The following is a 57,671-nucleotide window of genomic DNA, read 5'->3' as shown; positions in this document are numbered from 1 at the left end:
GCCCATCTTTGGTTTGTGACGATTCACCCTTTCGATGACGGCAATGGTCGCATCGCTCGTGCGTTGACAGATTTACTATTGGCTCGCTCAGATGAAAGTTCACAGCGTTTTTATAGTATGTCTTCCCAAATACAAAAAGAACGAAAAACTTATTATACCATGCTCGAAAGAACCCAAAAGGGAGATTTGGAGATTACAGACTGGTTATTTTGGTTTTTGTCTTGTTTAGAAAGGGCTCTTACCGAAGCTGAACAAACGTTAGATACTGTGCTGACGAAAGCCCGCTATTGGACCTATTTTTCGACCAAGATACTCAATGAACGTCAGCACTTTATGTTGAATAAACTCATGGATGGTTTTGAAGGAAAGCTAAATACCTCCAAGTGGGCAAAAATGACTAAGGTTTCCAATGATACAGCTTTGAGGGATATTCAAAATCTGGAAAACCAGCAAGTGTTGGTGAGAGAAGACGCAGGCGGACGAAGTACACACTATCAATTGATTGATTTAAAAAAGATAGATTTCTAGGCGTAATTACTTTCTGATTTAAAAGTAGAAAAGCCAACAATCCTCTTTTTACACTTTAGCAACCTATCTTTTCTGATAAAATTAGAAAAGATAGGTTTTATTAAACACAATCAATACCTCAACTTATGCTAAAGTGTATTCAACGACTTTTATGGGTGCTATGTATTGTAGCTCCTTGTTCAGAAGTATTTTCCCAATTTGCCATTTCTTCGCAAACAAAAATTCAAGCTGTTGCTGATAAACAGCAATATGCGGCATTAATGAAGCAATTTTTGGAAGAAGATATACAAAAAGTTTATGGAAAAAATCTTGCCTCAAATACTGCTTCTATTATTTTATTGAGGGTTTCGGGCACTTCAACACCACAAATTCCAAGTGCAAAAATTCAAGCAATCGATAAATCACTTCAAGGAAAATGGGAGGTTTTTAGCTTTAAAACGATTCAGCACAATCAACAACAATACCTGATTGTAACAGGCTCTGACAGAAGAGGTTTAGCGTATGGAACCTTCACTTTGTCTGAAAAGTTGGGCGTTAGCCCTTGGTATTTTTGGGCAGATATTCCTATTGCTTCTCGAACACAAGCCACTACTATTCAGGATTCTACAAGTACAGAACCTTCTGTTCAATATCGTGGTATTTTTATTAATGATGAAGATTGGGGTTTGCAACCTTGGGCTGCTAAAACTTTTGAACCTGAAACCAAAGATATTGGTCCCAAAACCTATGCAAAGGTTTTTGAATTACTTCTTCGTCTCAAAGCCAATATGATTTGGCCTGCGATGCACCCAAGCACCAAGGCTTTTTATCATTATCCTCAAAATAAAGAGGTAGCAAACCAATATGGAATAGTGGTGGGAACCTCGCATGCAGAACCCATGATGCGCAACAACGTAGACGAATGGGTAGACAGCACCATGGGCGAATACAATTACAGAACCAACAAAAATCGTGTAACTGATTATTGGATAAAACGATTGGAGGAAGTTCAAAATTATGAAAATCTTTACACCATTGGTATGCGTGGAAAGCACGACAGTGGGATGGAGGGAATCAAAACTAAGAAAGAAGCTGTCGCACTTACAAATCTGATTATCAATGAGCAAAGAGCATTGTTGAGCAAGTATCTAAAGAAAAAAGTCCAAGATATTCCTCAGGTTTTGACTTTGTATAAAGAAGTCTTGGAGCTTTACAAAGAAGGCTTGGAAGTGCCCGAAGATATTACACTGATTTGGCCAGATGATAACTACGGGTATATCAAAAATTTGAGCAATGCCAATGAACAAAAGCGTTCGGGTGGCTCAGGAGTGTATTACCACGCTTCGTATTGGGGGCGCCCACATGACTATTTGTGGATTGGTACGACAGACCCTTCGCTATTGCGTTTTGAAATGCAAAAAGCCTATGAATTAGGGAGTCGAAAAATATGGGTATTGAACGTGGGAGACCTCAAACCACAAGAATATCCGACGCAGTTATTTTTGGATATGGCGTACAATATGCAGCCATTTTTGAAGAATATTTCAGGTAAAGAACATTTAGAAAATTGGACGTTCAAAAATTTAGGTTCAAAAGAATATGGGAGCCTTTTATGGAAAAATTATCAATTAGCTTTCATTCGTAAACCAGAATTTATGGGCTGGAGTCGCACCGAACCGACCACTCAGACAAAAGCTACCGATTTTTCTTTGGAAGAAGTAAAAAAGCGTATAACTGATTTTGAGAGTTTGGAACGAGGAGTTGCTCAACTAGAGCCTCAATCAGAGCCACTAAAATCTCCGTATTTTCAGCTGGTTGCTTATCCTATTTTGGGTGCTTCCAAAATGAATCAGAAATTTTTGTACTTGGATTTATATTACAGAACAGCATCTAATGCACGCACCGACCAGCAACCAGAATTTCAAAAATCATTAGAAGCTTATCAGGGAATTAAGGAATTGACAAAGCAATATAATTCTGGTAAATGGCAAAATATGATGAGCATGAACCCTCGCAATTTGCCTGTATTCAAAAAGCCTGAAGAGTTAAAAAACGTACCTCAAAAGATAGATAAGGTAAGTGCTTCAATCAAAATTATGATTCCTGCTGGAGCATTTTCAGAACAAGGCAAAGGAGCTGATTCTTATTGGGAAAAAATAGCAGAACCGTCGTTTACAGGCAATGCTTTGGTGAGTAAGCCATTTTCTTTACAAAAAAGTATAACACAAAATTCAGATGCTCAGGCTTGGGTCAACTATGAAGTTGATATTGAAAAAGAAGGTAATTATGTGCTCAAACTTAAAGCGATTCCTTTACATCCTTTGCATAGAAATGTAGGTCAAAAAGTAGAAGTGAAACTAGATAAAGAGATAGGTAAAGTGATTGATTATGAGACTTTTGATAGAAGTGAAGAATGGAAAGAAAATGTGTTGACCAACAAAACTATCAAAGAAGTAACAAAAGCATTCTTGACTAAAGGAAAGCATATCATTCAATTACGTATGATAGATGCAGGGGTATTGCTGGATTCGATACAATTGGAAAGTTTGGAATAAAAGGCTTTAAATAAAAATGCTAGCCCAAATAGGTAAGATGAGATATTGGATAAACGAGGTTTTACAAGAAAACTCCCAATTCATCATTCAAAACTCATCACTTCTACGTATGGGCTAGCTTGGATTTATATGTGTGTTAGTAAATTATTGGTTTCCGATTAGGCTTTTCAGCTCTGATACGGCAAGTGTATAGGCTAATTGTGCTGCATACACATCGGCATTAGCTTTTGCCACAAGAGCCTTGGTGTTTAGGGTGTCTGTTTTTACGTTAAGCCCTGCCACTTGCTTATCTTCTTGAACTTTCAGTTCCTTGGTACGATAATCCAAAACACGTTGTGCAACCGCAATCAAAGACTTACTTTGGTTGACTTTACGATATGCTTTTTCAATATCGCTAGTTACTTGTTGTTGGAGATTCAAGATATTTTCTTCGGCTTGTTTGGCTTGAGCTTCACGCTGTTTGAGTAAGTGTTTGTTCGAAAACAAATCTTGAACGTTCCATTTTAAATTCAGTCCCACAAAAGGATTATGATTGGGTAAAATAGGATTACCTGATTGATACGTATATCCAGTAACGAACCCAAAATCAGGGAGCGTGCTTTGTTGGGCAGCCTTGATACCTAGCTGAGCTTTTTCTTTGGTTAAGCTAGCAATTTGAATATCAGGATTTGAAGAGCTAGCATTTTTAAAGTTCTCAATACCAGCTACTTGCTCCATGGCAAAGGAAGATTCTTGGAGATTAAAATCTTCATCAGCAATACCTGTTAGTTTGACTAAATCTGATTTATAATTTTGTGCCTGAATGCTCAGTTTGAGGATATTCTGTTCCTCATCTGCGATATTTGCCAATAAGCCTGCTTGGTTTACATCAATAGTTTTTCCAGCCGCAATAGCCGTTTCGACATCGCCCAATTTGGCTTTTGCTACAGCTAATTTTGCTTCCGCTTCTTCTAATTGCTTTTGGGCAATGAGTGTTCCATAATACAATTGCTCAACACCTTGGGTAATTTGTAAGGCAATCTTTTGCTTTTCTTTTTCCGTAATAGCTACATCCATACGATTTACCTCCAAACCAGTTTTGATTTTAATCTGCTGACTGATAGGTTGATAGGCTGTAACACCTAAGTTGTATAGATTTTTATTCCCAATCTGAATATTTTTATCTTCGTTGGGTAGTGGAACTTGTACAGTAGCGCTTACTGGCAAAACACCGATAGACCCCGCAGGAATCGTGATGTTGGCCAAATTAAAATTGTATTGGTAATTTCCGTTGACCGTAGCCGTAGGATAACGCTTGGTTTCGTCCTCTTTGATTTTGGCTTCACGTTCGGCTATTTGCCATTGTTTTACCGATAAGATATGATTGCTTTTAAGAGCGGTTTCTTTCAGCTGTTGCAACGAATAGGTCGGTGTTTGAGCCGTGGCATATTGCCCTTTCAAAGAAAGGGCAAGTGCCATAAGGGTGATATTTTTAACGAAAGACTTCATACCGATTCTTATGCGTTTTGTTGTGTTAAAATGTCTTTTTTGTCCTTAGGTTTGATCCAACCTATGTATAGCACGGGTACCGACAACAGAGCCATGAGCATACTCCATACAACCCCAAAGGCTAATACGCTTGCCAATGGTGCCCACATCGGCGAGTGCGAAACAATCATAGGAACTACACCAATAGCAGCAGCCATTGCCGTCAGGAATATCGGACGTAAACGGCGCTTACCACTTTCAATAGCGGCACTTCTAATATCCATACCATGTTTCATAAGCTCGTTGGTATGGTCAACTAGGATAATGGCATTTCTTACCACAATACCCGACAATGAAATCAGACCAATGAAAGCAGTAAAACTAAAGTTATTCCCTGTAACATAAAGACCTAAAATAGCTCCGAACAAACTCAAAGGAATAGTCAACATGACGATAGCAGATTCTTTCAAATTACGGAACTGGAACAACAGGATAAAGAAAATCAATACCAAGCTTACCATTAGTACTGTTACCAATTGAGAGAACGTCTCTTTCTTATTAGCATCTTCGCCACCATATTCAATTCGATAGCCGCTTGGTAATGGTAACTTGTTTATTTCTGGCTGAATAGCTTTGACTAATTCTGCGGGCAATACGCCTTCTGCTAATTCACTTTGCACGGTCAAGGTTCTTACTCCATTGCGGTGCATGATTTTACCTGCTTGCCATTCTGGAGTAATATCTGCGATTTGACGCAATGGAACGTTGGCACCTGTCACAGGCGATTTCATATAAGTATTCGCCAAATCGTCAGTATTTCTACGACTATTTTCATCTAATCTCAAGACAATATCAACGGCGTTGTTTCCTTCATACATAGTCGAGATAGCTGCGCCACTAAAACCTGTATATACTGTTTGAGAAATACTGGTAGTGGTAAAACCTAATCGGTTAGCTTCTTCTTTGAGTTTTATACCAAAGCCATAATAGTCTTCTCCAAAATCACTTCTGACAAATTTACTTCCCGCAGTCTTTTTGATGATTGTCGATACTTGATTAGACAAATCTTTCAAATGGTTAATATCGTCACCGATAATTCGTACTTCAACAGGGGCTTTTAAAGGTGAACCTTGTTGCATTAATTTCACAAAAGTTGTTCCCTCAGGAATTGCCATTTCTACTTTATTACTCAACTCTTCTGCTAACTCTTCGGCCGTTTTGTCGGTGGTGGTATTAATCAAAATCTGCGCATAGTTTGTTGTAGGAAACTCTGGCGAGAAATTATAGTAAAATCTCGGAGCGGCTGTTCCTGTAAAGGTGGCGTAGGAAAGCACTCGTTTGTCGCCTTTAATCAATGCCTCAGCTTTAAGAATAGCCTGATTGGTTTTTTCGAGCTTAGTTCCTGTTGGCATCCACAGTTCTACCACAAATTGGTTACGTTCGGCTGATGGGAAAAATAGTTGTCTTACACCTGCTTTGAATAATAAACCTGCCAAAAGAATTGGAATAACACTACTGATAATCGTGGCAATAGGATGTTTTACACACCATTCCAACAGATTATTATAGCCGATTTGCATATAGTCAAGTAAGCTTTTTCTACTCTTCTTCTCGTTTTCACCATGTTGATGTAAACCTTTTTTGATAAACATATAACATAACATCGGCGTGAGCAACATTGCTACGATAAACGATGAAGCTAAGGCAACAGCAACGGTAATCGGTAGGGCAAAAATAAACTCACCAACCGAACCATTTAACAAAATCATCGGCATAAACGAGGCGATAATCGTAATGGTAGCAGCCAGTACTGGAATGACCAAATCACTAGCACTACGCCATGCGGCTGTCCAACGCTCTACACCTTCATCGAGTAACTCTACATAGTTGTCGGCAATGACAATGGCATCATCTACAACCATACCAAGTACCAAAATCAACGCTGCTAAAGATACCTGATGTAATTCGATGCCCAAAGCGTGCATAATAGCGAAAGTTACAGCTACAGTCATCGGAATGGCAGTAGCAGCTACGGCAGCAATCCGCAAAGGTAAAAGCAATACAACCACCACAATCACAGATAAAATCGCTAGGAAAAACTCGTGTATAAAATGCGATACGTTTTCATCTACCAAATGAGGTTGGTTGACAATAGTCGTAATTTTTACCTCAGAAGGTAATACTTGCTTTACGGCATCTATCTTTTTGTTGACTTCATCACCAAACTGAACGATGTTATTGCCTTCGTGCATTTGGATGGATAACAAAATTGCTTTGTTTCCATTCACTGTAATAATACTTTGTGGTTCGGCATAATCACGTTTGAGATTTGCCACATCGCTTACTTTTACCGTTGAGCCACTTTGCGAAGCACCCACAATTTGATTTGCCAAGTCATTTTCGGTATTGTAAAAACCATTGGTGTAAAGCGGTGTTTTGCTTTGCTCAGTTTTGACAGAACCCGTTGCATTAATGCTATTTTGAGATTGTAATACTTTCACGATTTGTTGCAAACTAACGCCATATTGTGAAAGTTTTTCAGAGCTAGATGATACAACAATCTGTTCTTTTTGCTCCCCAACACGCTTGATTTTTGATGCCGCTGGAATCGTTCTTAAATAATCTTCCAACTTTTGAGCATACGTTTTAAGCTCGGCATAGCTGGCTTTATTGCTTTCTAAAGCAATTACCATAGCCTCGGTGTCTCCAAAATCTGAGTTGACGATTGGACCTCTTACGCCCTCTGGTAAATCCAATTGCTTGGATACGAGTAGTTGATGGCGAAGTTTACTCCAAAACACATCAGGCAATTTTACTTTTTCGGTTAACTCTACATTGACTACTACGATACCATCTTTGGTTGTAGAATAGGTTTTTGCTTTGTTAACTTCTTCATATTGAAACAAATACTGTTCAAGCTTTTTAGTTACTTGGTCTTCTACCTGTGCTGAGTTTGCCCCAGGAAAGTAAGCAATAACCAAGCCTTGACGAATCGTAATTTTTGGGTCTTCACGGCGAGGCATATTCATCAAAGAATTGATCCCAATCGCAAATAGCAGTAACAATACCGATAAGGTTACGTGCTTATATTTGAGTGATGCTTGTATAATATTCATGACGCAACTATTTAATTGTAATTAGAGAACCATCCGAAAGTTTGTTTTGACCTGCCGATACCACAACCTCGCCAACATTCAGTCCCGAAACTACCTCTACTTGATTATCTGCCACTTTTCCGATACTAATTTTGCGTTTGAATGCTTTGTTTTGGGCTTGGTCAACCACATATACAAACTCTTGATTATCCAAATCATGATTGATGATTTCTAAAGGCAATAAAATTCTTTGTGCAGCTACATTAGTTTTGATACGCGCCTCGGCAATCATTCCAGGACGAATCAAAAGACCCGGGTTATCTACTTCTATTTTGATGGTAAAAGCTCTTGAAGTAGCATCAGCAGCTGAACCAACTTCGGTTACTCGTCCTTTAAAAGTTTTATCAAGTGCCGAAATAGTTACCTCTGCCATTTGCCCCAATTTGATTAAATGAAGTTCACCTTCGGGTATATACGCAAGGACTTTTACTTTACGAATATCTGATATAACAAGTAGTGGATTTCCAGTACCAATGATTTCGCCAACTTCCCCTAATTTCTTAATCAATACTCCGCTAATGGGCGAATACAATTTGGTATCTGTAAGATTTTTTTGTTGTAGTTGTTGCTGTAATTTGGCTTGTTGTAGTGTGAAATTTACTTTAGAAAAATCACTTTCAGAAATACTATTCCGATCACGCATCAACTTAATGCGATTATACTCATCCGATACCTGATTTACTTGAACATCTGATAAGTCCTTTGCTATCTTGTAATTAGTAGGTTCGATGGTGGCTACTAATTGACCTTTTCCGATATTTTGTCCTTCACGACTAGAGATAAAATTGATACGTCCTGCTACTAAAAAGCCCAAGCGAACCGTGGTGCTACCATCGACGTTCCCACTTACCGAAACCTCTTTGTTAGCTTGCGATGATTCAACTTTTGTAACATTTACAGCAATAGCCTGAGCTTTATTTTCTGTAGTTTTTGTTTCATTGTGTTTGCAACTTGCCAATAACAAAGTTGTAAGCACACCTAGATAAATATTAGCGTACTTCATGGTTTGGGGATTTTAAATGAATAAAGATTTTTGTATGTTAATTTGTTGAATATCTAAAAAATGCAAAAGTGCTGTTGCCTTTTCACAAAACTCCTCGTTGCCACATACCAGAAATTCCATTTGATCCATGGTATTAGCATTGATAATCGATTCTAATTCAGGATGTTCTTGGAAAAAGTTATCAGAAACTTCCGAAGAAATCAAATAGGTAAATAGTACTGTTGGATAATGCCTTACTAAAATGTCAAGTTCTCGGCGAAAGCTAAAAACTTGAGCGGGAGAATAATACACCACCGATACATGGTGCATACCCTTGGCGGTAAGTTTTGCTTTTATCTGAGGAAAAATGGTCGACATTCCCGACTCGTCGGTGATGTAAACCCAATGGATACTATTTTCAAAATCTGCCTCCATCGTTTTGTTGTTTAAATTTGATGTGACAAAGTTGGGGATAAGAAAAATGGGAATTTTTAATCTATATTAAAAAATGAGGCCTTGTCAGAAAAAAATGAAAAGGCCAGTTTGTAGCTTTTTAAATTCAGGAAGAAACTGTTATTTCGTTTTTGACCGAATGACACTCAAGGTTTGTTGGGTAATACCAAGATAAGAGGCAATATGACCCAGTGGCGCACGCATCAGAATAGAAGGGTGGTCATTGAGTAGCGTAGAATATCTTTCTTGAGCAGTATGAAACTGCAATGAATACAGTCTATCCGAAAACAACTTTACCATCTGGATAGAAGTCAAAAATACATAATCTTTCAGTGGTGGAATTTCTTCGGATAGGGCAAGAAAATCTCTATACTGAATGGTTCTGAGTGTTACATCCTCCAAAGACTCTGTCCCATAAGGAGTAGGTTGATTAAAAAACACGCTATCGATATTCATAGAGACAAAGCCTTCTTCGAAGAAAAAGTGTGTAATATCTTTATCGTTGTGTGTGTAGTACGTACGCAATAGCCCTTTTTCCACAAAGGTTGCCTTTTGGGAATTGGCGCCTGGGAGCATCAGGATAGTATTTTTAGCATGGCGCTCGGTTTTGAAGGCTTTATTAATCCGTTCTTTCTCGGCTTCTGTTAAAGAAATTTTGCTACTAATATGTTGTATAAAATCCATAGGAGAAATGATAAGTTTTGGCGGCGCACAGGCCTATGGCATTGATTGAGATCCAAAGATGAACAAAGCAACAAAATTCAAGAGCAAATTCCAATAAGCAATCCAAGCTTCTAAAAAATGCTTTTTTCCAGAAAATAGATTTATGTCAGTTAGCCGACTTTTGGTCAAGTAGATATATATGAAGTTTGTGATACAAATTTTAAATCACAAAATGATGAAGACCAAATTATTTGTATTGCTTTTATTTTTAGTAACCACTAGCACTCAGCTTTTGGCGCAAGAAACCGATGTTTTCCAAAAAGATGGAATCGCCATTCGTGGATATGACCCAGTAGCTTATTTCAAGCAAAATAAGCCAGTAAAAGGACAAGAAACAATTTCCTATGACTGGAATGGTGTAAAATGGCTGTTTAGCTCTGATGAAAACAAGGAAGATTTCAAGACAAATCCTGAAAAATTTGCCCCACAGTTTGGAGGATATTGTGCTTATGGATTAAGTGAAAATCACAAATCGCCCACCGAACCCGATGCCTTTACGATTGTAGATGATAAATTGTATCTAAACTATAGTTTGAAAGTGAAGGAGTTATGGAAAAAAGATATTCCTGGAAGAATCAAAAAAGCCAATGAACATTGGCCTGTACTTAAGTCAAAAGAGGCTAAACACTAGCAGGTTTTTCTATTTTGAAAAAACAAAATTTCTTTAAAATCATTAAGGCGGAGAGGTAGACACTTCTCCGCTTTTTTGTTGCTGAGCGATGATAGTCGAAAAAGCTGAAAGCCTTCTATTTATCCTCTTCAATTGGAATGCTAATACAGTATTTTTAGAGAATATTATCCTTTAACAAGTAGCTGAATTTTTTAGTTATATTGTTATTCTTAGATATTTTTGATTATTTCGTACAGCTTTCTAATATAACCTCAATCATGCGTATCAAGGAAATACCATCTCTTCAGGAACAATCACTCTGGAATAATTTCAGAGCTGGAGATGAAATTGCCTTCACGCAGTTGTCGACGCGGTACTATAAAATGTTTCGCCACTATGGTGAAAAATTTACCACTAATAGCCAAATCATCGAAGATGCTATTCAGGATTTATTAGTCAATTTGTGGGTAAAAAGAACCTCCTTAACAGAGGTTGATTCGGTAAAGTTTTACTTATTAAAATCTTTCAGAAATCAATTATTTAAAACCTTAAGAGCTTTTAGTGCTGTTCCTTTTGAAGATGATTTTCAGGAGAACTTCTCGGAGGCATCTTCGGAAATGTTTTTTATCGAAAATGAATCTCAGCAAGAGCAACAATCCAAAATTTCTTATTTTCTCAAACAACTCCCTGATCGTCAGAGAGAAATTCTTTATTTACGCTTCTATCAAGATTTGAGAGTAGAAGAAATTGCGCAATTATTACAAATCAAGCCACAATCCGTTTCGAATATTATCCAACGCGCACTTTTGAATCTTCGCCAACACTGGGAATTATTGGTTCCTTTTATTTTACTTTGGTTACTCTAAAAATCAGTTCTGCCAATAGGCATTGATATTCAAGGAGTAACCCCTTTTCTTTATTCCTCAAACTTAGGTGAATACTTCTTCTTTTCAATTTTTTATACAAAAAATGATAATTTTAATCTCCTCAAAATCAGTGTTTTATTATTTTTCCTAAAAAAATTTGTGTTTTAGTGAGTATCCAACTAGTGTTTTTGGGATGTAGCATATATAATGTCAAATTGACACAATTTAGCTCTTTAGTTTTATAGAAATGCTAAAGAATTCAGCAATATGAACACGAAAAAAACATTTGAGGCGCTCTTAGAAGACGCTACCATTCGCAACTGGGTGTACGAAAACCGTAACCAGCCCACGTATGTATGGGAAGAATGGGCTCGTACTCAAGGAATCGAAGGAGTGTATCTTCAACAGTTGCGTGTATTTTTATCAGAATTAGAAGGCGAACCAGTGGTGTTGGACGATAACTACATTCAGTCTCGTGTGCAAACTGCCCTAGAAAAAGCAAAGTCAATTGAAACCAATGAGTTGTATCATGTAGATCAGTATGTAGGGCAACCCTCAAAAAGCCTATTAAAGATCGTTTCAGAATATTGGGTTGCGGCGGCTTCACTGTTGATTTTTGTAGGGTTAGGGTATTTGATTTATACCGCCAAACAAAACCAACCTACTCCGACAATCAGTTTTGACCAAAAATTAGATCTTTCGCATCAGGAAGAATCTTTTGTAGAAACTACCAATCCTAACAAGCGCAACAAAATGGTGGTTTTGCCCGATGGTAGTACCGTTATTTTGCAAAAAGGAAGTAAGCTCAAATATTTTGATTCGTATAACGCTCACAACCGAGAAGTGTATTTGAGTGGCGAGGCCTTTTTTGAAGTAGTCAAAAATCCGAAAAAACCATTTTTAGTATTTACCAAAGATATTGTAACCAAAGTTCTAGGTACAAGCTTTACGGTAAAAGCTTTTGACAACGACAAGGAAGTGAAGGTTATGGTAAAAACAGGAAAGGTAAATGTAATTCAGCAAAAAAGCCTGAATATTAAAGATATAACAAACAAAACAGATCTTGGAGGAATATCGCTAACTGCCAATCAACAAGCAACTTATCAACGAGAGGAGCATAAACTGATTAAAGCGGAGCTGGTAAAACCTCAGTTTTTAGCATTGAGTAACAATACCCAATCTTTTACCTTTAAATCTACTCCGATTTCCGAGGTTTTTGTACAATTGAGCCAAGCCTACGGCATAGAAATAGTATTCGATGAAAAAGTCATGAGCAAATGCACTTTTACGGCTACTCTTGGAACAGAGCCACTGGATGAAAAAATGAAATGGATATGTGCTGCAATAGATGCTGACTATCAGGTATCTGGAGGAAGAATTTTTGTAGAGGGCAGGCCTTGTCAATAGTTTACAAACCTATGATGTATGAAAGAAAATTAACTAAAACTTTATAACTATGTAACCAAAAACCCAATCGTCACAACGACAGATTACAAAAAAAGATGAATGATGCGCCAACATCACCCATCTTCAACCAAATCCCTTTTTGATGCTGCTACGCTAGGTCCTAAAAATTAGGACTCAGGGATTGTTTTTGTCAATTTTTCACAACTAACAAATTATCCAAAAGTATGAAAAAAAAGTTTCCATCGTATCAAACTTTACGAAAAATTATGAGAATTAGTTTGTTGCAAATCGCTCTTTCCGTCCTGTGCGTGAGCATGTCATTGGCACATAGGAGTAATGCTCAAGATTTGCTAAACAAAAAAGTGACGCTTCATCTCAATAGAAATGAGGTAGTCGATGTGTTGGAGAAAATCGAAAAACAAACTCAAGTAAATTTTATTTATAGTCCCGAAATTATCGATGCTAAAAGAAGTGTTTCAATCAACGCTGACGAAAAAGCTTTGGGTGATTTATTGACTGAATTGTTTCGTCCTTTAGATATTAGTTTTGAGGTGGCGGGTAAACAAATTTTATTGAAAAGAAGAAAAAACGCCTTGCCAACAAAAGAAATTCTACCAAACCTAAGTTGGCAAATGCCCGATATCGTAGTGACAGGTTCCATCAAAGATGAAAATGGGGAAGCATTGGTAGGGGTGACTGTTCAAATCAAAGGTACTACAAAAGGTACTACGACAGGTCCTGATGGAACTTTTAAACTTTCAGTTCCAAACGAGCAAACTACCTTGGTATTTTCGTCGGTAGGTTATCAAAAGATGGAAATCCTTGTAGGAAAACAAACTGCCTTGAATGTTGTGCTAAAAGCGGATGTAGGTAACCTCGATGAAGTTGTGGTTGTTGGTTATGGTTCACAAAAGAAAAGTGCTATTTCGGGTGCCGTTTCAGATATTAGTCAAAAAGCAATTGCAAGCAATCCTTCTCCCAACTTAAGTAACTCATTGGTTGGTCAGGCTACAGGTATTATTGCTACGCAACGTTCGGGTGAGCCAGGAAAGGATGCCTCAAATATCTTGATTAGAGGTATTGGTACTACAGGAGACGCTTCGCCAATTTTTGTTATTGATGGTATTGTTCGTTCTTCGAGTGATTTTGCACAGTTGAACTCAAGCGAAATACAATCATTTTCGGTGTTGAAAGATGCTGCAAGTGCGGCTGTATTCGGGATTCGTGCAGGTAACGGGGTTATTTTGGTTACCACCAAAAGAGGTGCTGAAGGCAAAATGCAAATTGACTTCAATGCGAACATAGGTGTACAAGAGCGTACTCGTAATCCTGAGTTTTTGAACTCTTACGAATATGCTACTTTATACAATGAAGCTTTGGCTAACGATGGAAAGCCTGCGCTTTATTCGGCTGCAGACTTAGAAAAATATCGTACCCACTCTAGTCCAGACACACACCCAGATTCAGATTGGTTTTCTGTGTTGAAAAAATCAGCGATGGTACGTAACTATTCTATTTCGGCTACGGGCGGTACAGACAAAATTCGCTATGCAACTTCGTTGGGTTATTTGAAGCAAGACGGTATAATTCCATCAAATGATTTCAACAGATACAATTTCCGTTCGAATATCGACGCAAACGTTACGAAAACTACCAAGCTTTCTTTTGACATTTCGGGTCGTGATGAAAAAACCAATAACGTTGCCTCAGAAGAAGTTTTTAGATGGATGTCTGGTACACCACCTAATAGAACACCTATTGCTTGGTCGAATGGCACATATTCGAACGGACCATCTTACTTGACATTACCTGAAAATGGTTATAGAAAAAGAAATATTCAGGCATTTCGTGGACGAATGGAATTGGAGCAACAGCTACCATTTTTGAGTGGATTATCTATTAAAGGTATTGCATCGTATGATAAAACATTTACTGATAACAAAAACTGGACATTTACTAAAATTCCATTCTATAACAGACTTCCAGATGGCTCTTTTGTAGAGGCTGCTAAAGGACCTACTTCATTGATTCAAAACCATTTGGATGAGCAATCAGTGACGTTGGAAACACACTTGAACTATAAGAAAACAGTAGGGAAAAGCAATTTTACAGGTTTGTTATTGTATACGCAAACAAAGCAACTTTGGAACTACATGAGTGTTTCTCGTGAAGGATACACGTTGGCTATTGACGAAATCAACTTTGGTGCTGCTGCTAACCGTAACAACAGTGGTTATTCAGGAAGTAGTGGTCGCCAAGGGATTGTGGGTCGCTTCAACTGGGCTTATGCAGATAAGTACTTTTTCGAAACAAGCTTTAGAGCAGATGGTTCTGAGCAATTTGCAGATGGAAAGCGCTGGGGCTTCTTCCCATCGGTATCGGCAGGTTATGTGATTTCGCAAGAGTCATTCATGAAAAACTCTTCAATCATTGATTTCTTAAAACTTCGTGCTTCTTATGGTATTTTGGGTAATGACCGTTTGGGTGGAGAAAGATTCCTGTACCTACAGTCGTACTTCGTAAATGGGTCTGCTGTTTTTGGAGATGCCAATGTGCAACCAACGATTGTGGAAGGAAGACTTTCAAATCCGAATGTAACTTGGGAAACAGTTAAGAAACTAAACATTGGTTTTGATGCTACTTTATTTAAAGGAAAATTGACAGCAGTAGTTGATTACTTTTCAGATAAAAGAAGTGATATTCTTGCTTCAAGAAATTTATCTGTTCCTAGCTTACTGGGTGTTGCGTTACCAGTAGAAAACCTAGCTAAAGTAAACAATAGTGGGGTGGAAGTTACCTTGAGTCACCGAAACCGCATTACCAATAATTTAGGATATTCGATTGGTGGTAACCTTACTTATGCTAGAAACGAAATTGTCTTTATTGATGAGGCAGCTTCTGTTAATCCAAATATCAGAAGAACAGGCTTACCATTAAATACGCAGTTTGGTTATAGAGCACTTGGTTTGTTCCAAACACAGGCCGAAGTTGATGCTGCTCCGAAGCAATTGGGTAATACAGCGCCTGGAGATGTTCGTTACGAAGACATCAACAAAGATGGAAAAATTGATGATTTAGATCGTGTTGCTATCGGAAAATCAAATACACCAGAAATCATTTTTGGTATCAATGGAGGTTTCCAATACAAAAACTTTGACTTTACGTTCTTGTTCCAAGGTGCTACTAATGTAAATCAATACTATGAAGGTGAAGGCGCATGGCCATTCTTTGTTGGTTCGGGTGCCCTAAAAGCAAACTTAGACCGCTGGACACCATCGAATCCTAATGCGACAGAGCCACGTGTATTGATTGATCCAACCAACTTGAACCACGCAGGTTCATCTTTCTGGATGAGAGATGCCTCATACATTCGTCTCAAAAATGTTGAATTAGCTTATAATGTTCCTTTAGAAAAACTGAAAATCGGCTTTATCAGAGGTATTCGTGTTTACATCAACGCAAATAACGTTGCCACTTGGTCAAAAATCAAAAACTATGACCCTGAAAATGCTAGTGGTAGAGGTTGGGATTATCCTCAGTTTAGAATTTGGAATGCAGGTGTAAACTTTAAATTTTAACAAACATTAAGATGAAGAAAATATTATATAAAATTTTACAACTTGTTTGTACGCTAACAAGTATTACGTTGATTGCTAGTTGCGAATCTGATATTTTGAACCAAGTGCCTAAAGACTCATTGACTGGCGAAACGGTTTGGACAGATCCACAAGGGGCAGTTCAGTTTGTCAATGCCATCTATGGACAAATGCCTTCTGGTTTTGACCGTAATTATCAGGGATGGGCCAAAGGACTTTATTTATTGGATGGTGTAACTGATGATGGCGACGTAGGTATGCCTTGGACGCACTCCAATGAATTACAGACTGGTAACTTTTTGCCTTCGAATGTACCTTGGGGCGAAACTTGGGGCGATTATTACAGTTTGGTTCGTAAGGCCAATATGGCGCTCGAAAACCTTGGTAGCCTAAAAGATGAAGCTTTGCGTAACCGCTTGATGGGCGAAGCATATTTCTTGCGTGGGTTTATTTATCATGAATTACTAAGATTGTATGGAATGCCTTCTACAGGAAGCGAACCTACAGGCGTTCCGTTGATTAATAAAAGTTTGACATTGAGTGATAACTTCCAGATTCCTCGTGCCAAATATGATGAGGTGGTAGATTTTATTATTGCTGATTTGGATAAAGCAGCATCTCTGTTACCCAAAAAAGGGGCTATCGAAGCAGGTAGAGCTACCTCAGGAGCTGCCAATGCCCTTAAAAGTCGTGTGTTATTGTATGCTAGTCGTTGGCAGGCGGCGGCGGATGCTGCCAATAAAGTAATCAATACGGATTATACCTTGTTTAATGATTATAGAACCTTGTTTTTAACCAAAAACAATAGCGAGATTATTTTTGCGAAAAAATTCCAAGCGCCTGATAAAGTGCATTTTGGGGTAAACAATGGCTTCGATGTAGTGAACTCTCCGCCATCCATTAGAGGTGGTAGTGATGCTGGCTGGGGTGGTAACGTGCCAACGCAAAACTTTGTGGATTCTTATGACATGATCGATGGTAAATCTCAGGCCACATCGCCATTGTACAAAGCATCTGAACCATGGACAAACCTTGACCCACGTTTTGAGGCAACTGTTGTACACAATGGTTCTACGTTCCGTGGGCGTGTAATGGAGCTTTATGCAGGTGGCGCCGATGTGACGGGTAGAGCTGAAGATACCAAGACGGGTTATATCCTACGCAAATTCCACGAAGAGCAATATGTGCTTTATACAAAAAGTAGCGACCAAGATTGGATTTTTATCCGTTATGCAGAAGTTTTATTAAACTATGCTGAAGCTAAAAATGAGGCTTCTGGTCCAGATGCTTCGGTATATAGTGCAATCAACGCTATTCGTAAAAGAGCAGGTATGCCAGACCTAGAGGCAGGACTTTCAAAAGACCAAATGCGTGCTAAAATCCGCAACGAGCGTAGAATCGAATTGGCTTTTGAAGAGCACCGTTTCTTTGATATTCGTAGATGGAAAATTGCTGAAAGCTTGTTGAATGGTTCGTTGTATGGTGTTAAAATGACAAAATCGGGCAATACGATTACCTATACTCGCTATGCGTTCGAGAATAGAGGATTCCCTTCAAAGCTTTATGTATTGCCAATTCCACAAAGTGAAGTAGATAAAAACCCAGCAGCGAAGCAAATTGCAGGCTGGTAATCGAGTTTGAGTGTTGAATTGTGAATGAAGTATTTAAGGTATTGATAATTAAATCTCTATATTCATATTTCAGCGCTAATACTCAAGTATATATCTTATTCGCTAGAGGCTATAAGCATAAGGCTGTAGGCTGTGCTTGCCTAATGCCTACAGCCTGAAGCGTAACAATTGTTAAGATTAGGAAAATCATTGGGATTCAGTTTATCGGGCGAAGCTTTTCGCCCGATAAATTTTTTAAATTAAGTTTTATATTAGTTTTCAACACAAAAGTTGTTTCATCCTCACTATTACATTCAATGTACAAATATCTCTCCCTCTGCTTGTTACCACTTCTAATAGCATGTTCTTCCAACAAAAAGGAAACTTTGTTCAAGGCGGTCGATGCCAAAGACTCAGGAGTTTCTTTTGTCAATGAGGTAGTAGAAGATGCCCAAAATAATGTACTCGAATACCAATATTTTTACAACGGTGGTGGGGTAGCCATTGGCGATGTCAATGGCGATGGTTTGGCGGATGTTTATTTTACAGGAAATATGGTTGAAAACAAGCTATATCTCAATAAAGGCAAATCCGAAAATGCTTCTTTTCATTTTGAAGATATTACCCAAAAGGCAGGCGTAAATGGTCGCAAGCGCTGGAAAACAGGTGTATCTATGGCGGATGTAAACGCCGATGGCAAACTAGATATTTATGTATGCTACTCAGGAACTGGAACCGATGAAGACCGTCGTAATGAGTTGTATATCAACCAAGTAAACCAAAATGGAATACCTGTTTTTAAAGAATCTGCCAAAGAATACGGTTTAGATGCACCAGGAACATATACTACCCAAGTCGCTTTTTTTGATATGGACAACGATGGCGATTTGGATATGTTTATGGTCAATCACGCCGATATGTTTTTTAATTCAGTTTTCAATACCCAAAAACTGCGTAATACTCGTCACAATAAATTTGGGAATCGCCTTTATCGTAATGATAATGGACATTTTAATGATGTGAGTAAAGAATCAGGTATTGATGGAAGCGGACTAAACTTTGGTTTGAGCGTAGCCATGGGCGATGTCAACAACGATGGTTGGTGTGATTTGTATGTGACCAACGATTATGATGAGCAAGACTTTTTGTATATCAACCAAAAAAATGGTCATTTTAATGAAGTTACCGAAGAAAGCTTTGGACATTTATCGAAGTTTTCGATGGGCTCTAATATCGTAGATTTAAACAATGACCTTCGTAGCGATTTGATTACGCTCGATATGTTGCCAGAATCTAACGAGCGACAGAAATTATTGAAAGGACCCGACGAATATGACAGGTACCAGTTGTTGCTTGAAAGTGGCTTTTATCATCAAAATATGAGAAATATGCTGCATATCAATCAAGGAAATACAGCAAATGGCATTCCAGTATTTAGTGAGGTGGGGCAATTGGCTGGAGTTTCAAATACCGATTGGAGTTGGTGTCCTTTGGCAGGCGACTTTGACAATGATGGTCGTAAGGATTTGTATATTACGAATGGTTATTTAAAAGATTTTACGAATCTCGACTTTTTGAAATTTACTTATGAAGAAGAAAATCAAAAAGCACAAGCTACTGGTCAAAAACTGAATACTTGGCAATTGATTCAGCAAATGTCTCAAACGCTAGTGAGTAATTATGGATTTTCGAACCAAGGAGATGGACAGGATATATCTTTCAAAAATGTTACAGAGGAATGGGGTTTATCAAATCCCTCTATTAGTACGGGGGCGGCTTATGCAGATTTGGACAATGACGGAGATTTAGATTTGGTCATCAATAACTCTAATCAGCCTGCCTTGGTATATGAAAATCGTGAACAGCAACAGGCGTCAAATCATTATGTGAGAATACAACTTTCACAAAATCAGAAGAATACGTATGGATTTGGAGCTAAGATTGTTTTACATACAGCTTCAGGAGTGCAAACTCAAACACTATTTCCTGCTCAAGGTTTTCAGAGTTGTGCCGAACCTATCGTTCATTTTGGTTTAGGAAAAGACTCATTGATTACTGCACTCGAAGTGTATTGGACTGATGGAAAAGTAACTAAAATGTCTTCGGTAAAGGCTAATCAGCTTTTAAAAATAAATAACAGCCAAGCTATTGAGGGCGTTTTTTCTCTGCCTGAAACCCCAGCAATGTTTGTCGATTTTACTGACAAAGCTGGGTTGAATTACACTCATCAGAATATCCCACAAGTTGATTTCAAACAGCAAATTTTACTGCCCTACCAGCTCTCAAAGCTAGGGCCTTTTTTAGCTAGTGGCGATGTGAATGGTGACGGACTTGAGGATGTAATCGTGGGAGGCAATTATTTAAAACCTGCGATTTTGTATGTTCAACAACCGAATCAAACTTTTAAGGCTTCAAATGCGCAACCTTGGAATTCGCTCGGCTTATATACCGATATGGGTTTATGTCTGTTTGATGCCGATGGCGACAAAGATTTGGATTTATTTATTGCACGAGGAAACACCAACCAACCTTCGCACGCTTCGGATTATCAGGATGTGATTTTTACCAATGATGGTAAGGGTAATTTTAGTCCTGCACCAAATGCACTGCCTGATTTAACAAGTAATGGAAGTTGTGTTGCAGCTGCAGACTATGATAAAGACGGGGATTTAGATTTATTTGTGGGTGGTCGCTCCATGCCAGGAAGTTATCCAGAGGCTGATTTTTCGTATTTACTCAAAAATCAAAGTGCCAATGGTCAGATAAAATTTGTTTATGCCTCCGAGCAAAAGGAAATGTCTTTGCGCCAGCCTGGACTTGTAAATACCGCAGTTTGGAGTGATATTAATAAAGACGGTTGGCCTGATTTGATAGTCGCTGGTGAGTTTATGGCTATTACCGTTTTCGAAAACCATAAAGGACAATTGCAGAATGCTACAGCACAATATGGACTAGAAAACTCTCAAGGTATGTGGCAAAAAATCGTGGTTGATGATATTGATAATGATGGAGATATCGATATTCTGGCAGGAAATTTAGGACTCAATACCCAGTTCAGGGCTTCTCAAAAAGAGCCAATGACCTTAACTTATGGGGATTTTGACCAAAACGGAACGATTGAGCCTGTTATCAACTATTTTATTCAAGGTAAAAGCTATCCTTTAGCTACCTTGGATGAATTTTCGTACCAAATGCCAAGCATTAAAAAGAAATTCTTGAAGTATAAAGATTATTCGCAGGCAACGCTCAAAGAAATACTGTCTGACGAACAACGAAAAAATAGCAAAGAGCTTCTGGTACAGGAGTTAAGAACAACGCTATTTATCAATAATCAAGGAAAATTTACAGCGAATAGCCTGCCTATTGCAGCTCAAAACTCTTGGATATCAGGTATTATAGTTCAAGATTTTAATAAAGACGGAAAGAAAGATTTGCTTCTAGCAGGAAACTTTTATCCTTGGAAAATTCAATTAGGAAAGAGCGATGCCAATAAAGGGCTAGTTTTAGTAGGAAATGGAAAAGGGTCTTTTGTCGCTTTACCCAATAGCCAAATAAAATTATTGTTAGAAGGAGATATTCGTGGGATTTATCCGATTAAATTGGGTGCTTCTTCCGCATTTTTGATGCCTAGAAATGCAGATAAATTAAGTGTTTTAAAGTATTGATCAATTGATTATTAGCGCTTTCCTGCTTTTTGTAGGGACTACAAAAAGCAGGAAAGCGGATTTATGTTGATTGTGTTTTGAGAAAATTATTGGAAAATGATATTATCGAAAAGCACTTTTACGCTTCTATAACAGGGTACGAATTCCTGCACTCTTCTCGATTACACTCACCATATAACGTAAGCGAATGTCCTGTGACGGTTGCACCAAAATGCTCTTCGACAGTGGTTTGAATATGGTGAATACGTGGATCACAAAATTCAAAAATTTGATTACACCTAATGCAAATCAAATGACAATGTTGTTTTCGACCTAAAGCTCTTTCGTAACGTGCCGCCTGTCCTTTACCAAATTGGTGTTTTAATACTAATCCAACTTCTTCAAAAAATACCAAGTTGTTATAAACAGTTGCCATACTCACTTGAAAATTGTTTTGAATGAGATGTAAATAAAATTCTTCTGCCATAAAATGGTCATGGAATTTGTATAACTCTTCCAATAACTTATATCGCTCGGTTGATTTCCGAAAATTTCTTCTTATAACTTCTGTATCTAGATGCCTTTTTGCTTTTATAAATTCCTCTCTAGTCGTCGAATCCATCTTGTTTTTAGTCAACAAAGTGTAAATGGTATCAAAAAATACTAGAGCTATTAGAGATATACCCATAGCTCTAGATTTCTGAATTCACCGATTAATTATACTCTCAGAAAAATACCTCTCTGCGTATTATCCGAGAGCCTATCCTGTAATGTTCATGAGTAATTACTGAGCAAATATAATTTCTTATTTTTAATTAATCTAAATAAAATTTACAAAAATGTGAATTTTATTTATTGCAACATTGTTGCAATTTTAGAACTAACAATAAACAAATATGAAAATGGTAAATCAATACGATGTAATAATAATAGGAGGGAGCTACTCAGGGCTATCTTCTGCCATGGCTTTGGGGCGTTCTTTACGGAAAGTACTGGTGGTAGATCATGGAAAACCTTGCAATAGATACACGCCACATTCTCATAATTTTATTACGCAAGACGGCGAAACGCCTTACCATATTTATCAAAAAGCAAAATCACAAGTATTGGCATATCCAACTGTAGATTTGAAAGAGGATAAGGTATTAACAGTATCAAAGACTGAAGACGGATTTGAGGCTAAGACATTAAATGATTCCTTTTTTGCGAAGAAAATTATACTTGCTACAGGCATTAAAGATGTATTTCCTGAGATAAAAGGATTTGAGGACTGTTGGGGAAAAAGCATTTTGCATTGTCCATATTGTCACGGTTATGAAGTCCAAAATCAGCAGATTGCCGTGGTGGGTAATGGCGATATCGGATATGATTTTGCTAAATTGATCTATCAGTGGTCAAGCAATATTGTTTTGTTGACTGATGGGAAGAGTACCCTTTCGGATGAACAAGCAAGCAAGTTGCTTTCAAAAGGGATTCGTGTGATTGAAAACACGATAAAAGAGTATAATCATTCAGAAGGACAAGTGACGTATATTAAACTGAGTGAGGGCATGGAGTTGTCAGTCGATGCCGTGTTTGCTCGAGTTCCTTTCCAACAGTCCACTAGTTTTGCAGAGGATTTAGGTTGTAATATGCTTCCATCGGGTTATGTACAAGTAGATGAGATGCAAAGAACCTCGGTTCGTGGTGTTTATGCTGTAGGAGACAGTACCAGTATGATGCGCTCGGTTTCGGTAGCTGTCGCTACAGGTACAAAAGCAGGAGCAATGGTAAACAAGGAGCTGATAGAGGAAGAATTCTAGAGATTGATTTGTTGAATTTAAAACCTATGTTCTTGCCTAAAAGGTGTTTAATGTATTGAGGCAAGATAAACATCTGTGGGGAATTGTAGTAAGTACTAGCATAAGATTTTAGCCCCGCTCGTGATTATTATAGAAAAAAGCTCCGTAGGAGCGACAGTTTGGTAGGAGGGTTATAGCTGTGATTGTTAAAAAGAGCGCCGTAGGTGCGAAAGACCTCAATATAATTTAATTGATATTCTTTCGCACCTACGACGCTGACCTAAAGGACAATTCACAATTCCTTTTACTTACCAGAAGCTTTCAATTGCTTGTATCTCAAAAGTGCTTCCAAATAATAGTAATCTGCATATACCAATGGAACATCCACTTCCGAATTACCTGGTTTGTGACCAGTGCTATGCATCAGGATAAAGTGATTGTTTTCTCCAATTTTTGCTTTAAATGCTGGAGAAGAAAGGGTTTCTAGCATTTTGATGGCATTGCTCAAATATTCTGCTTTTTGTTTTCCTTTTGAGTATTTAGCCAGTTCAAATAAGGCCGAAGAAGCAATAGCACCTGCTGAAGCATCACGTTCTTCACCCGGCTTGCTATAATCCCAAAACGGAATTTTGTCGGCTGGCAGGTTAGGATTATGAAGAATAAACGCCGCAATTTTATGCGCTTGCTCTAAGTATTTAGGATCCTTTGTTTCGCGATACATCACCGTGTAACCATATAATCCCCATGCTTGTCCACGTGCCCAAGCCGACTCATCGGCAGCACCTTGGTGTGTTTTTTTCGCTTGTACTTCTCCGTTCGGACCGTAGCAAATTACATGATAGCTACTATTATCAGCTCTGAAATGGTTTTTCAACGTATTATCAGCGTGAACAGTACTGATATTATAAAATGATTTATCGCCCGAAACTTTGGATGCCCAAAACAAAAACTCCAAGTTCATCATATTGTCGATGATAACTGGGTATTCATATTTTCCTTGAAATTTGTTCCAAGATTTGATTAAGCCAACTTTAGGGTCAAATCGTGTTGAAAGTGACTTTGCACCCGTTAGCATAATGTTTTTGTATTCCTCATTTTTGGTAAGACGATATCCATTTCCAAAAGGACAATATAGCATAAAACCCAAGTCGTGCGTACCCGTATTGTATTGCTCTTTGGCTACTGCCATTGTCCATTTTTCGGCTGCAGCTTTCCATTTTGGGTCATGATTGTATTCGTATAGATACCAGAGTGAGCCTCCAAAGAAACCACTACACCACCATTCAGATTTCATATCACGAGGCGAACCGTCGGGATTGGTAGATTGCGGGAACTTGGTCAAATCTGGATGAGATACCAACATACCTTCATATTGTTTGGCAGCATAATCAAATTCTTTTTTGACATTGATTTGACTCATCGCCAAATGCGTACAAGCAAGAAGAATAATCGTTTTTACAAATTTCATAGTTTACAAAGATTTATTGATTCAGTTACAGGAATGCTTAAGGTTGAGATTTTTAAGTTAGTGCTATGTAAAAGGATGTTATTCGTTAACAGTATATTTGTTATTATAATAAATTCATAATCAAAATGATACACTTTAGGCTTTCAGGTATCAGCTTTCAGCGGTGGGCTTTGGAAAAAAGCAGATCTTTGATGATTAAAAACATTTTACCCCTCTTTGCCTTGTGCCTGTTGCCTAGTGCCTTCAACACAGCACTTAAATCTAATTCTCCATGATTACTTACTTTCCTTCAAATTTTAACTGATACTTTCCTTTAGTATTTGGTTTTTTGTGTGTTAGTAAAATTCTTGTAACGAGCTTCTTACCCCATTTTGTTTTAAAACTATCATATTCCATTCCTTCAGTAGATGGCATATCAGTACTAACGCTGAAGAGATTTGGGTCGTAGGTAGCCACTAATTGTGTATCGTCGTTGGTAAAAATAATTTGTCCCGCTTTACTTGTATCTACTTGACAGATCGTCATCAGGACTTGCTGTAAAGACTGAGGGTTTTGAGATAAGACAAAATCGTCATTTATCTCAATTTGATGCTTTTGTTTTAAAAGTTTTACCCCTCTTTTCCAAGTTTGAATACCAGCGTCTTTGGGATATGCCCCAGCAATGTTCATGGTCAAACCTATTTCTTTTTCGTTACTCAAAAAGACCACATCATGTGCCTCAAAACTTCGTCCATCTTTTTGACCAATCCCATTAATCATCGGTAAATTATGATGCTGCGACTGTGTAAACCAAAGTTCATAGCGTTGCTTTGAGAAAGTTCTGGCTGTGTAATTACCACGACCAGCATCAATAATCATAGGTTTTCCTTTGTAATAAATAATGAAATCACCCACGTCATTATGATTGTGGCTTTCGTCGTTGTGCCCACCGTGTGTTGCCAAAAACAAACCCGCATTATCTCTTGCTGTCATCACCTGAATATCACTAATCCAAGCCTCGTTGACTGGCTGATATTCGGTATCATTTGCTTTGATAGAACCAACTGTCAAAAGATTTTGGATTCTACGCATTCGCTGATATCCTTCAGTTTTGACTTGTGGATATTTCGCAAAAGCCCATTCCCCAAAGTGTTGTAATTGAGGTTCTTGGATAGCTTTTCCGAAACGATATAACATCAAACCATCTGGTCTGAGGGTTGGGTCAGCATCCGCAAAATTGACAAAATATTCACCACTAATATGCGTTTTGTACACATAATTCGCCATTTTTTTAATAAGCTCATTTTGGTAAATATTTACTCGATTTTGTGTAGCACTTTGAATAAGTTCTAATCCATCAAAAACGCTACCACCCGCAGCAAACCAGTAACTTGGACCCTCGTCGCAACCGCCATCTTCTCCCAAGCTATTTAGATAAGAATCTAGCCCAATCATAGCGCCATATAGCATTTTGGCACGGCGACTTTCGTCTTTTTCTAAGAGCAAATTACTCATAATCCAATTGGACATAATCCAAGGATTCCAGTTGTTGACAGGTTTAGTTTTGCTCATCCAACCAAATCTTTCTGGATTGTTGAGCATAGGATTGAAAATACGCACATTGGTTTCGTGATAAATCCTTTTACGAATCAATGGGTTAATTTTATCTAATTTTTTCCCTACCCAATAATCAGCAATAGCAAGAACAGAAGCGGTTTCGGCAGAAAACAAATCAACCACAGGATTTGTCACATCAGGAAGTCCTGTATGACCAATATGCGCAGGAACGCCCCAATAACTTTCTTCGCAAATAGACCAGATACCGTTGAGAATAGCATCCATAAATCGACCTTTATCTTCGATACTTTCTGCTAATAATAATTGGAAAAGATTATTACGTTTACCAAAAGAAATATTTCCATGACGATTGCGGTCACCAGAACGTACGTAGTCGAGTGAAATCGTTGCAGAAATAGGCTCAAATTTATAGTTAAGAGCTTTTTCGCCGTCTTTAATAATTTTTTGTAATACCGAATCTGGCACTTGAGCCTTCCATTCGGAGGAGTTTTGAGGATAAGGATGCCATTGGTTGAGAGGAACCAAACTTTGTTGGACTGCCTCTAATGAATATCCTTTTCCAAAGATATTTCGAGGCGTAATTTGTGCTTTGGAACTAACGACAAAACACAATAAAAAAATAAGTATTCGAGGTATGGACATCATAGTATGCTTTAAAATTGGATCACTTTTAGTCATGAGGCATGAGCTATCAGCTTCTGATTATTTTGAAAAATTAAGGTAATCAAAAGGGCTGAAAGCTCATAGCCGATGACCGAAAGCTATTGTACGTACCCTACCAATTAGGATTTTGCTTAAGATTAGGATTGAGCGCTAATTCATTAATAGGAATAGGCCACAAATAATCTTTTGCTGGGTCGAAACGACGGAATGTAGCTTCTTGTACCAAGATGTAATTATCGGCAGTGAGTTTTACCGCAGTAGCCGTACCAAATTCACTTTTGAAAAAGAAATTTCCAATGATAGGTTTTACTAATTCAACTTCTGCCGTTTTCCAACGAATCAAATCCCAATAACGGAAGCCTTCCACTGCCAACTCTACATGGCGCTCACGACGAATTTCGTTTCTCATGGAAAGACCATTAGAACTTACAAAAGTGTTGGTCAGCTTGGCAATTTTGCCTCTTGTTCTCAACTTATTGATAGTCAATTCTAAATCAGCATCAGAAATAGACTCATTAAGCTCATAACTTGCTTCTGCATAATTTAGTAAAACTTCTGCATAACGAATCACAACTCCATCGATATTAGAACGCTGCAAAGTCCAGTCGTCGGTATTAAAATATTTTTTAGATAAAAATCCAGTTAATTGAAACGCCAAAACAGATACCGAGAAAATAGGATTTGTTCCAATATACGAATCACCTGATTTCATGATAGTTGAGCTCAGACGTTCGTCTCTATTACTGAATACTTCTGTAGAAATAGTTGGTTTTTTGTACAAGGGCGATTTTTCAATAGGCAACCCGTCAGTCATCAAGTACGAATCTACAAGGTTACGAGTAGGACTAGCCGAGCCATTTTCTAAGTTACGAGCCGCAGTATGCGTAAGAACAATGTCGGATGTACTTACCCCATACTGTTTTACCAAAATATTTTCACGATTTTGACGACCTTCTCCTGCCAATTGAAAGAGATTATAATAGCTAGCAAATAAATCATGCTCTTTGCTATCGATAATGGCTTTTGAAGCAGCCAATGAAATCGTTAAATGTGCCTTGTAATCGCCATATCCATGAAACTTAGCACGTGTTCCTTCAAATAGGGCTGCACGTGATTTGAGCGCCCAAGCGGCAGTTTTGGTAAGTCTACCATAATTGGCAGTACCTAGTTGCGTTGGCGTTGGAAGTTTTTCAGCTGCGAAACCCAAATCTTTGTAGATACTTTGTATTACTTCCTCACGAGTGTTCGCAGGGGCAAATAACTCTGGAGAATTTTCTTTCAAAACTGATAAAATCAATGGAACACCACCATATCGTTGGAATAGAGTATAATATCCCCATGCTCTAAAGAATCTTGCTTCAGCAATGTATCGGTCTACGGTTGCCTGAGTCACACCTGAGTTGAGTGCCAAGGGCGCTTTTTCGATGATATTATTGGCGGCTCTAATAAGTTGATACGAACTGCTGTATGTTCCATCCGTAGCTGGAGCAATACGTGAACCGTCACTGATACCGTTGGGGGCACGTGCATAGGTATCGTCTGACCAGTTGTCGTCAGTATTGGGTAAGCCGGGTAAGTAAGTATATAAGAAATTGGCAGCACCTTGTAAGTCTCTTTCGGTTTTCCAGAATGCTGGATCACTGAGTTGCGTTTCGGGAATGCGGTCGACATCGCAAGAGCCTAAGCCCATTGTGAGCAATATGGCCAAAGATATATGTTTGAATAAAGTCTTTTTCATAATCCAGAATGTTATATAGAATTTTTGGGTTTAGAATGACAAGTTCAAGCCACCAGTGATTGTACCAAAAAATGGATAATCGTTTTGTGAGCCATTCTTTTGTTCTGGGTTAAAATAATTGTTAAATACACCCAATCTTGTCAATGAATACACGTCTTGACCCGACACAAATACTCTTGCACGTGTGATACCAATTTTCTTTAATACGCTTGGCGGAACAGTGTAGCCAATTTGAATATTTTTCAAACGTGCATATTGTCCATTCATAATCCATTTGTCGGAAGGTAAGTATCTAAAACCTCCTTGCAAATAGGGTCTAGGGAAAGTTGCATTTGGATTTTCTGGTGTCCAATAGTCGCGGTGTACCGCCAAAGGCTGTTTCCAAGATTGCGAAAGCGGTTCAAGTGCTTCACTATTTGGCATAAATGAACGCTCGCCAACACCTTGAATAAAGGCAGTGAAATCAATAGATTTGTATTGGAAACCAAAATTTAAACCAAATACATATCTTGGTTGGTCAGTTCCCAACATGACCAAATCACCTGGGTCCTCTGGTGTGCCTTTTCCTACCGTAATTTTTCCGTCACCATTTTGGTCTACATATTTGACATCGCCTGCTCCTGTGCGACTATCTTGGAAAGCATGAGTTTTTACTTCGTCGTCTGTTTGGAAATATCCTTCTGTTTTATAACCCCAAATCGTATTGAGTGGATAACCTTCTAATAATGAAACTGTTCCAGCACCCAATACTCTACGACCTGCGTAACTCATGAGTTTGTTTTGGTTGTCCGAAAGGTTAAATCCAACGTTGTAGTTAAAATGTTCTCCGATTTTATCTCTAAATTTCACCTCAAGTTCCCAACCCCATGACTTCAATTCACCGTTGTTGATTTTAGGTGTTCCTACGCCAAACGTACTTGGTAACTGCAAAGGCGTCAGCATATTACGATTATATTTTACATAATAATCACCGCTGATTTGAAGTTTGTTTTTCAATAAACCAATATCCAAACCTCCGTTGCTTGTTTCGATGGTCTCCCATGATAAATCCGAAGAAGGTACTACGCTTTGATAGAAATACGAAGTACGGGATTCTGGACTACCCATAACTAAACTCGAACCTCTGGTCAGCAAATTGAGATAGTCGTAAAAGCCTATGCCCAAGGCATTTCCTAATTGTCCCCACGAGCCTCTTACTTTAAATTCAGAGAATAGACCGATGTTATTACTAAACCATTTTTCATGGTGTAGATTCCATCCGACAGAAGTTGAAGGGAAAAACTTAATGCGTTTGCCTGGTGCTAATCTCGAACTTTCGTCAGCACGGAAAGTTGCTTCAAACAAGATTCTGTCATCATAATTATAATTCAAGCGACCAAAATAAGATTGAAAAGCATAGGTGTTGATGGTTTCGCTGTTGCTCTTGGTTTTGTCATCGCCAAGGTTGAGTGTAGGTTGGTCATTACTTACTAGGCTCAATGAGGTTGTACTGGTAGAGGTAAAACGGCTGTCTTCCCATTGGTATCCACCCATTACATGTATTTTGTTTTTCTTGATGCTAAAGTCATAATCTGCCAATAATTGAATGTTGGTATTATTGGTAAATTCGTTGGTTACGGCATACGAGTTAGGATTATTTAGGTAAAAAACTGGAGCAAATCTTCCCCAAAGTTCTACCTGACGGGCAAATCTTCTTCTTTCTCCAAAGCGATATTGCTGTCCTAATACTGCACGCAATTGTAATCCTTTTAGTACGTCTTTCGCAGCTAAAGTAAATACCCCATCAAAGAAATTTCTATCCATGTTGTTGTATCCACCTTCTTTTAGCAAGGCATAGGCATTGTTAGCTGACGAACCTGCACCACCGTTGAGTCTTCCTTCTGGTGTAAAAATAGGGAAACGTGTACGCAAGCGATATACCTGATATACCAATCCCTCGCCGTCGGTACTTGCCGATGAGGCTTGTTGGTCTTGCTTGGTATAGGCAATACGTGAATCCAAAGAAATATGCTTGGTCAGTTGTGAGCCTAAATTGAAACGAACGTTGTAACGGTCAAGACGGTCGGGACCTACTCTGAACAAACCTTGTTTGCCGTAATAGCCTAATGATACCAAGTAATTGGTTTTTTCATTTCCACCTCTTGCAGAGAAGTTATGCGTTTGCATAGGCGTATATTTTCTAACCACTTGACCGATTTGGTCTTCTTGATTATAGAAAATATATCTTGTTGTGTCAGAAGGGTTTACAACATAAGGAACGCCGTCTCTGATACGCTGTAAATCATCGTCAGTATATTCAGGACCAGTTTTAGCATTTTTTCGAGCTAAATTGGCATAAAGCGCTTCTTCCAAAAGCGGTAACCTTTCAGGAACGTTTAGTGCCCAGTCTACCCCGATTTGGTTGGAATAATCAAAAACAGTTTTGCCTGATTTACCTTTTTTAGTAGTAATCAAAATTACGCCGCCTGCTGCTTGAGCACCATAGATTGCTGCGGCGGCTGCATCTTTCAATACACTGATATTCTCGATATCGTTGGGATTGAGGGTTTGTAAAGTAAAACTAGAAACCGTTACGCCGTCGACTAGTACCAATGGATCTACGTTGCCATTGGCAGAAGTAGCGCCACGAATCTGAATACCAATACCTTCGTTGCCTGGTTGCCCAGTACCACGAGTGATAATCAAGCCAGAAGTGACACCTTGCAAGGCATTAGCTACGTTTGATACAGGACGGTTTTCGATAACTTTTGAATCAATCGTTGAAACAGCTCCCGTCAAATTCGCCTTCTTTTGAGTACCATAACCTACCACAACCACTTCATCAAGTGATTTGTTGTCCGATTCGAGTATTACGTTGATAATACTTTGAGAACCTACCGCTACTTCTTTACTCACAAATCCTACAAAAGAGAAGACCAATACCGCACCACTATTGGGTACATTGATTTTGAAACGACCAGCCCCATCAGAATTCACACCTCGTGTAGTACCTTTTAGAGCGATATTTACTCCTGCTAGTGGTTCGCCTTTTTCGTCGGTTACTTTTCCCGATACGCTTTGTTCCATCACCACTTGCAATTGCGCTGGTGAAAGCATCGGAGCATTGGTATTGAGTACAACGGGATGTTCTGAGGAAATAATTTTAGGTAAAAAATCTTCTTTTGTTGAACTGTTCTTGGTGTCTGATGATGGTGAAGGAAATTTTTCAACAATCAAATAGGCACCTGATTTTGACTTTTTGTACTTTAATTTTGTGGATTCTAAGAGTCTTTCGAGATTGTTTTCGATTTTTTGATTCCAGTCTACTACTTGTTGATTGACGGTTACTTTTTCGATTGTCCCTCCTTCAAACAAAATGTCGACACGATAGTGATTTTTTAATTGTCCGAGCACCTCTCTGAGTTTTTGGGTGTTGCTTGTCAAATGTTGCTCAGTTTTAGTTCTGCTCAAGATATTTTTTTGTGCCATAGCAAATACTTGAGCATTACACGGCTGTCCACCCAAAGCCATTGTGCTGAGTAACACGCTGGCTTTGAGTATTGCTGGTAAAGCTAGATTCATAGAAAATTTATTTAGAAGGTAATGGAATATTTTACTTCTCAGAAAGCACGAAAGTATTTCCTGTTTTGGATAATTTGAGGTCTAATAATTCTACAATGGTATTTAGCAATTCTTCTGCATTTTGGGCTTTATAAGAACCTACAAGGGTTTTTTTAGCCAAGGAATCACTTTGTAATTTTACTTTTACGCCATAATTTTCTTCCATAATTTGAGTAAACTCAAACAGGTTGGTATCTTCAAAAATCAATCTGTTTTGTTGCCATGCAATAATAGGGTCAAAGGTTTTGGCGGTATCTTTTTGTACATGATTTCGAATATCAAGCTTGACCAACTCGCCAGGACGCATGGTGATTTCTTTTTTGACTTTGTTTTCTTGATATTCTAATCTTACTTTTCCTTTATTGAGCATTACTTTTGCGCCTCTTTCTCGACTAAAAACACTAAATTCTGTACCTAATACCACCACTTCAAAATTACGTTGTGTTTTTACGATAAACTTTTGATTGTCAGGTGTATGAGTAACCGAAAATACAGCTTCTCCAATTAGCTCCACTTCTCTGTTTTTAGTGCCAAATCCAAATCTTGGGACTTTCAAAGTTGAATTGGCATTGAGTGTAACCATGGTGCCATCGACCAATTGAATTTTATCCACTTGACCAAAGTTCGTCTCATAAATTTGATATTGAAAATGGTCTCTAAAATACCAAGAACCTAAAGCAATCATCAAACATGCTGCTGCTATTTGGCTGATTTTGAACCATATATTGCTTTTGTCCTCTGTTTCATTATCTATAGCAGTAATGACATCATGGTCGGTTTGTTCCATGATTTGTTTAAAATCTTGGAGGCGTTTTTCTACAGATGGATTGTATTGAGGATGTTGCGTCTCCCATTCTAACAACCATAAATAAAACAATTCTTGGTTTTGCGTTTTTTTGAGCCATTCTTCTATATGTTGCTTTTGCAGAGGCGAACTTTTCCCTGCAAAATGCTCAAAAAGTATATGTCTATTCACTACAGATTCCATAATTTTTCAACGTGTTTGTTTATCAGGTTTTTAAAATAAAAAGTATAGACTAATCCATAAAAATAGGTCTTTGAGGCCAAACTTCAGGGCTTGTATTGCTTTGTGAATATGTGTTTCGACAGTGCGATGTGAAATATCAAGCTCGTCGGCAATTTCTTTAGCCTTTTTACCTTCAAAGCGATTCATCAAAAAAACTCTTTGACACTGCTTAGGTAATGTATTGATTATCAGTTCAATTTTCTGGTGTAGCTCTTCATATTGCATAATTTGCTCTGGAAGTTCGGCACCTTCAAGATGGTAAACTTTCTCAAGCGAATCACTTTGCTTAAACTCATTAGCCAGATAATTCAGGGCTCTGTTGCGAACCGCTCTAAACAAATAGGCACGATAAGATGTTGTGACCGATTGGTAAGCCTGAGTTTTCCAGAAATTACAAAAGACATCACTGACAATATCCTCGGCTACCTCTTTGATATATACGTACCTGATGGCGTGTGAGCAAAGCGCTCGATAATACATCCCAAAAAGTATTTCACAACCTTTTTGTGGATGCGTCTGAAAAGCAAGCTTTGCCGCCAGTTCAGCTCCATCAATAATTCTCCCCTCTGTTTCTGGTTGTGGCTCTACAAATTCCAAAGCAGGATTATCATTTTCAGTAGTTATAGATTTAGGTTCTTGACGAATCATAGTAAAGTCTTTCACACATTTTGATGCTATTATACTGTAAAGACAAAAATGGTGTAAAAACTACGTAGTGAAAAATGAGATTTTTTTAAAAATTTTAAGAAAAAGTATTTTATATCTAATTTTTTAGGATTGATATTGGAAATTATACCATAAAAAAGGTGCTGAATAAGTATCCAGCACCTGTGTAAAAAGCATTAATTTGGGATGTTGGATTTTTGATTGCGGAAGTATAGCTATCCAAAATCCCGAAATCAACAATCCCAAATCAGAACTTTACGAAGGAATTCTAACTATTGCGGATTTGGGATTTCTGATTTCGGAAATAAAGTAAAATACCTTTATTTTTTACAAAATATAGAAGTTTACACTTCCGAAATCCAACATCCGATATCCGAAATAAATGGTTTTTATAATCCTTCGTACAGTCCTGATCCCAAATCCGCTATCGGAAGATTTTTCCACTCTTTTCCAGTTCTTTGTATTTGGCAATATACATTTTGTCTAGCTCTTCTGAGTCTTTGTATTTGATACGTAATTGGGCTAGTTTTTTATGTAAATCTGCTTTGATTTTGGCATAAGCAGGGTCATTATATACATTTTTGAGCTCGTTTTTATCTTTTCTTCTATCATATAATTCCCATTCATCTACATCATAATAGAAGTGGATAAGCTTAAATTGTTCCGTTACAATACCATAATGACGCTTTACCATGTGCACACTTGGGTATTCGTAATAATGATAATAAGCGGCATCTCTAAAGTTTTTGCCTTGTCCTTTAAAGATAGGAATCAGACTTTCACCTTGCATATCTGAAGGAGGTTTGATTCCCGCTGCTTCAAGGAAAGTCTGCGCAAAGTCAAGATTCTGAACCATCTGAGAGTTTTTAGAGCCTGCTTTGATGATTCCTGGCCATTTTACGATTAAAGGAGTTTTGAAAGATTCATCAAAAATAAATCGTTTGTCAAACCAGCCATGTTCGCCCAAGTAAAACCCTTGGTCAGAAGTATAAACGACAATTGTATTTTCATCCAAACCGTTTTCCTTCAAGAAATCTAAAACTTTTCCAACGCCCTCATCCACCGAAGCAATACAACCTAAATAATCTTGCATATAACGCTGGTAACGCCACTGCATTTTTTCTTTTTCAGTCATGCTTGGGTATTTCTTCATAAATTCTTCATTCATAGGTCGGTAAGTGTCGTCCCAAACCTTTCTTTGTTCAGGATTCATGCGACCAACGGTTGCATTGTACAAAGCAATATCATAAGAATGAGATTCTTTGATACCCAATTTTTTCATATTTTCTGGGAAAACCTTGGAGTCTCCTGCCCAGTTCATGTGCTTAAGAAGATTCATTTCAGCTTCCTTGGCAGCACTTCCACGTCCTTCGTAATTATCGAAAAGGGTACTTGGTTCTGGGAAAGTTTTATGAATAAATTCTTTATAATGACGTTCGGCAGGAATCCATTCGCGGTGTGGAGCTTTGTGCAAATATGCCAAAAAGAAAGGTTTATCTGGATCTCTTTCATTTTTGAGCCAGTTGAGCGTAATATCTGTGATAAGGTCAGTCACATAACCCATAAGTTTTTTAGGACCTTCTTTTTTGGTAATGATGTCAGGATTATAGTAATTACCTTGGTCTGGCAAAATCTGGAATTCATCAAAGCCTTTTGGATTATTGCCAAAATGGAGTTTTCCAAACATAGCTGTCTGATAACCATTGGCTTGTAATAACTGAGGAAATGTAATATTAGTTGTGTCAAATGGAAAATAGTTGTCAACCTTTCCGTTGATATGACTGTGTTTTCCTGTTAAAATCACTGCTCGTGAAGGCGCACAAATCGAGTTAGTTACGCAAGCATTGGTAAAAAGCATACCATCTTTGGCGATTCTGTCGATGTTGGGTGTGCTTGTGAGACGTTTATCATAAGCTGAAATCGCCTGATAAGCATGGTCGTCAGACATGATAAAAACAATATTCGGACGTTTGGGCTTATGCGGTTTTAGTGCCACAAATACACTAACTGTACCTACTAGTATTAGTAGAATAACGGAAATTTTTTTCATAGATAGATAGTTAAAAGGTTGAAATTGGGTCTAAAAATAGAAAATCGCTTTAATGTTTCAAAGTGATACAATTAAATATGCCTATATATTTTAAGCTAAAAAGCCAAAACATGCTGCTGATTTTCACGACTCAAATGTAATACCGAATTAAACAAAATATGAGTCATCCTTAATTTTTAGTATTGGGATTATTCTCCGCTTTTTTGATGCTACTATGCATGATTTTACTCAGCTTAAGACGCAATCATTGCGTCTCTACTGCTAGAATACAAATTTTTACATAATCACTCACTCGCTAAATCACTAAATCACTAAATTCGGGATGACTCATGTTTGGGGGCTTAAATAGAAATATAAACTTCTCCTTTGCTTATCAATCTTGCTGTTCGAATAACGCCTGAGGATTTAATATCAACTTCTTGATTTTCAGTTGAGTATTCTAAATTTACAGTAAATTCACCTGAAGGGTGCTCGACTGAAAAGAACGAGCTATTTTCGGCATAATGAGCAGTGTGTTGAGTAATACTCTTTGGTAAAATACAAGCTGTCGCCACCGAGACGGCTGCCAAAACGCCAATAGCTTCATGCACCACATGCGGAATGAACATACGTGTATGTAACACACCTCCCTGAATTGGTGGAGCAATCAGACACATTTTAGGAATGGTTTGCTGGCTTACGTCACCGAGCTGCATCTTTTCACCAGCAACGAGTCGAATAGCTTCAATCGTTTGTTTTAATGGCTCATTCGCTTCAAGTTCTGCTATACTTTCGTAACCGCTCAACCCAAAGTCCGATGCTCGCATGATTACCACAGGCATTCCATTGTCTATACAAGTTGCCTCTATACCATGGATTATATCGATGTTATTACCCGTTGGCAAAAGTGCACCACAGGTAGCGCCAACGGTTTCTAAATAATTACAAATAATTGGCGCTGAAGTTCCAACCACACCATCAATTTTGGTATTTCCATTATATTGTACTTGATAATCAGGTGTTTGAACTATCACTTCACAAATTCCACCTGTATTTACCATATTTATTCTGGCGCTTGTGGTTGGAGAATTGGCTTTGAAAATTCCGCTCTCAATCGCAAAAGGCAGAACGCCCGCTAACATATTTCCACAAGTTTGGAGCGTCGAAACCTTACCTTTACCTATCTGAACTTGTACAAAAAAGTAGTCTAAATCTGCCTCAGGAACTGACGAAGGACTCACAATGGCAATTTTACTGCTCAATGACGAACCACCTCCCAAACCATCTATTTGTCGACTATCTCCTTGCGTTGTTCCTTCAATGGCTGCAATAAGATACTGATTTCGAAGGTTTTCATCTTCAGGTAAATCTTTTTTCAAGAAAAAAAGCCCTTTTGAACTTCCCCCTCGAAAGTGCATATATGGAATGGCTAACTGCATGATTTTAAGAGCTTTTCAAGGTTGTTTCTTGTGCCACGAGTAACAATTGGTTCCACTCCTTTGTCTTCCAACATTTCGATGACGGCTTCCATTTCGTGCATTCTACGCAAAGCGTGTGTACGGCTTCCTTCCACGAATCGGTCGATAAGTTCGTCATTACCACCAACCAGCGAACTAATTTGTCCTCTGATGTAGGCTTCCATCCCGAAGGCTTCACCAGCTTCCATTGCCTCACAAATAACAGCTGCTATGCCTTTGTAAACAATAGAGCGAAGCAGTTTTCGAGTTGCAGCATCACCAATGGTACTATTTTCAACTAAAGAAATATTTAGAGCCAAAGGCTTTACAAATTCCAAAAACTCCGAAGCATATTCTCCCGCAGCTAGAAAAGGCGTTAAGATACCTTTGGGAGGAACAGGCGCCATTATTGCCAAATCGATAACTTTGATTTGAGTTGGTGCTAGAATTTTGGCAATAGCGATTTTCTTTTGTGGTCCTGAGGTATTCATTTCACAAAAAAACTGATGAGGTTTTGCAACCGTCGCTATTTCTTGAGCGATTTCGATAGAGGTAGAAGACAAGTTAACACTCAATATCAAGTCCGCATAGCTAGCGGCCTCTGCGTTACCTTCAACTAACTGAATATCAGGATGTAATTTGTATCTCGGCTCAGGGTCGTAACCCCAGATTTGATGTCCTTTTTCTGCTAAATCATTGGCAAAGCGGGCTCCAGCCTCGCCTAAACCTAATATGGCTATTTTCATAAAATTCTTAATTTAAAACTTCAAAATATGCCTTTGTTAAAGTTATCTCCAACAAACTTGCGTAAGCAACAAAGCACCTATCTTGTATTCTTCCAGCTTGGCTAGTTGCTGACGCCTATCTCGTTGGAGTTGTCTCCAACGATGGCACCTAATATCCAAACTTCTCATCCCAACCATAAATCTGTAACGACGTCTTTCCTTGTCTAAGTTGTTCACGAACCTTTTCTTCTTTGACCTCTCGTGCAATGGCTTTCTCGATGGTCTCTTCGATTTTTTCTTGAGGGATAATCACAACGCCATCTCTATCTCCAACAACAATATCTCCTGGATTGATAAGAATATTACCTATCATAATGGGTTCGTTGAGCGTACCATCACCATAATTGGAAGTGCCATGAATACACAGTCCCCGACTAAATACTGGAAAACCCATCTCTTCAATATCGTCGGCATCGCGTACACAAGCGTCGATTACTAAGCCGTTGATTCCTTTAGTTTTAGCCCCTAAACTCATGAGATCACCCCAATATCCTGCCTCATAAAATCCTGAACAATTGGCGATTAACACATCCCCAGCTTTTGCATAAGCATAGGCACGATGCAAGAGCATATTGTCGCGAGGCATGGTCTGAATGGTGTACGCAGGTCCGCAGACTTTCATATTTTTCGCAATCGGCTTGATAGCTGAGGGTAAATTCCCTTTTTTACCCATGGCTTCGTGTAATGTAGCAGCCGAAAATTTGGCAAGTTCTTGTATTAAATCCATAACTTAAAAAATGGTATTAGTGACTCTTGGTACTTGACTTTGATGCGCTTCGGCAAACTGAACATTTTTTTGTCCAGAAATTCTTCTTGCATGATTCCCACGACGTGAGGCTAACTCGGCGTAATAATCTCTGAGGTACTTTTGAGCACCCATACAATCCATCGCTGCCATTTTTTTGTCCATTACCGAAGTAATATCTATATAAGTATCTGGTAAAAAGCCGCAAAGTTCTGGTTGGTGAGGCTCAAATGAATACCAAGCTGGCGGGTCGATATTCTTAAATGCACTCGGTACCCCTGCTCCGCAAGACAACAACCTTGCACGCTGCGTGGCCTGAAATGCTAAGGGATGATCTGGATTAAAAGGGTCTTTTTCTGAATGGGTTAGGATAACAGTCGGCTCAAAATCACCGATAATATGGGTTAATTGGGTAATTCTTTCGTCTGAAATCAACATAGGGTAATCGCCCCAATCCAAGAATTGAATGGGAGTTTCTAAAATATCGGCTGCTTTTTGTGCCTGCTCGTGACGGATTTCCTTTACATTATCGACACTTCTTTGCGGATTTTCTTTCCATAATTCCCCCGATTCACCTCTTTCGCCGTAGGACATACAAACAACGAGAGTTTCTGCTCCTTCTTCAATGGCTTTGGCGATAGTGCCTGCTGAGCGCCAAACGAAATCCGCCGAATGAGCGCCTATAACTAATAATTTCTTTTTCATGATAATAATTGGTGGTTTGAAGAGACCTTATTTTAACAAAAAACTCTGCACTTAAAATTCAATACTCAAAACTCCTAGAGGTCTTCAGGCATGGGTGTTCCTCGTGTATGAAAGCTATCAACGGTTTTGAGCCCCCAAGCTTGTCCTTTCGAGCGTTCTTCTCGATTCCAGACAACGGTCTCATAATCAGGGTCTAAAATGAGTCTTGCTGTAGGATTGGCAATTTCGATTCTATTTCCCCCAGGCTCATATACATACAAGAAAAACGTTTGCTGAATGGCGTGTTTATGTGGACCCGTTTCGATAAAAATACCATTTTCTAAAGCGATATCTGCCGCCAAAAGAACCTCTTCACGACTGTTTACAGCGTAAGTCAAATGATGAAAACGCCCCGATAAACCCGAATGATCTTCGGTAATGGCAAGGTCATAAGATTTGGAATTTACCGAAACCCAAACACCTTTAGGCTGTTCATCAAATACAATAGTCTCGGTCATGCGACCGCCTAATACCTTGAACTGGAAGTCACTAAAGGCGACAATATCTTTGGCTAACAGATTGAGGTGATCTATGCGCCTTACATTCATACCTCTGCCAGGAAATTTACTAGCGGTATTTTTGAGAGCGGATTTGTGTTGCTCGTCAGGCTGATATTTATGGGTATCAAAATAAATTTCAGCCAAATGACCATCAGGATAGTGAAACATAAAAGTATCACCATAACCACATTCACCTTCGTGCCAGCGAATGCCCAGATTTACCTGCTGTATTGCCTTCACTCGTCTTTCTAGTGCAGATTTACTTCGGGCACGCCATGCAAAATGCCCAATACCCGCATGGCGATGCGCTCGAAGCTTAAGCGTATAATGCTCATAATCGTCATAAGCACGCAAATAGGCACAATCTTCATGCGTTTCGACAAGCATCATTCCAAGAATCTCCGTGAAAAAACGGATACTTTCATCGAGCTTTGGTGTGAGTAATTCTACATGAGCTAAGTGAGCTAATTCCCAAGTAATATCTTCCATAACGAGTGGTTTTGTGTTGTTTGAAACGTATCACAAAATTAGCTGTACGAGAAGGTTTTATTAGGAGACTTTTTGTACTTTTAAGGATAAAATTCGAACATAAGTCAATGGATTCACTCAAGAAAATTACCAATTTTGATGGGCTTTATGGAGATGAAAATGGCAAATATTCTTCTGAATATTTGTTTTTAGAGCCCATTTCTACAAGAAGTAGAGAATTTGATTGGCAAATCAAACCACATATACATTTAAAACTTTTTCAAGTATTTATAGTAAAAAAAGGAACTCTTCGCTTTACAGATGCCATTTCTGAGTACGAATTAAGCGCACCATGTTTGATGGTAATTCCTGCTATGGCCTTACATGGACTGGTGTATCATCCAGATATTGAAGGAAGTATTTTAACCTTATCAGAAAATATGATAGAAGATATTTTTGAAACATCTCACCCTATTTGGCAGACGTTTGAAAAAGTGAGAGTTATTCAATCATTTGATGAAAATGGTACTTTCGGAAAAATGCTCTATCAGTTACAATTGGCAAAATACGAACTGTTCAGCGAAAATTCGGATAGAATGATGATGATAAAAGCTTGTTTGACCCAGTTTTTTCTCCATATTCATCGACTGGCTACACAGGATGCCAACCTTTCTGGAGATTCCTTACAAATGGCGTATTTTAGAAAGTTTTTGCAGAACATCAAGAAGTCATCACATCAAAAAAGTATTCCTGATTTTGCAGAAGAGTTGAGCATTTCTGCTGTTCACTTGAATCGGATTTGTAAAGCTATTGCTGGAAAATCAGCTATAGAGTTGGTGCATCAACATTTGATTCAGGAAGCCCAAAAGTATCTGTTACATACGTCCTATTCTATTTCTGAAATTGCCTATTTGCTTGATTTTGAATATCCTAATTATTTTGCCAAGCTCTTCAAAAAACATATTGGCTTATCACCCGCCGAATATCGACAAGTGGATAGGAGATAGGGGATTTAAGGAATTTTGTGTATTTTAGGTATAGCAACTTCCTAGTATTCCATGTTTTACCAAGTATTTTCTCCCCAACCAGCTCTGCGAGAATTTGTGAATAATATCATGATTTTTCGGCTTGATATGCCTGCGATAGGCAAAAATCCAACGGTGGTACTGCCTCCATTGGGGGAGCAATGCCTATACTTTTATCCGCTTGAATCCCCGATGAGTGAGTATTTGGACAAGGAGAAAATTGTAAAACTGTCACCGAGTATCCTAGTTGGACCACAGGTGAATCGAGTTAAGTTAACGATGCCTTTTCATAGTTATACCGTTAAAGTTGGATTTCAACCTGGGGGATTGTTCCGAATTTTAGGAATTCCTATGATTGAGATGGTGATGGACGAATCGCTGGATAGTGTTTATTTTCTGGATAAAGAAATTCAGTTTATCAATGAGCAACTTTGTGAATTATCTGATGCAAAAGCTATTATAAAACTTGTCGAGGGGTTTTTATTGAAAAAAGCCCAACAACTCCGACCAGCCTTGCCTGTTGATAAGGTTCTTTCGCTAGTGCATCAAAAAGGAGGTTTGATGACAGTGGAAGATATTGCCGAAAATGCCTGTGTTAGCACTCGACAGTTAGAGCGGTTATTTCAACAAAGAATTGGTTTACAACCTCGTTTTTTTACTCGAATTACTCGTTTTGCAAAAGCTTGGCGCTTGAAGGAAAATAATCCTCAAATCAAGTGGACTTCTATTGCTTACGATTGTGGTTATTTTGACCAAATGCACTTAATTCGGGATTTTAAGGCATTTTGTGGTAGTTCTCCCTCGGTGATGGAAGATGAAATCAAAGCGTCTTCCTTTACCTTGGGAGGTCAATTATAAAGGTAAACATGTCGCATTGGTACTATTTCAACCTATTGCCAAGAGATAATTTTGTCACTATAAAACTTAAACATTATGGTTATGAAATATCTACTTTTAATCATGGCAACATGGGGATTTTCGACGTTTACTGGTCTGGCACAAAATCAAGAACAAGACAAAGCAGTTATTGAAGGACAGATAGATTTATTTTTTAAAGATTGGGAAAATCACAACTTTGAGAATATGGTCAATTATGCTACCGAAGATTCGGATTGGGTCAATGTGGTAGGCATGTGGTGGAAAAATCGAAAGGAGGTGGTTTATGCGCATAATGTCTTTCACAAGGTTATGTTCAAAAATACCAAACTCACCAAAACTTCTGTTCATACTAGATTCATTACCAATGATGTAGCAGTAGTTCGCTTGTACTGGCACATGGGAGAATATACTACGCCAAGTGGCAATCATCACAATGAAGCGGAAAATATTGCGATGATGGTATTTGTAAAAAAAGCAGAAAAATGGCTTTTGACGGCTACGGAAAATTTGGTCATTGAAGAAGCTGCTCAAAAAAGTAATCCCGTAAACCGAATGCCTAAAGAGTAAATGATTGATAGAAATCTCCTAGCTAGCAAGTCAATTTGCTAGCTAGAAGAAAGCTAAAATCGTAGATTATTGAATAAAATGGGATGCCATTTCATGCGCAAAGCCAATAGAATTTTGTGGAGAAAATAGCTCCTGAATATGTGATTCTGAAAGAAACGACCTGATTTTAGCATTTTCTAAAACTAATGCTTTCAAATGTTTTCGTTTAGCTGTAGCCTCCTGACAGAGTTCTTCTACCATTTCATGAGCTTCACTTTTACCTAGGGTTTCTGCCAAAGCAAAAGATAGATTTTCGGCATAAATCAATCCTTGTGTTATTTCTAAATTTGCTAACATTTTATCAGGATTGACTTCTAAGTCATTGGTCAAAATACTCATTTGTCGCACACTTCCAGCGGTCAATTGAACCACCTGTGCAAGCGTTTCCCATTCGGCATGCCATGAGCCTGTCGCTCGCTCGTGGTCTTGTATTTGAGCACTCAGTAGTGTCGCAATCAAATTAGGAACGCGCTGTGCATTGGCTAAAATGGCAATAGAAGATACAGGATTTCTCTTATGTGGCATGGTCGACGAGCCACCTTTACCCTTGCCTGCTGGCTCAAATACCTCGGCTATTTCAGTTTGCATCAACAGACTAACATCTTTGGCTATTTTTCCTAAGCTCCCCGAAAGAATCCCTAATGCTGAAGCAATTTCAATGACAAAATCTCGCTGAGTATGCCATGAAATCGGATGGTATTCGAGTCCCAGATTAGCCGCCATACGCTGTGCAATGGCTATTCCTTTTTGTGGCATACTAGCCAAAGTTCCGACGGCACCACCCAGTTGTAGATAGTATTTTAAAGACGCTAATCGTTGTTTTGCTCTTTGAAGGCTATCTATCCAAATGGCTACTTTGTAATCAAAACTGATTGGGCGAGCTTGTTGCATAAAAGAACGACCTATCAAAAAAGTGCCTTGATGCGCTAAGGCTAAAACCTTCAATTGCTCGATACTTTGGGTCAATAAAGGAAGCATCAAATGAATAGCCTCTTTGCTCTGCAACATCATGGCTGTATCAATCACATCTTGACTGGTAGCGCCAAAATGAACAAATTTTGATGCATCGGCATTTTCAGACTTTACAACGGCCGTTAGCTGCTTTACCAAAGGAATAGCAATATTTCCTCCCAAACCTACCTGTATAGCTATTTGAGAAATATCTATTTTTTCAACCTTACAACAATGCGCTATGATTTCTGAAAATTGACTAGGAATAAACTGACATTCTGCCTGAGCTTTTGCTAAATGAGCTTCAAAATCAAGGAGATACTGAATACTTTTTTCAGAAGTATATAGTTCACTTATCCGATTGTCGTAAAATAAGGTTTGAAATAAATCATTCATAAGCGATTGATTTTAGCTAAAATGATACCTTCTCAATAATTACAGCATATCCTTGACCAACACCCACGCACATCGTACAAAGGGCGTAGCGTTTGTTTTGCTTATGTAATTCAAGGCTAGCCGTTTGAATTAATCGAGTACCTGACATACCAAGTGGGTGCCCCAAAGCAATAGCGCCACCATTTGGATTGACTCTAGGGTCGTCGTCGGCTAAACCTAAAGCTCTTGTACAAGCCAAAGATTGAGCAGCGAATGCTTCGTTAAGTTCAATAATATCGATTTGGTCAAGGGTCAAACCTGCTTTTTCTAGAGCTTTCTTGGTTGCAGGAACTGGACCAATACCCATAATTCTAGGCTCAACACCAACGACTGCCGAAGATACAACTTTTGCCAAAGGTTTTAAACCATATTTTACAACAGCTTCTTCTGAGGCTAAATACATAGCGGCTGCGCCATCATTCAAGCCAGAAGCATTACCAGCAGTGACACTACCACCTTCCTTTTTAAAGGCTGGTCGCAATTGTGCTAGTTTTTCCAAGGAGGTTTGAGGTTTTATAAACTCGTCTTTCTCAAACTGAACAATTTCCCCCTTTTTGGGACTAATACTTACAGCAATAATCTCTTCCGCTAATCGACCATTTGATTGCGCTTGCGAGGCTTTTTGTTGCGAGCGAAAAGCAAATAAATCTTGGTCTTCACGACTGATATCATATAGTTCAACCAGATTTTCGGCGGTAACTCCCATGACATCAGTGCCATACATTTTGTGCATTAATGGATTGACAAAACGCCAACCAAAGCTCGAATCAAACATTTGGGCATCATTTCCAAAAGGTTTTGATGTTTTTGAAATAACCCAAGGACCACGAGTCATGTGTTCCATACCTCCTGCAATCATAACATCGGCATCACCTGTTTGAATCGTACGGCTTGCATTTATCACCGCAGACATTCCCGAAGCACAAAGTCTATTGACTGTTTCGCCAGCAATAGTATAAGGTAATCCCGCCAGAAGCAATGCCATACGAGCGACATTTCGGTTGTCTTCTCCCGCTTGGTTGTGACATCCCAAAATCACATCACCGATGGTTTCGACGGGGATTTGCGGATTGCGAGAAACTAATTCTTTAATGACCAGCGCCGCTAGATCGTCGGCACGAACACTTGAAAGACTTCCGCCAAAACTTCCGATGGGAGTACGGATGGCGTCGATGATATAGGCTGTTTTCATGAGAGTTTTTCGATAAATTGTGCGGCAGTTTTAGCTCTTACTTCTTCGAGGGTCACATTAGGCATAAGCTCAATAAGGGTGAGTTTTCCTTCTGGATAAGCAAAAACCGCTAAATCGGTAATAACCAAATCGACTACGCCTTCGGCCGTAAGTGGAAGGGTACAAGTAGGGACTACTTTTGAGGTTCCATCAGGGTCGGCGTGAGTGAGCGTGACAATTAATTTTTTGGCACCGGAAGCCAAATCCATTGCACCACCAACACCCAAAAGAGGCTTACCAGGCACTGCCCAGTTGGCTAAATTGCCTTTTTCATCTACTTCCAAACCACCCATAATAGCCACATCTACGTGTCCACCACGAATCATCGCAAAGGAATCTGCACTATCAAAATAGCTACTACCCTTGAGTGCCGTAACAGGAATTTTTCCAGCGTTGACAGGGTAATCCATCGCACCACCTCCATCTTCAGGGGCTGGACCGACGCCTAGCATGCCATTTTCGGTATGAAGAATAATACCATCTTCAGGTTTGATTAAATCTGCAACAAGGGTCGGAATACCAATACCGAGGTTGACAACATCGCCATTTTTCAGTTCTGCAAAAGCTCGCTTAGTCATTTGCATACGTGATTCGCTCACTTTCTTGCCTCTATTGACAGATGCCGATGAACCTAAATCTTCTAACGAAACCTTGGCTTCGACCAAATAATCAACAAAACACCCTGGTGTATGTATAAAATTAGGGTCAATTTCGCCAACAGGAACGATTTCTTCTACTTCGGCAATCACCAAATCTGCTGCTGTTGCCATCGCACGATTAAAGTTTTGCTCCGTCATTCTGTAAGTCAAATTCCCCGCAGTATCGGCTTTCCAAGCTCTAATGAAGGCTACATTTCCACGAATTCCTTCGATAAAAACTTGTTCTTGACCATTAATAATCTTGGTATCTCTTCCTTTTGCAATCAATGTCCCTGCCGAAGTTGGGGTATAAAAACCGCCTATTCCTGCGCCACCAGCACGAATGGCTTCAGCTAAAGTGCCTTGTGGCAGGAGTTCATATTCTACCTGACCAGATTGTGCGGCTTTTACGGCGTCGGGGTTACTGGTAAAAAATGAACCAATCATTTTGCGGATTTGTCCATTTAGTAACAATTTACCCCCTCCAAGATTAGGTTCGCCTACATTATTGCCAATAAAAGTGAGATTTTTAGTTTGAGTTTTAGCGAGTGCATGAAGCAAATGAACAGGATTGCCTGTCATACCAAAGCCCCCACCCAACAATACATCGCCATCTTTGACCAATGCTGCTGCTGCTTCTACCGTAATTTGTGGTACTTGTTTCATGATTTTTAAGTGATTTAGAAAGTAATCATGAAGTATTTCGACTTAAAAACCTTTATATCAAAAGCTTTATCTGTTTGGGTCGATTTACAACAAATATTTACTTCATGATGCTTTTTTATACGTCAAAAAATACCGTCTCTTGTTCGCCTTGCATAACGATATCCCATTGATACACAATACCTTCTGGAGTTTCTTGTCTTTGAGCAATGAGTGTATTTTTTCTTTCTTCAGGAACAGTATTTAAAGTAATATCCTTTTGATTGTCAGCTGTTTCGTCTGAAAAATAAAGCCTTGTGTAGGCATGCGTCAACAGACCTCGCATAAAAACCACTACCGTAATATGAGGTGCTTGTCCGTCAACCGATGCGGGTTTGATAGTCTGAAAAATAAATTGTGCTTCTGGATCAGTTCCCGTTCCAAATCGCCCGAAACCCTTAAAGTCCGAATCTGTAGGGTTATATTGCCCTTTGGCATCTGCTTGCCAAATCTCAATCATCGCATCGGGGATTGCGTTTCCTTGTCCGTCAAGCACACGCCCTTTGATAGTAATAGGTTCGCCTTGCGTACTCGACGTGCGCAAATTGCCCGAAGCAATACTGGTATGGTTGTATAAATATTGTTGCGGACTGAGCCCATACGCAAAATATGGACCTACCGTCTGTGATGGAGTCTGTGTCATTGATTTTCGAATGGAGTAGCGTTCTGTCCTCTTAATACGATGTCAAAATTATATCCCAAGGCAAAATCTGGCTGGGTAAGAGATAAATCAAATTGAGATACTAAAAGGTGTCTAGCCTTCTCTGGAACTCCCTGATAAATAGGGTCATATTGCAATAATGGGTCGCCAGGAAAGTACATTTGTGTTACCAAACGATTCGTAATATTTGAACCAAACAAAGAGAAATGAATATGGTTAGGGCGCCACGCATTTGGGTGATTCCCCCAAGGATAGGCCCCAGGTTTGATGGTCATAAAAGTATAACGACCATTTTCATCGGTAACACAGCGTCCGCCTCCAAAAAAATTGGGATCGAGTGGCGCATTGTGTTGGTCAACTTTATGAATATATCGACCAGCGGCGTTGGCTTGCCAAATTTCGACTAAAGTATTTTTGATAGGTCTCCCATTAATATCTAATATTCTTCCAGATACGACAATACGTTCGCCGAGAGGCTCACCGTTTCGAATACCGTTTTTGGTAAGGTCATTATCAAATTGTCCAACACTATCTTGTCCATAAACAGGCCCTGTCGATTCCGAAAGCGTATGTTTCATCGGAATCAGAGGCTTTGAAGGTGCTCTAAAAACGGTTGATTTATAGTCGGGATATAAATAGGGAGGATGTACTTCCCAATCTCTTTGATTATGATTCATGTGTTAAATGATTAAAGGTTTTGACTAAAATCCTTTTTTCTCTAGTTCTTGATAAACTTTCTTGGCTATTTTGTAAGCACTATTTGAGCAAGGAACACCTGCATAAATTCCCAAATGCAACAATACTTCCTTAACATCTGACACGCTTGCTCCTGTATTCTGAGTAGCTCTGATGTGCATGGCCAATTCTTCTTCGTGCCCCAAGGAGGCTAAGATGGCAATCGTAATCAAACTTCGCTCTCGTTTGCTGAGTTCGGGTCTTGACCAAACCAATCCCCAAGCACTTTGGGTTATATATGACTGAAAATCAGTATCAAAACCACTTTTATTAGCTTCTGCTCTGTCCACATGAGCATTGCCCAACACAGCACGACGGGTTTTCATCCCAAGCTCATAAAGAGATTCAGTACTAGGCGCAAAAGCAAAAGTGTAAATGAGTGACAGCAACTTTTCGGGAGCATCTACACAAGGGATATGTCCTGATCCCTCTATTTCTTCTAGCGAAGCGTGAGGCATTAATGCCACTAACGATTTTACTAATTCAGGGGTAGTCGAAAGGTCTTCTGTTCCAACAACACATAAGGTTTCCGCTTGGATTTTTTGAACATTTTCGGTTAAATCAGCATCACGAATCGCTTCACAACAATGAATGTAGCCTTTTGGACAACACCTTTCTAGCATCGTTCGATACCCAATGAGCTCGGATACTTGCGTATTGCGAAAGCTTTCTGGAAACCATTTTTCCATGACTGCATCCGAAATACCTGCTAAACCAACGGTATTGACCTGTTCGATTCGCTGATTCCAGCTTGTGGAAGTGCCTATTTTATGAGCTGTATCACAAAGAATCAACTTTTGCACTCGTTCAGGATGACGTTCTGCAAAAAGCATCGCCACTCGACCGCCCACCGACAAGCCAACTAGAATACATTGTTGAATTTCTAAGGTATCTAGCAAGCCTACTAAATCTTCATAGTAGCTTTGCATACCATGAGTCATAGCTGCCGTTTGAGATAGCCCATGCCCACGTTTGTCATAACACAACACATTGGCGACATCGACCAATCCTTCGACCACCTTATCCCAGATTCGAAAGTCTGTTCCAAGAGAGTTGATAAAGACAAAAGTGGTTTCTTTCTGATGGTTGATCCATTTGTAATGGATATTGAGACCATTGATATTGAGGAAATTAGCCATTAGAATAGGGAGAGTTAATTCAAATTTCTTTTAGACCTACATAGTTTTCAGCAATGGTAGTTGCTTGTGCTTTAGAAAGGCTGATATAATCAAATTTTGATTTTTGGAGTAAATTTTCAAACGAACCATGAGCCGCTTGCTTATGAAATAGATACGTCATAAAGTTGGAGAAATCTTGCGCGCGCCAAATTCTTCTCAGACAGTCCTGCGAATAACTTTGAAGAAGACTATCATCTTGATTGTCATACCAATTGGTTAAAGCAGAGGCAAGAAAACGAATATCTGCTACTGCCAAATTCAACCCTTTTCCACCTGTTGGTGGTACGATATGAGCGGCATCACCCGCCAAAAACAAACGTCCATACTGCATATTGTCAATCATAAAACTTCGCATGGGTGTAATACTTTTCTCGAAAATAGGACCACTTTGTAAGCTCCAACCTTCAGCCCCTAAGCGAATTGATAGCTCTTCCCAGATTTTTTCATCAGGCCAATTATCGACGGTATCATCGTTTTCAACCTGAATGTACAAACGACTAACTGTCTCAGAGCGAAGACTATGCAAAGCAAATCCTCTTTCATGGTAGGCATAAATGAGTTCGTCAGACGAAGGAGCAACATTAGCTAAAATCCCTAGCCAACTAAAGGGATATTCGATTCTAAATTCGTTGTAAGTCTCTTTGGGCAAATGCTGACGACCAATGCCATGATAGCCATCACAACCTGCTACAAAGTCGCAGGTCAATTCATGCTCTTCGCCATTATGTTGGTAAAAAATACTTGGGCTTTCGGTTTCAATACCTTCAATGTGCTTAGCATGAGCCTCAAAAACAATTTCAATTCCTCTATCTAAATTGGCTTGAATCAAATCTTTGACTACCTCTTGCTGTCCATAAATCGTGATGCATCTTCCTCCTGTTAATTCTTTAAAAGGTACACGATGACGGACTCCATTAAAACTCAGGTAAACACCATGATGCTCAAGTCCCTCTTTATCAAGGCGTTCGGATGCACCTAATTCACGAATTAAATCAACAGTGTTTTGCTCCAACAAACCTGCTCGAACACGAGATTCCACATATTGGCGGCTGCGGTTTTCAAGAATAATACAATCGATTCCTTTTCTTTGAAGTAATAAGGCAAGCGTAAGTCCAGCAGGGCCTGCACCAATGATACCGACTTTGGTTGAGTGCTTCATCGTGAGTTTATGATAGATTTTTCGTTAAATATGAATCAAAGACTGGCCAGAATTTCGTTGATGAAGCAAAGATAGAGGAGACTTAGAGGTTTATTTTTGGACGAAATGCGGTATTATTTGGACAAAATAAACATTGGTATTACCTTGTGAACTAAAAATATAAATAATTTACCTTGAAAAGGTTATATCTATAGGAATGACTAAAGTACTTGTTGAATGAAAAATAGAATTATCAATTATTCGGGGCTTTATGGCGATGCGCAACGACGTTGGTTACCTGACTTTGTGCATTGCGAACCTTTAGAGGCTCGCAGTCAATTACATAACTGGCAAATAGAATCGCATATCCATACCGATTTGTGGCAAATATTCTGTCTGGAAGACGGTGAAGCTAAAATTATCAGTGCGCATCATACTTGGCAAACGCAGGGAATGACCTTGGTTATCATTCCGCCAAACACCTTGCATGGTTTCGAGTTTGTAGCTGGTTTATCGGGGATAGTGCTTACGGTATCGTCGTCCTATTGGGATAGGTTGTTGCAAACTGCACCAACGATTAGCTTGGCTTTTCAGGAAATGACTTGTTTACTGTTAGATAAAATTCCTGATAACTTTCAGAAAATCAAAAAGTTAATTGAGAAAATTAGAGAAGAGGAAAACAGTACGTATTTAGAAAAAAACTTTTCTATACAAGCTACTTTAGGCATGATTTGTATTGAGATTTTTCGATTAGCGAGCGCTCAAAACGACCAGAAACTAGTTAGTAATCAGCGTAGTTTGTCGATTTATCGAAACTTTGTCAAAAGCATTAAAGAATCCTACAGTCCTCAAAAAAGTATTACGCAATATGCTGAAGAACAGAAAATTACGATTGTACATCTCAATCGGGTTTGTCGCAATGTAACAGACAAATCTGCTATTCAATGTGTGCATGATTTTTTTGTAGAAGAGGCTAAAAAATACCTTTTGTACACCAATTTGAGTATTGCAGAAGTGGCATATCAGGTCAATTTTGATGACCCAGCATATTTTTCAAGGCTCTTTAAAAAAGTGGTAGGACTATCTCCAAAAGACTTTAAAGAGAAAAGTAGAAATCTCTATTTTTGACTTTTATCGTAGAAAACTCCCTTGAAGGAATTCAACTATATTGATTGATTTTACCTAAAATAGTAAATCCTAAACTTGTAAAATGGCACAGAAACAGGCTATTGCTAAGATTCCAGTATTAAATCCCTCCCAATTTGATGAATATTTGTTTGGGACTTGGAAGCCTGTGGTATCCAAAGTATATGACCAATTTCATATCGAGCGAGTCGAACATTATAAGACTCACCTGCAATTGCCTTTGCAGCCACATCGTCGATTAGTATATTTTATGATTTTTTTGACGAAAGGAAAAGTACTACGAAGTAAAGGGCTGACGCAATACGAAATAGGACCGAATACATTGTTTGCCTTACCTTCCGACCAGATAACCTCTATTGAATTTGTCAGTGAGGATGCCGAAGGGTATTATCTTCATTTTCTACCCGAAATATTTCAACAAAAAAGATTTAATCTTCCTGTTTTTAAAGAACTTCCCTTCTTTCAATTTACAGGAAATCCCGTGTTTGAATTAATTGAAAATAAGCAAGTTATTGAATTATTTGAATTAATTTTACAAGAATATAAAAAGAACCAACCCGAGCGATTTGAACTTTTACCTTTGTATTTAACCACCCTTCTAACTGAATTTAAATTACAAGAAAAGAGTCAGCCAAGATCTCTTCAAAATGCTGCGACTCACTTGACTCAACGCTACAAAGATGCTTTGTCAAGTTTGATTTATGAGAAAAAATCAGTTCAGGAATTTGCCGAATATTTATCTGTATCGCCCAACCATTTACACAAATCAGTTAAAATAACTACAGGAAAATCAGCACATGAATTACTAGAGGAAATGAGAATTTTGGAAGCAAAAGTCTTATTGAGCCAAACAGATTTGAGTATTGGAGAAATTGCCTTTCGTTTGGGAAAAGTTGACCCAAGCGACTTTAGTCGTTTTTTTAAAGCAAAAACACTTTTAACTCCAAAACAATATAGAAATAATTCTAATTGATTGTTTTTGCATAATATTACCTTGAAATAGCCTATTTATTCTCTTCCAAACGCTACAATTTTGTATCACCCTTGAGTACAACACTTTAAATAATCAAACGGCGATAACGTCATTTGAAAAAATACTAAAATACCCCTTCAATCCAATTTTAATACTCATTAACTATGAAACCTCCTTTTAGAGCTGACCATGTGGGAAGTTTGCTTCGCACTGCGTCTGTAAAAACAAATCGTCATGAGTGGAAATTAGGCAATCTTCCAGCTGAAGAATTACGAGCTATTGAAGATGCTGCTATTCTGGAAACCGTCAAAAAGCTTGAATCGACAGGTATGAGGGCTATTACTGATGGTGAATTTCGCAGAGATTATTTCCATTTAGACTTTTTGAAAGAGCTTGCGGGGGTGACAGTAACAGGAGGTATGGACGCCAATCCAAACGCTAAAGTGGCTGAAGATGGCTTCAAACCTCCTGTATTGAGTGTAACAGGAAAGCTTCAGCACCAAAAAGATATTCAAGTCGCAGATTTTAATTACCTAAAATCTATCGTTACCCAAACTCCCAAAGTAAGTATTCCATCGCCAACGATGATTCACTTTCGTGGTGGTCGCAAATCGATTGATATTCAGGCTTACCCAGATATGGATGAGTTTTTCCATGATTTATCAAAAGCTTACAAACAAGAGATAGACCACTTATATGCTGCTGGATTACGTTATTTACAATTGGATGATACTAATTTGGCATATTTGTGCGATCCTAAAATGCGAGCTGCAGCAGCCGAAAGAGGCGAAGACCCCAATGAGTTGCCACGTACCTATGCGGCACTCATCAATTCGGTAATTGACGATAGACCAAGTGATTTAACCGTTGGAATTCACCTTTGCCGTGGAAATTATAGAAGTACTTGGTTTGCTGAAGGAGGCTATGAACCTGTAGCAGAAATTTTGTTCAACGAAATCAATGTAGACGCGTATTTCTTGGAATATGATGATGAAAGAAGCGGTGATTTTGCTCCTTTGAGATTTGTCTCTAAAAACAAACATGTGGTTTTGGGAATCATTTCTTCAAAGGTTAAAGAGCTAGAAAATATTGATGACTTATGCAAACGTATTGATGAGGCGGCGCAATATATGCCACTCGAAAACCTCTGTGTGAGCCCACAATGTGGTTTTTCATCGACACACCACGGCAATGACCTAACTCATGACGACCAATGGCGCAAGATTGAATTGGTGGTAAATACTGCCATCAAAGTTTGGGGAGAAGCCTAATATGATTGTTGAGTAGGGATTTTTGATGGTAGAAATTTCGACAAAATTTAAAATTATTTTCAGAATAGAAGAATCTCAAACGGTTATGTTTAAAAAAATATTTCTTTTGCTATTGCTCGCACACAGTCTTGTGGCGCAAGTAGCGAAGGTTGATTCTGGACAACTTAATGGGGCAAGATACCGTATTCTTTTTCCTCCCAACTGGAAAGGTAAATTGGTGATGTACGCCCACGGGTATGAGTTTATGGGTACCAAACCGCTACAAAGCCAGAACCCTGAGTTTATCAATCGCATGAGTCCATTCTTGTCAAGAGGTTTTGCTGTGGCTGCGTCTGATTACCAATACCAAGGTTTTGCGCTTCCTCAAGGGGTAGATGATACCGAAAGTTTAAGACAATATTTTGTCAAACAATACGGAAAACCCGACTCTACGTTTATGGTTGGACATTCGATGGGCGGTGGTATTACGGTGGCTACTATCGAAAATTTTGGAGACAACTATCACGGAGGTTTACCACTTTGTCCTTTGTCAAGTAGACCTTATTTACAGTGTCGCAAAGAATTTGACATGTATGCGACCTTCAATGGACTGTTTCCAGGCATAGTGCCATCACTCAAAGAGATTTTTGATTTAAGCAAAAAGCCTAGTCCAAGTGAAGGAGGTCGTGCAATGGTCGCAAAGGCAATGGCTATTCGTAAGGCAATTGTTAGTAAAGATTCGCTTTTGGCGGTGGCTTTTGCCAAACGCTTTGATTTGAAACTGGATGATTTGCCATTTTCGCTATTTTTTAATGAAAATGTACTCAGGGACTTAGCTCAAAAATCGGGTGGAAATCCTTTTGATAATACCAATACCGTTTACAGTGGCTTTCCAGATAATGATTTAGTCAATCATAAAGCAGAACGATTGGAGGCAAATGTAAATCCAAATATGATTTTCGGAAAATATGATCGAACAGGCAATATCAATAAACCCGTTTTTTTGCTCCACACTGTTTATGACCAATTGATTCCGCCGACTTATGGCGTAGTAAATTTTGAAAATATGGTGCATCATCAGCAGAAAGACCAGTTTTTCAAAGTGCGATATACCACTGGACAAGGGCATTGTGTATTTACGGCTCAACAAACGGGTACTGCATTTGATGAATTGCGAAACTGGGTAAAATCGGGTCAAAAACCAGCTGGAGATATTTGGATGAAATAAACGCTTGTAAAAAGATATGATTGATATTCAGAAAGTTGTTGCTATTGATGTGCATACGCATGCAGAAGTATCGTGTTGTCAACCTCACGATGATTATCGTAGCGAGTTTGATGAAGCTTTTGCGAAATATTTCAAATCAGATAAACGCCCTACTATTCAAGAAACAGCGGATTACTATCGTGAGCGAAATATGGCTTTTGTGATGTTTACGGTAGATTCTGAATTTAATGTCGGAAAACGCCGAATTCCGAATATCGAAGTAGCTGAAGGCGCATTAAAGAATGATGATGTCATGATTGCTTTTGCGAGTATCGACCCTCATAAAGGACGTATGGGAGCTAGAGAAGCAAGAGATTTGATTGAAAATTATGGTGTAAAAGGCTTTAAGTTTCATCCGACAGTACAAGGGTTTTATCCACAAGATAAAATGGCATATCATTTATACGAAGTCATAGCGGAATACCAATTACCAATGCTTTTTCACTCAGGACATTCTGGATTTGGAAGTGGGGTACGTGGCGGTGGCGGACTTCGGTTAGAATACTCAAACCCGATTCATTTGGATGATGTAGCGATAGACTTTCCTGATTGTCCGATTATCATTGCGCATCCGAGTTGGCCTTGGCAGGACGAAGCCTTGTCTGTGGCCATGCACAAACCCAATGTGTATATTGATTTGAGTGGTTGGTCGCCTAAATATTTTCCACCACAATTGGTTCAGTATGCCAATACCTTACTCAAGGACAGAATGCTTTTTGGAACAGATTTTCCCTTAATTACTCCAGAAAGATGGATTAAAGACTTTGACGAAGCTGGTTTCAAAGAACAAGTAAAACCTTTGATTCTGAAAGAAAATGCCATTAAGATGCTTAAGCTACAAAAGAATTGAGAATTGCGAATGAGTGAATTGTGAATTTTTTAAAGTGGAATAATTCACAATTCACTCATTCGCAATTCTTAACTAAATCAATAATTTATGTCCCACTTAACATTGAATCAACCTGCGAAGATGACTTCTTTGCAATATAGTAGCATATTGGTTTGTTTTCTGATGAATATGCTTGATGGAATGGATGTGATGGTTATTTCGTATGCTGCACCAGCCATTACCAAAGCGTGGAGTATCGGCGCGGAAGCATTGGGGTTGGTATTTAGTTCGGGATTGGTGGGAATGTCGGTTGGTGCTTTGATGATTGCTCCTTATGCAGATCGATTTGGTCGCAAAAAAATGATGATAATAAGTGGGCTTCTAATGGGAGTTACCATCTTTATTACCTCTTTTGCTGGCTCTATTAATCAATTGATTTTCTTTCGTTTTATCAATGGTCTTGGAATTGGGTGTATGCTGGCAAGCACCGCTGCGCTAACTTCTGAGTATGCACCAAGTAAAACCAAAGATTTTTGGGTAAGTTTTGCGCTATCAGGCTATCCGATTGGTGCCGTTTTATCAGGAATTGTAGCGGCCAAAATTATTCCTACTTATGGTTGGCATTCGATTTTTCAATTAGCAGGATGTTGTACATTAGCTTCTGTGCCAGTAGTTTACTTCTTTCTGGCAGAATCTTTAGAATTCTATTTAAAGTCTCAGCCCCTTGGAGCTTTGGAAAAAGCCAATGACTTACTCGTGAAAATGGGAAGAGAATCCATTTCAACATTACCCGAAAAACCACAGGTTCATCAGAAAGTACCTATTAAATTATTATTGAGTCAAGAATTTAGAATTTCAACTTTTCAATTATGGATAGCTTTGTTTTTATCCTTTGCCACACTCTATTTCTTGACCAGTTGGATACCGAAATTGGCATCTACCGCAGGACTATCTATTGAGCTTGCCATTTATGCTGGAACTGTTTTTAACCTAGGGGCATTTGTAGGAATCATTACGCAAGGATATTTTTCAAGTAAATATGGATTGAAAAAAACGATAGGAACCATATTAGTGCTAACAGCGATTTTGATGGCCATTTTCAAGGTCTTTGTTGGAACAGATTGGATACTCTTGGTATTCGGATTACTTGGATTTGGTATTCAAGGAGGCTTTGTGGGGCTCTACGCAGTATCTGCACGTATATACCCAACCGAATTCCGAACT

The 57,671-nt window shown here is 38.7% G+C and carries 43 protein-coding genes (2 of these 43 running past the window's edge); 18 read left to right on the top strand and 25 right to left on the bottom strand.

Going from position 1 to position 57,671, the window contains the following annotated elements:
• Positions 1-528, top strand: partial view of a Fic family protein gene (locus tag QM481_RS20810; RefSeq protein WP_283383168.1) — the final stretch only. The gene continues 588 nt to the left of window position 1, outside the view; only the last 528 of its 1,116 coding nucleotides appear in the window; its start codon lies off the left edge, out of view; the stop codon is at positions 526-528.
• Between the two features lie 125 nt (positions 529-653).
• Positions 654-3,062, top strand: a complete 2,409-nt coding sequence (locus QM481_RS20805; protein WP_283383167.1) for a glycosyl hydrolase 115 family protein — start codon at positions 654-656, stop codon at positions 3,060-3,062.
• A 144-nt stretch (positions 3,063-3,206) separates the two neighbouring features.
• Here QM481_RS20805 and QM481_RS20800 read toward each other — a convergent pair whose 3' ends face one another.
• The 5 genes from QM481_RS20800 to QM481_RS20780 form a co-directional block, all read right to left on the bottom strand.
• Entirely contained in the window at positions 3,207-4,550 is a 1,344-nt protein-coding gene (locus tag QM481_RS20800) for a TolC family protein (protein ID WP_283383165.1), read from the bottom strand.
• 8 nt (positions 4,551-4,558) lie between these two features.
• Complete coding sequence (locus QM481_RS20795; protein WP_283383164.1) at positions 4,559-7,645, bottom strand: efflux RND transporter permease subunit; 3,087 nt, start codon at positions 7,643-7,645, stop codon at positions 4,559-4,561.
• A gap of 7 nt (positions 7,646-7,652) precedes the next feature.
• Positions 7,653-8,687, bottom strand: a complete 1,035-nt coding sequence (locus tag QM481_RS20790) for an efflux RND transporter periplasmic adaptor subunit (RefSeq protein WP_166551916.1) — start codon at positions 8,685-8,687, stop codon at positions 7,653-7,655.
• Between the two features lie 12 nt (positions 8,688-8,699).
• Entirely contained in the window at positions 8,700-9,101 is a 402-nt protein-coding gene (locus QM481_RS20785; RefSeq protein ID WP_283383163.1) for a hypothetical protein, read from the bottom strand.
• Positions 9,102-9,239: 138 nt separating this feature from the next.
• A complete protein-coding gene (locus QM481_RS20780) occupies positions 9,240-9,803 on the bottom strand; it encodes a Crp/Fnr family transcriptional regulator (protein ID WP_283383162.1) in 564 nt (187 codons plus the stop codon).
• A gap of 211 nt (positions 9,804-10,014) precedes the next feature.
• Between QM481_RS20780 and QM481_RS20775 the strand changes: the two genes are divergently transcribed.
• The 6 genes from QM481_RS20775 (at position 10,015) to QM481_RS20750 (ending at position 21,596) form a co-directional block, all read left to right on the top strand.
• Positions 10,015-10,473, top strand: a complete 459-nt coding sequence (locus tag QM481_RS20775; protein ID WP_283383161.1) for a YHS domain-containing (seleno)protein — start codon at positions 10,015-10,017, stop codon at positions 10,471-10,473.
• A 257-nt stretch (positions 10,474-10,730) separates the two neighbouring features.
• Positions 10,731-11,318, top strand: a complete 588-nt coding sequence (locus QM481_RS20770; RefSeq protein ID WP_166551920.1) for an RNA polymerase sigma factor — start codon at positions 10,731-10,733, stop codon at positions 11,316-11,318.
• 267 nt (positions 11,319-11,585) lie between these two features.
• Entirely contained in the window at positions 11,586-12,725 is a 1,140-nt protein-coding gene (locus QM481_RS20765; RefSeq protein ID WP_283383160.1) for a FecR family protein, read from the top strand.
• Between the two features lie 224 nt (positions 12,726-12,949).
• Complete coding sequence (locus QM481_RS20760) at positions 12,950-16,303, top strand: TonB-dependent receptor (RefSeq protein WP_283383159.1); 3,354 nt, start codon at positions 12,950-12,952, stop codon at positions 16,301-16,303.
• Positions 16,304-16,314: 11 nt separating this feature from the next.
• Entirely contained in the window at positions 16,315-17,952 is a 1,638-nt protein-coding gene (locus QM481_RS20755; RefSeq protein ID WP_283383158.1) for a RagB/SusD family nutrient uptake outer membrane protein, read from the top strand.
• 320 nt (positions 17,953-18,272) lie between these two features.
• Positions 18,273-21,596, top strand: coding sequence for a VCBS repeat-containing protein (locus tag QM481_RS20750; RefSeq protein ID WP_283383157.1), 3,324 nt, complete (start codon positions 18,273-18,275; stop codon positions 21,594-21,596).
• Positions 21,597-21,714: 118 nt separating this feature from the next.
• On the opposite strand, the gene QM481_RS20745 is transcribed toward QM481_RS20750, so the two are convergent.
• Positions 21,715-22,197 carry a Fur family transcriptional regulator gene (locus QM481_RS20745; RefSeq protein WP_283383156.1) on the bottom strand — a complete coding sequence of 161 codons (483 nt, stop codon included), beginning with the start codon at positions 22,195-22,197 and terminating at the stop codon, positions 21,715-21,717.
• Positions 22,198-22,477: 280 nt separating this feature from the next.
• Here QM481_RS20745 and QM481_RS20740 point away from each other — a divergent pair, with 280 nt between their 5' ends.
• Positions 22,478-23,377, top strand: a complete 900-nt coding sequence (locus tag QM481_RS20740) for an NAD(P)/FAD-dependent oxidoreductase (RefSeq protein ID WP_283383155.1) — start codon at positions 22,478-22,480, stop codon at positions 23,375-23,377.
• A gap of 283 nt (positions 23,378-23,660) precedes the next feature.
• Here the strand turns inward: QM481_RS20740 and QM481_RS20735 are convergent, their stop codons facing one another.
• The 12 genes from QM481_RS20735 to QM481_RS20680 form a co-directional block, all read right to left on the bottom strand.
• Positions 23,661-24,824, bottom strand: a complete 1,164-nt coding sequence (locus QM481_RS20735; protein ID WP_283383154.1) for a glycoside hydrolase family protein — start codon at positions 24,822-24,824, stop codon at positions 23,661-23,663.
• A gap of 279 nt (positions 24,825-25,103) precedes the next feature.
• A complete protein-coding gene (locus QM481_RS20730) occupies positions 25,104-27,026 on the bottom strand; it encodes a heparinase II/III domain-containing protein (protein WP_283383153.1) in 1,923 nt (640 codons plus the stop codon).
• Between the two features lie 130 nt (positions 27,027-27,156).
• On the bottom strand, positions 27,157-28,782 hold the full coding sequence (locus tag QM481_RS20725) for a RagB/SusD family nutrient uptake outer membrane protein (RefSeq protein ID WP_283383152.1): 1,626 nt from the start codon (positions 28,780-28,782) through the stop codon (positions 27,157-27,159).
• A gap of 30 nt (positions 28,783-28,812) precedes the next feature.
• On the bottom strand, positions 28,813-32,343 hold the full coding sequence (locus tag QM481_RS20720) for a SusC/RagA family TonB-linked outer membrane protein (protein WP_283383151.1): 3,531 nt from the start codon (positions 32,341-32,343) through the stop codon (positions 28,813-28,815).
• 31 nt (positions 32,344-32,374) lie between these two features.
• Entirely contained in the window at positions 32,375-33,370 is a 996-nt protein-coding gene (locus tag QM481_RS20715; RefSeq protein WP_283383150.1) for a FecR family protein, read from the bottom strand.
• 30 nt (positions 33,371-33,400) lie between these two features.
• On the bottom strand, positions 33,401-34,072 hold the full coding sequence (locus QM481_RS20710) for an RNA polymerase sigma-70 factor (RefSeq protein WP_283383149.1): 672 nt from the start codon (positions 34,070-34,072) through the stop codon (positions 33,401-33,403).
• Positions 34,073-34,499: 427 nt separating this feature from the next.
• Positions 34,500-36,125, bottom strand: a complete 1,626-nt coding sequence (locus QM481_RS20705) for a sulfatase family protein (RefSeq protein ID WP_283383148.1) — start codon at positions 36,123-36,125, stop codon at positions 34,500-34,502.
• Positions 36,126-36,466: 341 nt separating this feature from the next.
• Complete coding sequence (locus QM481_RS20700) at positions 36,467-37,543, bottom strand: 4-oxalomesaconate tautomerase (RefSeq protein ID WP_283383147.1); 1,077 nt, start codon at positions 37,541-37,543, stop codon at positions 36,467-36,469.
• Positions 37,534-38,307, bottom strand: a complete 774-nt coding sequence (locus QM481_RS20695; protein ID WP_283383146.1) for an NAD(P)-dependent oxidoreductase — start codon at positions 38,305-38,307, stop codon at positions 37,534-37,536. Before QM481_RS20695 ends, QM481_RS20700 begins: the two co-directional genes overlap by 10 nt.
• Positions 38,308-38,455: 148 nt before the next feature.
• Positions 38,456-39,073, bottom strand: coding sequence for a 4-carboxy-4-hydroxy-2-oxoadipate aldolase/oxaloacetate decarboxylase (locus QM481_RS20690; protein WP_283383145.1), 618 nt, complete (start codon positions 39,071-39,073; stop codon positions 38,456-38,458).
• A 3-nt stretch (positions 39,074-39,076) separates the two neighbouring features.
• Entirely contained in the window at positions 39,077-39,796 is a 720-nt protein-coding gene (locus tag QM481_RS20685; protein ID WP_283383144.1) for a PIG-L deacetylase family protein, read from the bottom strand.
• Positions 39,797-39,870: 74 nt separating this feature from the next.
• The gene (locus QM481_RS20680) at positions 39,871-40,824 is read right to left on the bottom strand and encodes a VOC family protein (RefSeq protein WP_283383143.1); all 954 of its coding nucleotides are present in this window, start codon (positions 40,822-40,824) and stop codon (positions 39,871-39,873) included.
• A 107-nt stretch (positions 40,825-40,931) separates the two neighbouring features.
• Between QM481_RS20680 and QM481_RS20675 the strand changes: the two genes are divergently transcribed.
• The 3 genes from QM481_RS20675 to QM481_RS20665 all read left to right on the top strand — a co-directional run bounded on the left by QM481_RS20675 (position 40,932) and on the right by QM481_RS20665 (position 43,274).
• The gene (locus tag QM481_RS20675) at positions 40,932-41,810 is read left to right on the top strand and encodes a helix-turn-helix domain-containing protein (protein ID WP_283383142.1); all 879 of its coding nucleotides are present in this window, start codon (positions 40,932-40,934) and stop codon (positions 41,808-41,810) included.
• A gap of 51 nt (positions 41,811-41,861) precedes the next feature.
• A complete protein-coding gene (locus QM481_RS20670) occupies positions 41,862-42,686 on the top strand; it encodes a helix-turn-helix domain-containing protein (RefSeq protein WP_283383141.1) in 825 nt (274 codons plus the stop codon).
• Between the two features lie 81 nt (positions 42,687-42,767).
• On the top strand, positions 42,768-43,274 hold the full coding sequence (locus tag QM481_RS20665; RefSeq protein WP_283383140.1) for an SgcJ/EcaC family oxidoreductase: 507 nt from the start codon (positions 42,768-42,770) through the stop codon (positions 43,272-43,274).
• A gap of 66 nt (positions 43,275-43,340) precedes the next feature.
• Here QM481_RS20665 and pcaB read toward each other — a convergent pair whose 3' ends face one another.
• The 7 genes from pcaB to QM481_RS20630 form a co-directional block, all read right to left on the bottom strand.
• Positions 43,341-44,660 carry a 3-carboxy-cis,cis-muconate cycloisomerase gene (gene pcaB, locus QM481_RS20660; RefSeq protein WP_283383139.1) on the bottom strand — a complete coding sequence of 440 codons (1,320 nt, stop codon included), beginning with the start codon at positions 44,658-44,660 and terminating at the stop codon, positions 43,341-43,343.
• A 16-nt stretch (positions 44,661-44,676) separates the two neighbouring features.
• A complete protein-coding gene (gene pcaF / locus QM481_RS20655; RefSeq protein WP_283383138.1) occupies positions 44,677-45,891 on the bottom strand; it encodes a 3-oxoadipyl-CoA thiolase in 1,215 nt (404 codons plus the stop codon).
• Positions 45,888-47,234, bottom strand: a complete 1,347-nt coding sequence (locus tag QM481_RS20650; RefSeq protein ID WP_283383137.1) for a 3-oxoacid CoA-transferase — start codon at positions 47,232-47,234, stop codon at positions 45,888-45,890. The genes pcaF and QM481_RS20650 overlap by 4 nt, the downstream gene beginning before the upstream one ends.
• Positions 47,235-47,349: 115 nt before the next feature.
• On the bottom strand, positions 47,350-47,913 hold the full coding sequence (gene pcaG, locus QM481_RS20645) for a protocatechuate 3,4-dioxygenase subunit alpha (protein ID WP_283383136.1): 564 nt from the start codon (positions 47,911-47,913) through the stop codon (positions 47,350-47,352).
• Positions 47,910-48,608, bottom strand: a complete 699-nt coding sequence (gene pcaH / locus QM481_RS20640; protein WP_283383135.1) for a protocatechuate 3,4-dioxygenase subunit beta — start codon at positions 48,606-48,608, stop codon at positions 47,910-47,912. The genes pcaG and pcaH overlap by 4 nt, the downstream gene beginning before the upstream one ends.
• 24 nt (positions 48,609-48,632) lie before the next feature.
• Positions 48,633-49,805 carry a bifunctional 3-oxoadipate enol-lactonase/4-carboxymuconolactone decarboxylase PcaDC gene (pcaDC, locus tag QM481_RS20635; protein WP_283383134.1) on the bottom strand — a complete coding sequence of 391 codons (1,173 nt, stop codon included), beginning with the start codon at positions 49,803-49,805 and terminating at the stop codon, positions 48,633-48,635.
• 19 nt (positions 49,806-49,824) lie between these two features.
• Positions 49,825-51,003: a 4-hydroxybenzoate 3-monooxygenase gene (locus tag QM481_RS20630; protein WP_283383133.1), complete on the bottom strand. Its 1,179-nt coding sequence runs from the start codon at positions 51,001-51,003 to the stop codon at positions 49,825-49,827.
• 216 nt (positions 51,004-51,219) lie between these two features.
• Here QM481_RS20630 and QM481_RS20625 point away from each other — a divergent pair, with 216 nt between their 5' ends.
• The 6 genes from QM481_RS20625 to QM481_RS20600 all read left to right on the top strand — a co-directional run.
• A complete protein-coding gene (locus tag QM481_RS20625; protein WP_283383132.1) occupies positions 51,220-52,110 on the top strand; it encodes a helix-turn-helix domain-containing protein in 891 nt (296 codons plus the stop codon).
• Between the two features lie 82 nt (positions 52,111-52,192).
• A complete protein-coding gene (locus QM481_RS20620; protein WP_283383131.1) occupies positions 52,193-53,101 on the top strand; it encodes a helix-turn-helix domain-containing protein in 909 nt (302 codons plus the stop codon).
• Between the two features lie 164 nt (positions 53,102-53,265).
• A complete protein-coding gene (locus QM481_RS20615; protein ID WP_283383130.1) occupies positions 53,266-54,372 on the top strand; it encodes a 5-methyltetrahydropteroyltriglutamate--homocysteine S-methyltransferase in 1,107 nt (368 codons plus the stop codon).
• 85 nt (positions 54,373-54,457) lie between these two features.
• Positions 54,458-55,579 carry an alpha/beta hydrolase family protein gene (locus tag QM481_RS20610; RefSeq protein WP_283383129.1) on the top strand — a complete coding sequence of 374 codons (1,122 nt, stop codon included), beginning with the start codon at positions 54,458-54,460 and terminating at the stop codon, positions 55,577-55,579.
• A gap of 16 nt (positions 55,580-55,595) precedes the next feature.
• Positions 55,596-56,468, top strand: a complete 873-nt coding sequence (locus tag QM481_RS20605) for an amidohydrolase family protein (RefSeq protein WP_205690921.1) — start codon at positions 55,596-55,598, stop codon at positions 56,466-56,468.
• An 87-nt stretch (positions 56,469-56,555) separates the two neighbouring features.
• Positions 56,556-57,671, top strand: the 5' portion of a protein-coding gene (locus QM481_RS20600; protein WP_283383128.1) for an MFS transporter. It continues 177 nt past the right edge of the window; only the first 1,116 of its 1,293 coding nucleotides appear in the window; the start codon lies at positions 56,556-56,558; its stop codon lies beyond the right edge, outside the window.

It is taken from the genome of Flectobacillus rivi (assembly GCF_030056655.1).
In the GTDB taxonomy this organism is placed as follows: Bacteria; Bacteroidota; Bacteroidia; order Cytophagales; family Spirosomataceae; genus Flectobacillus; species Flectobacillus rivi.
This window is presented reverse-complemented; position numbering and strand designations above follow the sequence as displayed.

Bases quoted from the DNA above. Each gene is read 5' to 3' on its own strand.
- QM481_RS20805 (WP_283383167.1), top strand. From the start codon at position 654: ATGCTAAAGTGTATTCAACGACTTTTATGGGTGCTATGTATTGTAGCT.
- QM481_RS20800 (WP_283383165.1), bottom strand. From the start codon at position 4,550: ATGAAGTCTTTCGTTAAAAATATCACCCTTATGGCACTTGCCCTTTCT.
- QM481_RS20795 (WP_283383164.1), bottom strand. From the start codon at position 7,645: ATGAATATTATACAAGCATCACTCAAATATAAGCACGTAACCTTATCG.
- QM481_RS20790 (WP_166551916.1), bottom strand. From the start codon at position 8,687: ATGAAGTACGCTAATATTTATCTAGGTGTGCTTACAACTTTGTTATTG.
- QM481_RS20785 (WP_283383163.1), bottom strand. From the start codon at position 9,101: ATGGAGGCAGATTTTGAAAATAGTATCCATTGGGTTTACATCACCGAC.
- QM481_RS20780 (WP_283383162.1), bottom strand. From the start codon at position 9,803: ATGGATTTTATACAACATATTAGTAGCAAAATTTCTTTAACAGAAGCC.
- QM481_RS20775 (WP_283383161.1), top strand. From the start codon at position 10,015: ATGATGAAGACCAAATTATTTGTATTGCTTTTATTTTTAGTAACCACT.
- QM481_RS20770 (WP_166551920.1), top strand. From the start codon at position 10,731: ATGCGTATCAAGGAAATACCATCTCTTCAGGAACAATCACTCTGGAAT.
- QM481_RS20765 (WP_283383160.1), top strand. From the start codon at position 11,586: ATGAACACGAAAAAAACATTTGAGGCGCTCTTAGAAGACGCTACCATT.
- QM481_RS20760 (WP_283383159.1), top strand. From the start codon at position 12,950: ATGAAAAAAAAGTTTCCATCGTATCAAACTTTACGAAAAATTATGAGA.
- QM481_RS20755 (WP_283383158.1), top strand. From the start codon at position 16,315: ATGAAGAAAATATTATATAAAATTTTACAACTTGTTTGTACGCTAACA.
- QM481_RS20745 (WP_283383156.1), bottom strand. From the start codon at position 22,197: ATGGATTCGACGACTAGAGAGGAATTTATAAAAGCAAAAAGGCATCTA.
- QM481_RS20740 (WP_283383155.1), top strand. From the start codon at position 22,478: ATGGTAAATCAATACGATGTAATAATAATAGGAGGGAGCTACTCAGGG.
- QM481_RS20735 (WP_283383154.1), bottom strand. From the start codon at position 24,824: ATGAAATTTGTAAAAACGATTATTCTTCTTGCTTGTACGCATTTGGCG.
- QM481_RS20730 (WP_283383153.1), bottom strand. From the start codon at position 27,026: ATGATGTCCATACCTCGAATACTTATTTTTTTATTGTGTTTTGTCGTT.
- QM481_RS20725 (WP_283383152.1), bottom strand. From the start codon at position 28,782: ATGAAAAAGACTTTATTCAAACATATATCTTTGGCCATATTGCTCACA.
- QM481_RS20720 (WP_283383151.1), bottom strand. From the start codon at position 32,343: ATGAATCTAGCTTTACCAGCAATACTCAAAGCCAGCGTGTTACTCAGC.
- QM481_RS20715 (WP_283383150.1), bottom strand. From the start codon at position 33,370: ATGGAATCTGTAGTGAATAGACATATACTTTTTGAGCATTTTGCAGGG.
- QM481_RS20705 (WP_283383148.1), bottom strand. From the start codon at position 36,125: ATGAAAAAAATTTCCGTTATTCTACTAATACTAGTAGGTACAGTTAGT.
- QM481_RS20700 (WP_283383147.1), bottom strand. From the start codon at position 37,543: ATGCAGTTAGCCATTCCATATATGCACTTTCGAGGGGGAAGTTCAAAA.
- QM481_RS20695 (WP_283383146.1), bottom strand. From the start codon at position 38,307: ATGAAAATAGCCATATTAGGTTTAGGCGAGGCTGGAGCCCGCTTTGCC.
- QM481_RS20690 (WP_283383145.1), bottom strand. From the start codon at position 39,073: ATGGATTTAATACAAGAACTTGCCAAATTTTCGGCTGCTACATTACAC.
- QM481_RS20685 (WP_283383144.1), bottom strand. From the start codon at position 39,796: ATGAAAAAGAAATTATTAGTTATAGGCGCTCATTCGGCGGATTTCGTT.
- QM481_RS20680 (WP_283383143.1), bottom strand. From the start codon at position 40,824: ATGGAAGATATTACTTGGGAATTAGCTCACTTAGCTCATGTAGAATTA.
- QM481_RS20675 (WP_283383142.1), top strand. From the start codon at position 40,932: ATGGATTCACTCAAGAAAATTACCAATTTTGATGGGCTTTATGGAGAT.
- QM481_RS20670 (WP_283383141.1), top strand. From the start codon at position 41,862: ATGTTTTACCAAGTATTTTCTCCCCAACCAGCTCTGCGAGAATTTGTG.
- QM481_RS20665 (WP_283383140.1), top strand. From the start codon at position 42,768: ATGAAATATCTACTTTTAATCATGGCAACATGGGGATTTTCGACGTTT.
- pcaB (WP_283383139.1), bottom strand. From the start codon at position 44,660: ATGAATGATTTATTTCAAACCTTATTTTACGACAATCGGATAAGTGAA.
- pcaF (WP_283383138.1), bottom strand. From the start codon at position 45,891: ATGAAAACAGCCTATATCATCGACGCCATCCGTACTCCCATCGGAAGT.
- QM481_RS20650 (WP_283383137.1), bottom strand. From the start codon at position 47,234: ATGAAACAAGTACCACAAATTACGGTAGAAGCAGCAGCAGCATTGGTC.
- pcaG (WP_283383136.1), bottom strand. From the start codon at position 47,913: ATGACACAGACTCCATCACAGACGGTAGGTCCATATTTTGCGTATGGG.
- pcaH (WP_283383135.1), bottom strand. From the start codon at position 48,608: ATGAATCATAATCAAAGAGATTGGGAAGTACATCCTCCCTATTTATAT.
- pcaDC (WP_283383134.1), bottom strand. From the start codon at position 49,805: ATGGCTAATTTCCTCAATATCAATGGTCTCAATATCCATTACAAATGG.
- QM481_RS20630 (WP_283383133.1), bottom strand. From the start codon at position 51,003: ATGAAGCACTCAACCAAAGTCGGTATCATTGGTGCAGGCCCTGCTGGA.
- QM481_RS20625 (WP_283383132.1), top strand. From the start codon at position 51,220: ATGAAAAATAGAATTATCAATTATTCGGGGCTTTATGGCGATGCGCAA.
- QM481_RS20620 (WP_283383131.1), top strand. From the start codon at position 52,193: ATGGCACAGAAACAGGCTATTGCTAAGATTCCAGTATTAAATCCCTCC.
- QM481_RS20615 (WP_283383130.1), top strand. From the start codon at position 53,266: ATGAAACCTCCTTTTAGAGCTGACCATGTGGGAAGTTTGCTTCGCACT.
- QM481_RS20610 (WP_283383129.1), top strand. From the start codon at position 54,458: ATGTTTAAAAAAATATTTCTTTTGCTATTGCTCGCACACAGTCTTGTG.
- QM481_RS20605 (WP_205690921.1), top strand. From the start codon at position 55,596: ATGATTGATATTCAGAAAGTTGTTGCTATTGATGTGCATACGCATGCA.